The sequence below is a fragment of the Kitasatospora sp. SolWspMP-SS2h genome (assembly GCF_003259315.1).
Lineage (GTDB): Bacteria > Actinomycetota > Actinomycetes > Streptomycetales > Streptomycetaceae > Kitasatospora > Kitasatospora fiedleri.
The window spans coordinates 1-57379 of record NZ_QLLT01000038.1 but is presented as its reverse complement, the minus strand read 5'-3'; the positions used below and the strand labels follow the sequence as shown (position 1 = coordinate 57379).

Genomic DNA, 57379 nt, shown 5'->3' with positions numbered 1-57379 from the left:
CAGGCGCGGGGTGCCGTCGGAGGCGGTGAAGACCGCCAACGCCCTCACCAGCCCGGTATGGCCGATGAGAGGCTCACCGACTTGGGTGCGGGCGGCAGGGTCCCAGATCCGCACGGTCTTGTCGTAGCTGGCCGAAGCAAGGCGGGTGGTGCCATCGGAGGCGGTGAAGGCTATCAGCGCCGTCACGGCGCTGGTGTGGCCGGTGAGGGGCTTACCGACTTGGGCGCGGGTGGCGGGGTCCCAGATCCGCACCGTCCGGTCGCCGCCGGTGGTGGCGAGGCGAGGGGTACCGTCGGAGGCGGTGAAGGCCGCCACCGCCGTCACCCCGCCGCTGTGGCCGGTAGAGAACCCACCGATCTGGGTGGCGGTGGCGGGATCCCAGATCAGTACCCCCGCGTTACCGTCGGTGGTGGCGAGGCGGGGGGTACCGTCGGGGACGGTGAAGACCGCCAACGCCCATACCCCGCCGTTGTGGCCGGTGAGTTGGAGGTGCAGCTGGCGGCGCTGGACGGAGCCGGCGATGAGGGTGGGGGGCCAGGATTGGGGGGTGGGGATTTCGGGCGAGGGCGGAGTGCCTTGGATGTAGGTGGTGCCGAGTCGGCGCCACCATCGTCGCCAGGCGAGTGTGTCGTGGTCCGGTTGGGCGGTATTGATCTGCTGGGCGTGGTGCTGGAGCAGGACGGCTCCGGCAATAGGGGGTGGTAGGTCGTTCGGGTCGAGGCCACCGTGGAAGGCGTTGGTGGTGATGCTGGTGAGGTCGAGGGCGTCGAGGACGTCGACGTGCTCAGCGAGGGTGTGGCGGGCTCCGGCGCTCTGACCGAGGCGTGCGTGGGTGGCGAGGTGGTGGCGGGTATAGGGACTGATGCTCTGGGGCTGCAGGGTGATGCCGTGCGCGGCGAGGGCGCGAAGCGTGCGGCGGGCGTGCTCGGTGAGGGCCTGGGTGATGGCGGTGTGGGCGGTGGAAGTGTAGGAAGCGGTGGTGAAGTGCTCAGTGAAGGTGCGGTGGGCTAGCCGATACACGCTCTGGCCGCTTTCGTGGTCGAGGGCGAGGTAAGGGGCGGCGTCGCGGACCAGAGCGGCGATAGCGGCGTGGGTGTCGTTTGTTCTGTAGGGGGCGAGGGCCTTGGCGGTGGTGGCCCAGATACCGTCCTGGTCGGGTAGGCCGCGGCCTTGGGCGAGGCCGAGGGCGCGCAGGAGGGGGGTGTAGCGGGCATCGGTGCGATCAAGGCGCTGGAGGGCGTGGGTGAAGAGCTGGCGGTGGGTGCGGCCGATAAGCGGGGTGGGGTCGGTGAGGAGGTCGGGGTCGGCGAGGATTTCGTGGGCGGCGAGGCGGGCGTAGAGGAAGTGCTGGGGTTCGGCACTGCCGTGCTGGTGGTCGGTGACCAGGCGGTGTACGGCGTCGGCGATGTCCGCCTCGTCGGCGTGGAGGGTGCCGCGGAGTTTGGCGGCGTGGAGTTTGGCGTGCAGGTATCCGGCCAGGGCCTCCGGGTCCTGGGCGACCTCGACACATTGCAGGGCGGCCGCTTGTGGGGTGCCGGTCGCGGCCGAGTTGGGGTGGAGGGCGTCAAGGAGGTCGGTGTCGGTCGGGGTGGGCTGGTCGGGTCCTTCGCGGGTGGAGCGCCGGGTGCCGACCATGATGCGGACCTGGGGGAGGGCTGCGAGGGGGCGCAGGATCTGGTCGGCGATGACAAGGGGTTGGTCTGCTTCGTCGAGGGCGTCGAGCAGCAGGGTCAGCGGCTTGTCGCGGGCGCTCAGTGCGTCCAGGAGTTGGGCGGTGAGGTCGGCGGGGGGCCGGGCTTCGGCGGCCTGCAGGGCGAGTTCGGGCAGGCCGGCTGCCGCTGCGATGAGGTGGAGGGTGCGGGCGGGGGTAAGGCCGGCGAGGTGGGCGGTGAGGTCGAAGGGGTCGTCGGGGCGGGGGGTGCCGGGCGGCAGGGGGGTGAGGTGGCCGTGGCGGGTGAGGATGTCGCGTAGGCGGGTGTTGGTGTGGAGCAGGACGTGGCCCAGGAGAGCAGATTTGCCGGCGCCGGCGGGGCCGGTGACGATGAGGGTGCCGTGGGTGGCGGTGGACAGCCAGCGCAGGATCTGGTCGCGTTGCAGGGTGCGGCCGTGGAAGTACCAGGCGAGTTCGCCGAGTTCGGCGCCGGAAGCTTTGGGCAGGAAGTGGCGCTGCTCGTCGGCGGGGAGCTGGTCGATGACGGCTTGGAGTTCGGCGATCTGGTCCAAGGGCGCGGAGATCGCGGCCGCGGCGTTCGCGCTCTGGTTGACGAGTTGGTCGCGGTGATCGTCGAGGGTGAGGTCGTCGACGAAGCCGCCCAGTTCGGCGGCCAGGTGGCGTCCGAGGGTGAGCAGGCCGATAGCGGGCTGGGTGGGGAAGGTGATGTGCAGGGCCCTGCGAAGGGCGCGGGTGAGGGCGCCGAGTTCGGTGAGGCCTTGGGCGGCGGTGGACAGCAGCAGGTAGCGGTCGGCGCCGCGGTGGTGGGTAAAGAGTTCGAGGTGGACTGCTCTGGCGAAGTCCTGGGAGAAGCAGGCGTCCAGGACGATGATCGCCCAGGTGTCGGCGTTGTCGGGGTGGAGCTGGCGGCTGCCGATGGCCTGCGCGATGTCGGCGGGTGTGACGCCGTTGGTGATCGGCGCGGGTGTGCGGTGGTGGGCGAGGTGGCCGGCGCTGCCATGGCCGACCCAGTACAGCACTGTGTTCTGGCCAGGCAGGTGCGTCGGGTTGGTCCACAGGGCCAAGCGATCTTCGACGGCCTGCCGGTCGCGCTTGTCGGCCGGCGTCGCCCACGCGGTGGTGCGCGCGCGATAGGGGGCAAGGAGGTCGGCGATCTCCTGTACATGCCGCTCAGTGTCCAGGTCGGGCAGGTAGGGGTGCTGGTAGGCGGTGAAGTTGACCGGGAACAGCTCGATGCCACCCTCGGGAAGCGGTTCGAGCTCTTGGGGGCTGGTGGTGCCGAGGGCCGGGTGCGGCGATGGGGCGGAGGTGTGGGGATCGGTCATGGCAGGTCGGTGGGTCTCAGGCGTCGGGTTCGTTGACGAGGACGAGCTGGGTGAGGGGCGTGTGGCGGCCGGTGTCCAGGACCACCCGGTACAGGTCCGGGACTTCTGCGATGAAGTGGGCCGACAGGGCGCCGTCGGTCCACTCTGGATCCCGGCGCAGCGTCAGGGGGTGGCCGGGGCGGCCGGTGGTGGTGGAGTGCACGCTCAACGTGACACCGGCCGGGGAGTCCAGGCCGGTGACGGTGAGCGTGAGCGGAGCCCCGAGGACTCCGCCGAGCTCGGGGGTCTGCAGGCCCGGGCCGGTGCCGTCGCCGCCGAGGTGCACGCCTTGGGGGCGTTCTAGGGCGATGCGGCGGATCTGCCGCAGGACCTCGTCATGGCGCATCAAAGTGCCGTGCTGACCGTAGACGTAATGGACGGACTCGGTACCGGCACGGGCGGAGGGCAGATGAACGGTTCCGTCACCGGAGACGTCACGGCGGGCCGGGATACCGGTGGCCGGATCCCGAACCAATTCGCCGTCCTCCTCAACGTCGAAGGCGTGCTGGCGACCCGCGACGGCCCAAGGGGCGGCACGCTGTTCCTCCAGGGTCTGTATGGTCGGCTGGGCCTCACCGACGACCGCCCGGTGCCCCGGCAGTACGAAGCCGCTCGCGCGATGATGTGCGTGCCCGTCCAGGGACCGGGCGGCCAGATCCGTATCGCCGCCGAACCGGGCTACGTCCGCCGGGGTCAGGCGCTCCACGTCAAGGCCCAGGTCCAGGCAGCGGTAGCCGGGCAGCAGGTCGTGAACGCCGGGCAGGGTCGCCGCCATCTCCTGCACCCGCCGCACCAACCGGTTCGGCTTCGCCTGGGCATGCAGAAGGTTCAGAGCCAAGACGGACTTGGCAGAACCGAGGAACGGCGTACCGATGGTGACCACGGCCCGAGTGTCGGCCGCGAGTTCCGGGTCTTGTTCCAGTGCGGCCCGTACTAACAGCCCGCCCATCGAGTGCGCTACGAACAGCAGCCGCGGCTGCCGCGCCCCCGCCGCCGCCCACTCGGGTGTAGCCGCGACATGCTGCCGCCAACACTCCAGATGCGCGCGGGCCGCGCGAGCCAGTAGCGCTCCGTTGTAGGACACCGCCAGACGCCAGTCGTAGGGAAACGGCACCACTGCCTCCGGCGCCATCGTGATCTGCCGCAGAGTCGTAACCGCGTCGGTGTAGGGATCGAGACCCCCGAAAATGGGCAACCACCACGGCCTGGCCAGCAGACGGGTTGCCCGGACGCGGGTCGGCGGCGTCCGCCGGGCCGTATCGGCATCAGCTTCCTGCTCCTGGGGCGCCGCGCGCAGGGCGGTGAACAGGGCATCATCGCTCAGCGCACCGGTTAGCGTGGCGAGGTCGACGCCCCATAGAGGGCGCCCCGTCGCCGCGTCCTCCAGGACACTGCCCATGATCCCCGGGACCACCACGCATGCATCCCGGGTCCGGTCGCCGAACACCGGTACCGCCCCCGTGAATGCCGCCCCATGCCCCCGCCCGTCAGCCCCCACCATCCCCATGCCGTCCGACGATAGAGCAGCACACCCGTCCGGATCCGGGCATCCACAAAGAATCGCGCCATCCGGCAGGTCAGCGGTGGCCCGGCCGTCGCTGCCGGAAGGGGACAAGGCGGTATGGGAGAAGGTCGTGGGCACGACGCCACCTTCCGGTGAGGAGCGCGGCCGGGGCGGGCGCGGTGGCCGACCCCGGGCCCGGGCGGGTGCCCGGACGCGGCCGACCCTGCACCCCGACCCCTTGTCCTGCATCTGGCCCGACCCCTTGACCAGCATGTTGTCCTGCGGGTTGTCCCGCCCGAATTGCCCTGGTCAGGGGCCTTGTCCTCCCGGTTTGTCCGTGACCGGGATCATGGCCCCGGCGGCCGGTCAGAGGTCGTGGACGTGGGCCTGGAGGATGCTTCGGGCGGCGAGCTCCGGGGTGTCGTGCAGGGCGGCCTGCTCGGTGGCGGGGTCGCCGAGGAAGTAGCCCTCGTAGACCGCGACCCAGCCGTCGCCGCCGTCCAGGCCCCGCTCGACCCAGCCGACCGGGTAGCCCTCACCGAGGACCAGCAGCACGTCGGGCTGCACCGTCCATCCGGCCAGCTCCCAGGCGTAGCCGAAGGTGTTCGGGTCGAGGGGGGTGTGGACGTCCATGCTGCGGGGCAGGCCGCGCCGCAGCGGATCGCGCGGCACCCGCACCGTCCCGGGCTCGGGTACGCGCGGGCCGATCCACCCGCCGGTACTCGGCCGCAGCCGGTCCGGGTCCGGGGTGCGGGCGGCGGTGGCAGGCGATGCGAGCCGCCCGGCGCGCACCGCGGCGAGCGCCTGGTCCTGGCCGTGGAAGGTGTGGGGGCGGCCGTCGGCATCGAGGAGCGGTTCGGCGCGGCCGCCGGGCAGCAGCAGCACCGCGATCCATCCGCCACCGCCCCACGGGCCCTGGCGCAGCGGGGCGGCCCAGCCCGCCCGTACGCCGTGCTGGTGGAGCTGGCGGATCCGGGCGGTCTGCGGCGCCGACCAGGAGGACGCCGACCAGCCCGGGCCGAAGGCCGCGGTGAGGTCGGTGGTGCGGTCGGGTGGGCCGAAGGTGAGGACCGGGTCGGCGGTGGCGCGCAGCACCGCGTCGGGCTGCAGGCGGGTGTCGTCGGGGTGCGCCACCGTGAACACCGGGACGGCCGGGACCGGCCGGACCGGGGAGGATGAGGCGGGCACGGCCACGGTCGCGGTCGCGGTCGCGGTCGCGGTCGCGGTCGCGGTCGCGGTCGCGGGAGTTTCTCCCCGGGGAGCTGCGGCGGCATGCCGGACCGGTTCCGGGAACGACGCCGTTTCTCCCCGGGGAACAACGAGCTCCGGCACGGGCTCGGCGACACCCGCGGGAGCGCCTTGGCCGGTCGTCGTTTCTCCCCGGGGAGATTCGCCGGACCCGGCGGCGGCCGATTCCGCCTCGGCGGGCAGCGCCGGGTGCTGGGTGCGCAGTTGGTCGACCAGCTCGAGGTGGCGCTGCATCACCGCGTGGGCGTAGTGCTGGACGTCGGCGAGGGCTTGGCGGGCCAGGGCCGGGGTGTCGTCGCGGGCGGCGCGCTCCAGCTGGAGCAGCAGCAGCCGATCCGCCCGGGCCAGCTTCTCGCCCAGGGCGAGGAGCTCGGCCGCCACCGGACCCTCGGTGAGGTCGCCGGGCAGCTTCGTTTCTCCTCGGGGGGATTCGGTGGCGGCGGTGAGGGCCCGGGCCTGCTTCTCCTTCTCCCGGGTGCGCTCCGCCTTCGACGAGCACGCCTTCGAGCAGTACTTCGGCCGGCGGCCCTTCCCGCCCCACACCAGCTCCGCCGCGCACACCGCGCAAAGTGGCGCGCCGAACAGCATCGGCGAGGTCGCCGCATTAACCCCCGAGGAGAAACCCATGCCCGGATGCTAGCTCCCACCACCAGCACTGTTTCCCCTCGGGGTGAATCGGCTGCGCGGCGGGCGCACCACCGAGCGGAGAGCGCTCATGAGCGGCGCGCTGCACTCCGCGCACGCAGGCCGTGCAGCAAGGGCGCCCTTGCTGCACCGCCGGGCACGGGTGCCGCGGGAAAGTGCAGCAACGACCCTCCGGTCGGATGCCGCCGCAACGGCTGGTGCAGCCTGTCCCGCCCGGATCCCGCGGCGCTTTCGCACCTGCTGCGGCCCCGGGCCGCAGCAGCGCTGCACCGCCGGATGCAGCACGCCGGGTGCGACTGCGACAGCCAGTGCAGCGCCCTATGGGTCCCGCACCGGGCCGTGCGGCACAGAGATATGCGCCGCACCCGTGACCGGCCGCGGGGCGCGGCGGTTGCACCGGTGTGACAACCACTGCGACCGGACGAGCACCGCGGCGGGCACTGGGGCCGGGGCGGCCCGGCTGCCGGCCGACACCGTGAGCGCTCCCCGCCGCCCGCTGCCCTGGTCGCCGGCCGCCGTCGAGAACGCGCTGCACGAGGTGCTGCACGCCTACCAGGAGCGGGCGCGGCAGTGGCGAGAGGACTTCGAGGACCTGGACGAGGACCTGCTCGCGGAGGCCGCGGGCGAGGCCCGGATCTTCGGCGCCGACCCGGTGGCCGCCGTCGACAAGCTGGTGCGCGCCCTGCTGTCCGGGCTCGGCCTCTGGCAGGAGGCGATTGGCACCCTGAGATGGGACCTGGCGGCGGCCGCCCAGGAGCGGCCGCTCCCGAGTGGGCGGCCGACGCCGGCCGTACCGAGGACGTCCACTGGCGCCAGGCCCGCACCGCACTCCTCGACGCGATCGCCCGCCACCATCACGGCCTGCTGCCCGACGCCGACCGGGAAGACCGACCGTGGCGACCGGCCGGTGACCCGTCTCAAGTTAGTTTGACGCGTCTCAGCGAAGTTTGACCGCTGGTCGGAGCCTGGTCAGCGCACCGGCCAGCGCAGGCCCTGCACCGTGTAGAAGGCCCCCACGGCGGCGGCCAGGCCGCCGAGCAACAGCCGCAGCGCGGTGTCGGGCAGGTGGGGCTGGAGGCGGGCGCCGAGGTAGCCGCCGAGCAGGCCCCCGAGGCCGCAGGCCAGGCCGAGGGGCCAGTCGGGGGCGATGGAGCCGGTGGTGGTCAGGGACAGCACGGCGTAGGTGGCGGCTCCCGCCAACGAAGTGGCGAAGGTGGAGGCGAGGGCCGCCGGCGCCACCGTCGCCACCGGCATCCCCCTGGCCACCAGCACCGGACCCAGCAGCGAGCCGCCCCCGATCCCGTAGATCCCGCCGGTGACCCCCACCGCCAACGCCAGCAGCCGAGTGGCCCCGGCCTTCAGCCCGGCCCCGGCCGGACGCGGCGGGGCCGGATACAGGGTGCGCAGCAGGAGCCAGGTGCCGAGCGGCAGGAGCAGGGCGGCGACCAGGAGCTTGAAGGCGTGCGGGCCGGGGACGGCGAAGACCCGCACCAGGGCGCCGACGACGACGCCCGGGACCGCGCCGGTGACGAGCAGCCGGGTCAGCGGGCCGCCCAGCGCGCCGGTGCGGCGGTGGCGCAGCAGCGCGCCGGGGCCGGCCACCACGTTGAACAGCAGGTTCGTCGGAGTCACCGCCGGGCTGGGCACGGCCAGGACGCTGACCTGCACCGGCAGCAGGAACACCGCACCCGAGACACCCACCGGCGCGGTCACCACCGAGATCCCCAGCCCGGCCGCGAAGCCGCCCAGCGCCGTCGACCACTCCACACCAAGCCCTCCCCCGTGACGTCGGGCCAGGATCCGGCCCGCACAGCACACCGCCCGCACCGCGGCCACCAGCCGGACGGCCAAACTCCGATGAGACAACCAGGCCGCCGTCAAACTCCGATGAGACCGATGAGACAGATCAAACTTCGATGAGACGGGTCACCGGCGGCCGGGCGGGGCCGCGTCCCAGCCCCGCCCCAGCCCCGCACGCGAAACACTCCCACTTGGGGATACAGCCTGAGACCGTCCCAGCAAAACGGACACAACCGGCGCGCTGAGACACCGGCAGGACACGGCTGGGACAACCCCCGGGGCGACGGTGGGACAACCCGCGCCGGCCGGACGGAGCGGGGCGCAGCCGGGCAGGACGAGCGGCACCGGACGACGGCCGAGCAAGACGGGCGGCGGCGGGACGGGCGGGCCGGGGCGGCGGCGGGCACCGGGGCGGGTGGCGGTCGACGGCGACGTCCTGGCGGCAGGCGGGCGGTGGCGGGACGGACGGGACGGTCGACGGGCACGAGCCGGCCCGGGGCACCGGGGCACCGGGGCGGGTGGCGGCGCACCGGGACCGGGGGCGCGTGCGGACGCCGCCCCTGAGGGATTCGTCCCGGCCGCGTGCTCGAAGCGCGGCCGGTCACCGCAGGGACGGCGTCGACGCGGAACCCGGACCTGGAGGATCGCGTGCGCCCACAGGACTGGACGCGGGGTTCCGCACCGCCCGTATGACCCGTACGGGACGCCCGCATGCACCCCGGCCGGGGCCGGGCGGCGGCCGGACGACGGCGACGCCCTGGCGGCGGGCCGGGAGGCGGGCGGGGCGGCAGGGAGCAGCCCGGCCACCACCGCAATCACCCCGGCGAACCCGACCCGCGAATCCACGACCCCACCGAAACAGCCCCCGACCGGCGGTAATCCCGACCGAAACGGCAAGGAAAAGCCCGGCGGAAACCAGCGGAATTCCCGACGCGTCGTCGATTCACCGCAACACCCCGAAACAGCCCCCGACCCCCGCAGCCCCCGCCCCGCCCCGCCCGGCGGCCACACCCCGTCACCGAAACCCGCCCGCACCGGGACCACCGCCAGGCCACCGAACAACGCCCGGCCACCCACCCGAAATGGTCCACCGAACACCGCTACCAGCCCCCGAAACCCCACCAGGTCACACACACGCCCCGGGCCAGGCCGGCCCGGACGCGGAACCGGCCGGCCCGCACCGGGACGCACCGGAACGGGCAGGACCGGGGCCGGGACCGGCAGGACGGCCGGACCCAACGGGGCCGGCGGGCGGACCGACCGGACCGGGCAGCGGACCGGCCGGGGCGGACAGCACCCGACGACGGGCCGGACGGACCGGACCGGGCAGCCGTGACTCGGGCGGCCGGGAGGCGGTTGGAGGGGCATGGACCCTCTGTACGACTCCCCGCGCTTCCCGCCGCCCCGCTTCGGCCCCTACCCGGACGAGGAGGAGCAGCGGGCCCTCCCGGGCGGCCACCAGGCCGTGCCGTACGAGGTGGACGAGCGGGAGGAGCGGGCGCTGGCGCGGGCCCGGCGGGCGGGCCGGGAGGCGGCCTCCTGGGTGCGGGAGCTGGCCGGGCGCCAAGGCGGGCACGCCCACGTCCAGGCGCTCCTGAACGCCGCCGAGGCGGTGGAGGTCGCCAGCGGGGCGGCGGTGGTCCCGGGCGGGGACGGCCAGGCCCTGGACGAGCTGCACCGCACCTGGCTGCTGCCCTCATCGGTGATCGGCCCCGCCTACACCTACGCCCACGACCAGGAGCAGAACCAGGGGCAGGACCGGCAGACCCTGCCGGAGCTGACCGGCACCGAGCAGGTCACGGTAGTCGCGGCGTGCGCGACCGCCGCCGCCATGCCCGCCACCGTCCTCGGCTACTGCCCACCCGAACTCGACGGCCCTCACCAACACCCTCGAAACCGCCGTCCACACCGCACAACACACCTGACCAACCGCCCACCGGACCGGACCGGCACGGCCAAGGGCACGGCCGAGAACGCGGCAAGCCGGGCCGGACAACAACCGGACCGACAGACGGCGGACGGGCCGGAGAGCTGTCGCGATGGGCCGCAGGCGGGGGCCGAGGGATATTGGCCCAGGTCACAGGCCGCGACAGGTGCCCCTGTCGCGCCCTCTCCAGCGAGGGCGCGGCAGGGGTTGGTGACAGCCTCCGGCAGGCAGTGGGGGCCGGGCCCGTCGACTTCCCCAACGACCCGGGCCCCGCCCGGTCACCGGCCCCGGCCCGGCCGCCCGGTCGAGGAGAAGAACAGCACAGCGCAGCGCCACCGAAACCCACGGCGCCGCAGAACAACCCCACCACCGACCGGCCCTTCCCAACCAACCCACCAACCCCCAGCCCAGGAACAACAACCACCCAGCCAACCACCCACCCCCCACACCGGCCAGGACGGCGCGGCGGACGCCCTCGTCGCCGTAGCAGTGCGGGGTGGCCGGGCGGCCCAGGCCGCGGGCGGTGGCAACCAGGGTGTCCATCTCCTCCTGGCTGTAGGTGACCTGGGACGGGTCGTCGGACGGGCTGGAGAAGCCGCCCGTCGCCGCGAACTTGATCCAGTCCGCGCCCGCCCTGATCTCGGTCCGGACCCGGGTGCGGATCTCGTCGCAGCCGTCGGCCGCCGCGAGCTCCCGCGCCCGCCCGGGGCCCTGGTACTGGTCGGCGACGGCCGCGCTGAAGTCGCCGTGGCCGCCGCGCGCCGAGATCATGTGCGGCGCCACCAGCATCCGCGGACCCGCTCTCCGCCGATCCGGTACGTGGTCGGATCCGGGCTGCGGTCACCCGCTCAGAGCAACAACCCGGTGTGTTGGATGCGGAGCGCAGTGCGCGTGCGGTTGGCTGCTTCGTGTGCCGGTCGCCGTCCCGCCTTCGTGCCGCACGAGCACCGGTGCCGCCGTCGGCTGTTCCCGCCGACCGTTCCGAATCTTCGACCGGTGATCCCGGTCGTCCCTGAAGCCGAATTCGGAGTCACTCATGCCCTACTGCACGACACGTGACGGTGTGGAGATCTTCTACAAGGACTGGGGCAGCGGCCGCCCCGTCGTCTTCATCCACGGCTGGCCGCTGAACGGCGACGCCTGGCAGGACCAGCTCAAGGCCGTCGCCGACGCCGGCTTCCGCGGCATCGCCCACGACCGCCGCGGCCACGGCCGCTCCACCCCCGTGTACGACGGCTACGACTTCGACACCTTCGCCGACGACCTCAACGACCTGCTCACCAGCCTCGACCTGACCGACGTCACCCTGGTCGCGCACTCGATGGGCGGCGGCGAGCTGGCCCGCTACATCGGCCGGCACGGCACCGACCGGGTCCGCTCCGCGGTGCTGCTCTCCGCGATCCCGCCGCTGATGCTCCAGGGACCGGACAACCCCGAGGGCGTGCCGCAGTCCGTCTTCGACGGCATCAAGGCCGGCATCCTCAAGGAGCGCTCGCAGTTCTGGAAGGACACCGCGGTCGGGTTCCTCTCCGCCAACCGGCCCGGCACGAAGGCCACCGAGGGCAACAAGGACGCCTTCTGGTACATGGCCATGGCCGAGACCATCGAGGGCGGCGTCGCCTGCGTCGACGCCTTCGCGCACACCGACTTCCACGAGGACCTGAAGAAGTTCGACATCCCGCTGCTGGTCGTCCACGGCGACGACGACCAGGTCGTCCCGATCGACGCCACCGGCCGCAAGACCGCCAAGCTCGTCCCCGGCGCCGTCCTCAAGGTCTACGAGGGCGGCTCGCACGGCATCGCCGTCGTCCCCGGCGACAAGGAACGCTTCAACGCCGACCTGCTCGAGTTTCTCAATTCCTGACGGACCGTCAACGGGTGGGCCGGGTACCGGCCCGCCGTCGAGGGCCTGTGGTGTGCGGGGCGGGGGCCGTCCCCGCCCCGCACACCGCAGGCGCGTAGGCCCCCTTGCCTGTACTGCCGTCCGTTCCGATGCCACTTCGGAGCCTTGATGCAACCGGTCACGACGACCGCCGCCCGGCCGGAGCACCACGGACGGCTGTTCCACGTACTGTTCCCGCACCCCGCGCCGGACCCGGCGCGCCGGTGGCGGCTGACGGCGCAGGTCGCGCTCGGCGGGGCGGCGGGCGCGGCGGCCCGGGCCGGGGTGGACCTCGCTTGGCACGCGGGCGCGGGGTTCCCGTGGCCGACGTTCGCGATCAACGCGGTCGGGTGCGCAGCGATGGGCGTGCTGATGGCCGTCCTGCACGCCCGGCCGGGTGCGCCGGCATGGGCTGGGCCGGTGCTCGGCAGCGGCGTGCTCGGCGGGTTCACCACCTTCTCGGCCTTCGCGAACGACATCCGGCGCCTGCTCGCCGACGGGCAGCAGGCCGTCGGTCTCGGATACGCGGCGGCGAGCCTGGCGGTGTGCGTGGGGGCCGCGGCGGGGGCCGGCGTGCTGACCACCCGGATGGTCACGGCCCCGAAGGTGGTACGGGCGTGAGCGGCCCGGGGTGGGTGTGGCTGGCGCTCGGAGCGGCCGTCGCCTCGCCGCTGCGGTTCTGGGCCGGGGTGTGGGGCAAGTCCACCAGCCGGCGGCCGTTCCCCGTGGGCACGTTCACTGTCAACGCCGCCGCCTGCCTGCTGCTGGGCGTCGCGCTGGAGATGCGGCACGTGCAGGCGTGGGTGCAGGCCCTGGTCGCGGTCGGCGTGTGCGGTGCGCTGTCGACCTGGTCGACGCTCGCGTGGGAGACCACCGGTTTCCTGCGCATGCGGCGCTACCGCCTAGCTGCCGGCTACCTCGGCTCCAGCGCGGTCGTCGGCGTCCTGCTCGCCTGGGCGGGCAGCGCGGTCGGCGGCCTCCTCTGGTGATCACCGCGGCCCGCCGCCCCGCCCTCCTGCCCGGGCCGCCGCCACGCCCGCACCCACCTTGATCCGAGCAGTCCGTCCCACCCCTCCGTTCCCGTACCAGGAAGGCTCCTCCCGTGCCCGACGACGACGTGCAGCAGGTCACCAACGCGTTCCCCGAGAACACCAACCCGGCGGCCGAGGGCTGCCCGGTGCAGGACATGGCCGCGGACCCGATGAAGGGTGACGGCATCCACCAGTGGTGGCCCGAGCGGCTGAATCTCGGTGTGCTGCGCCGCCACGCCGCGGCCCGCCGCCCCGAAGGGGAGGGCTTCGACTACGCGGCGGCGTTCGGCGCGCTCGACCTGGTGGCCGTCAAGCGCGACATCGAGCAGGTCCTGACGACCTCGCAGGACTGGTGGCCCGCCGACTTCGGCCACTACGGCCCGTTCGTGATCCGGATGGCCTGGCACCTGTCCGGCACCTACCGCGTCACCGATGGCCGCGGCGGCAACGGCGCCGGGCTGCAGCGCTTCGCACCGGTGAACTCCTGGCCGGACAACGTCAACCTGGACAAAGCGCGGCGCCTGCTGTGGCCGGTGAAGCAGAAGTACGGCAAGGCGCTGTCCTGGGCCGATTTGATGGTGCTCTCGGGCAACGTGGCCCTGGAGTCGATGGGTTTTGCCACCTTCGGGTTCGGTGGCGGCCGCGAGGAGGTATGGGGCCCGGACGAGGCGGTGTACTGGGGCCCGGAGACGGTGTGGCTGACCGACGAGCGGCACAAGGACGACGGCGAGCTGCTGGCGCCGCTGGCGGCCGACACCATGGGCCTGATCTACGTCAACCCCGAGGGCCCGCGCGGCAATCCGGACCCGATGGCGTCGGCCACCGACATCCGTGAGACCTTCGCCCGGATGGCGATGAACGACGAGGAGACCGTCGCGCTGTGCGCGGGCGGCCACACCTTCGGCAAGACGCACGGCGCGGCTGGCTCGGAGCACCTGGGCCCCGAGCCGGAGGCCGCGCCGATCGAGCAGCAGGGCCTGGGCTGGAAGAGCGACTTCGGCACCGGCCACGGCAACGACACCGTCACCTCCGGCCTGGAGGTGATCTGGACCGACACCCCCACCCGCTGGGACAACCGCTACTTCGAGATCCTGCTGGGCTACGAGTGGGAGCTGACCCGCAGCCCCGGCGGCGCGCACCAGTGGCGGCCCAAGGACGGCGCGGGCGAGGGCACCGTCCCGGACCCGCACGACCCTGCTGCGCGGCGGACCCCGGCGATGCTGACCACGGACGTCGCGATGCGGGTCGACCCGGACTACGCGCGGATCTGCCGGCGCTTCCTGGAGCACCCCGAGGAGTTCGCGGACGCCTTCGCCCGCGCCTGGTACAAGCTCACCCACCGCGACATGGGACCGATCACCCGGTACCTGGGCCCGGAGGTCGCCGCCGAGCAGCTCCTGTGGCAGGACCCGCTGCCCGAACCGACCGAGGCGCCGCTCGACGCAGGCGCCGTCGAGCAGCTCAAGTCCCGTGTGCTGGCCGCCGGGATCCCGTCGGCGGACCTGGTGTGGCTCGCCTGGTCCTCCGCGTCCACCTTCCGGCGCAGCGACAAGCGCGGCGGCGCCAACGGCGCCCGGATCCGCTTGGAGCCGCAGAACGGCTGGGCGGTGAACGAGCCCTACCGGCTGACCACGCTGCTGGGCCAACTGGAGGACATCCGCGAGGCGTTCGGCACCTCCCGCCCTGACGGGCACGGCGTCTCGCTCGCCGACCTGATCGTGCTGGCCGGCACCGCAGCGGTGGAGAAGGCCGCCGCCGACGCCGGGCACGACGTCAGGGTGCCGTTCACCCCGGGCCGGGTCGACGCGACGCAGGAACACACCGACGTCGAAGGATTCTCTTACCTGGAGCCGTCCGCCGACGGCTTCCGCAACCACCCCGGCAAGGACGACACCCTGCCCGCCGAGTACCGCCTCGTCGACCGGGCCGACCTGCTCGGGCTGAGCCCCCAGGAACTGACCGTCCTGGTCGGCGGCCTGCGCACGCTCGGCGCCACCCACCAGGGCAGCGACCTGGGCGTTCTCACCACCCGTCCGGGGGTGCTGAGCAACGACTGGTTCGTCAACCTCCTCGACCAGGGCACCACCTGGACCCCCACCGCCCACGACTCCGCCGTCTTCGAGGGCCGCGACGCACGGGGCTCCGTCCACTGGACGGCGAGCCGCACCGACCTGGTCTTCGGCTCGAACGCCGAACTGCGCGCCCTCGCCGAGGTCTACGCCTCCGCCGGCGGCGACGAGCAGTTCGCCACAGACTTCGCTGCCGCCTGGGCCAAGGTCATGGACCTCGACCGCTTCGACCTCCCCCGGCACCAGGGCGCCTGACCGACAACACCCCCGGTGTGCGTGTCCCGGCCCCGCGAGGTCCGGGACACGCACACCGGGCGCCGCACGCGCAGGACCCGGCCCCGCACGGGGGCGCAGTGCGAAGGGCTCTCCCCGCGTCCCCGCCAGCTCCGGCGGGGCTTATCCGGCAGCACTGCTGCCGCCGTTCTGGCGGGCCATCGGCCAGGCCCTCCCGCCCGGCGCGGGAACGACTGTCGTGCGCAACACTGTCCACTGTGACGGCGCCGCGACCGCCGGAGCCGTCTGAGTCCTGGTCGCCTGGGCCGCCGGCGGCGTCCTGGTCGCCCTCGTGGCCTCCTTCCTGCTTCCCTCCCGCCCCGCTCGCACCACCGCCCCCGTCCCGGACGCCCTGTAGTGCGCACGCCCCGCCGGGCGGGGCGGCGGGGCGTGCCCGGTTGCGGCGGCAGTGCCCGCACCGTTCGGCCCCGAGGTGCACGAAAACGCGGTCTCCCCTTTCATGGGAAAAGGACCAGTCGGCCGCAGGAGGACCGCATGAGCCTGTCACCCGGTTTCTCCGGCCGTCGCGGCTTCGACACCTCCCGCCTGCCGCCCGGCCAGTACCCGACGTACGACTTCCCCGTCCTGTCGGCCGGCCCCACGCCCGAGGTCGACACGGCGGAGTGGGAGTTCACCGTCTCCAGCGAGACCGGGTGGCGCACCGCGTGGACGTGGGAGCAGTTCATGGCCCTGCCGCAGCAGGAGGTGACCACCGACCTGCACTGCGTGACCCGCTGGTCGAAGTTCGACACCCGCTGGCGCGGCGTCAGCCTCGACACCTTGCTGGCGGACGCCGAGACGGCGGCGGACTTCGTGATCGCCCACTGCCACGGCGGCTACACCACCAACCTGCCGCTGGAGGACGTCCTCGACGGCCAGGCGTGGATCGTCCACGCGTACGACGGGTTCCCGCTCTCGCCCGAGCACGGCGGCCCGGCCCGGCTGCTGGTGCCGCACCTGTACCTGTGGAAGTCCGCGAAGTGGGTGCGCGGACTGACCCTCAGCCCGGTCGACGAACCGGGCTTCTGGGAGGCCGCCGGCTACCACAACCACGGCGACCCCTGGCGCGAGCAGCGCACCTGGCAGGACTGACCGAACCCAGGACCACCGAGGAGTTCGCCCGATGGCGACGTTCACCCCAGGATTCCACGGCCACCGCCGTACTCGCGGCGGCCGTCTGCCGCCCGGCCAGTTCCTCACCGAGGACTTCCCCGTGCTCTCCGCCGGCCCGACTCCCGACATCCCCCTCGACCGGTGGGAGTTCACCTTGACGGCGGAGAGCGGCGAACGGCGCCGCTGGAACTGGCAGGAGTTCTCGGCCCTGCCGCAGCAGGAGGTGACCACCGACCTGCACTGCGTGACCCGCTGGTCGAAGTTCGACACCCGCTGGCGCGGCGTCAGCCTCGACACCCTGCTCAACGGCGTCACCACCGACGCCCGCCACGCCCTCGCCGAGTGCCACGGCGGCTATACCACCAACCTGCCGCTCACCGACCTGCGCGGCGGGAAGGCGTGGATCGCCCACACCTACGACGGGGAGCCCCTGACCGCCGAACACGGCGGCCCCGCCCGGCTGTTGGTGCCACACCTGTACTTCTGGAAGTCCGCGAAGTGGATCAGCGGCATCACCCTCCGCGCCGAGGACCACCGCGGTTTCTGGGAGCAGCTCGGCTACCACGACCACGGCGATCCGTGGCGCGAGCAGCGCACCTGGAACGACTGAGGCGGAGGGCGACACGATGACCCACTGGCGCCGGGCCGAGCTGCGGGCCAGGACCTCCGAGAGCACGACCGCGCGCACCCTGCACCTGACCGTGGACGGCTGGCCCGGCCACTTGCCCGGCCAGCACGTCGACGTGCGGCTCACCGCGGACGACGGCTACCGGGCCGTGCGCAGCTACTCGCTGTCTGCGCCGGCCGACGGCGACCGGATCGAGATGTCCATCCAGCCCGCACCGTTCGGCGAGGTCTCCCCGTACCTCGCCGAGGACTTCCCCGTCGGCGCCGGGATCGAGGTCGCGGGTCCACTGGGCGGCTGGTTCGTCTGGAAGCCCGGGCGCACCGGGCCCGTCTTACTGGTGGCCGGCGGCTCCGGCATCGCACCGCTCGCGGCCATGCTGCGCGCCAGGCTCGACCTCGGCGAGGCCGGGCCCCGGTTCCACCTCGCCTACTCGCTGCGCGACCCGGACCAGCGCTGGTTCGGCACGCTGCTGGACGGCATCGCCGAGGCCCGGGACCCCGGCGTCACCGCCGCCTGCCTGTACACCCGCACCGCACCACCCGGCCACACCCGGCCCGTCGGCCGGATCACCGCCACCGACCTCGACCTGCCGGGGTTCCGGCCCGCTGACGAGGCCCTCGCCTTCGTCTGCGGCCCCACCGCCTTCGTCGAGAAGGCCGCCGGCCTGCTCGTCCACCTCGGCCACCGACCCGACCGTGTCCGCACCGAACGGTTCGGCTGACACCCCTGGAGACTCCGTGCGCGACGGAAACGCCCTCGCCGGCCCACTGTCCGAACTCTTCCTCCCCGACCCCACCACCGCCTGGCGCCTGTGCCCCGGCTGCGGGACCGACGACGCCCTGGCCGCCCTGCACGTCTACGACCAAGGACCCGCCGCCGTCGCCCGCTGCCCCCGCTGCTCCGAGATCGCCTTCCGGATCGCCCGCCACCCCGGCCGGCTCTGGTTCGACTTCGGCACGGGCGGCGCCCTGCGCTTCACGACCAGCTGAGACCGACCCGTACCCACGGACCGGAACGGGACGGGAAGCGAAGTGGACACCATGGACGAACCAGCCGACGACTGGGCAGGCCGGCCGCGCGCAGGTACGGCCGCGCGGAACGCGGCCGTACCTGTCGGGGTCCTCAGGTCAGGGCGTGCGGGACGTACGGCGCCGGGAGAGCGCCAGGCAGAAGGCCCCGGCGCCGAGGAGCCCGAGCACGGCCACTGCCCGGAGCGCGGACGCACCACCTGTCTCAGCGAGCCGCACCGCGGACCCCTGGCGCCGAAGGACCGCAGGGGACAGGCGGCGACGAAGGCGACGGGGACGGAGCGGGTGACTGCGGCACCCCCGCCGACGGGGAGCGGGAGGACGGCGGTGACGGAAGGGTGTCGCGGCAGTCGGCCTGTGCCTCGCCTACGCGCAGGTTCATGACGGGGACCCGGTGGAGCGGCTGCCTCCGGAGGTCGTTGAGGGCGCCGGTCACGGCGATGTCGATCCACGCCTCGGCGGCTGGCTGACGTGCCTGGGCCGGGGGGGGTCCCGATGGGCGGTGACCTTGACGGTGAGGGTGCCGGGGCCGATCTGCGGGGATCCCAAGTCGTCACCGCTGATGGACAGTTCGGTGGTCCCGACGGGGACGCGGTGCCCGAGGACGGTGTCTGTGCCGAGTCGGTGCGCGTGGGGGCGAGCGCTTAGGACCCCACCGGAGCAGGGATGCGCTGCGGGTAGGAGTCCAGCGAACCGATCGCCCCGGCCTTGATGCTCACCAGTGATGTGGAGCGGAAGTGGACTTCCGGCCCGGCGAGTTGCGCCTGCGCGTGGATGCGGTCCGCGCCGGTGGCTGCGTGGGTGGTCGTCGAGCCGACCGTGACCCGGCCGAGGACGCCGTCGGGATCGGAGAAGTCGCCGCTGCCGTCGTCGGCGCGGGTGGGACTCGCCACGCAGCCGTGCGTGCCGGTGAAGACCGTCAGCCCGATGGCGGGAACCTCCGCATCGGTGAGCGCGGCGGCACGCAGGATCGCGGACCGGAAGTCGGGAGAGGGACCGGAAGGCACCTCTCACGGTTACCAGGGACGACGGCCACTGTCCGGCGCGCTGACCGGGAAGCCGGACACCGCCCATCCAACCGCCGGGGACCGCCCTGCTCCACCCCGCCCGCAGAACGCCTTCGCGGCCGAGGGCCGATCGTCGCCAGAGGGGCGGTGGTTCCGCACCGCCGGGCCCGGGTATCCGGACCTCAACTGCCGCGCGGCAGCCGGCCCGGCCCGCAGGGGCACGTGGAACTCGCTGTCGGTGCACCGGCCCGGCGTCACTTCACCTCCTCACCCGATCGGAGTTCCCGTGGATCTGTCGCTGCGTCAGCCCGTCCAGCGGATCAGTGCAGAGGACGGCGATCTGCACCGTCAGGCGGAGCGCCTGCGGGCGGTGGGACCGTTGGTACCGGTCGAGCTGCCCGGTGGCCTTCCGGCGTGGGTGGTGACGTCCGACCGGTTAGGGCGGGCGATCTTGGTGGACCGGCGTTTCGTGAAGGACGTGAACACCTGGCACGCCTGGCGCCGGGGCGAGGTCCCGGCAGACTGGCCGCTGCGGCCCGTGGTGGACACGCCCCGCAGCCTGATCACCGTCGACGGCGCGGAGCACCGGCGGCTGCGGGCGCCCCTGGCTCGTGCCCTGACGCCCGCCCGGGTGGCGGCTCTGCGCGAGCCGGTCGAGGCGATCGTCGCGGGCTGCCTCGACGCGCTCGCCACCGCGGCCCGGGAAGCCCCGGACGCAACGGTCGACTACCGCACGCTGTTCGCCTTCCCGGTGCCGATGCAGGTGCTCGGCCTGCTGCTGGGCATCCCCGCGCAGTGGTACGGAAGGCTGCGCGTACTGTTCGACGACTTCTTCAGCGAGGCCGTCGACGCCGAGCGCAAGCTCGCGGCGGTCCTCGGCACCCGCGAGCTGATCGCCGACCTGGTCGCCCGGCGGCGCAGTCAACCCGGCGACGACCTTGTCAGCGCACTGCTCGTTGCCGCCGCGGACGACCCGTACACCGACGAGGAGCTGATCGGCACCCTGCTCGTCCTGATCGCCGCCGGGCACGAGACCACCGTGCACCTCCTGGTCCACGGTCTGCGCGCCCTGCTGCACCACCCCGAACAGCGCGCGCTGCTCACCGCCCGGCCCGGGCTCTGGCCGCAGGCGGTCGAGGAACTGCTGCGCTACGACGCGCCCGTGGCCACGTTCTTCGCCCGCTACGCCGCCGAGGACGCCCGCATCGGCGAGGCGGACGTGCGGCGCGGAGACCCACTCCTGCTCAACTACCTCGCCATGGGCCGCGACCCCGACCGGTACGGGGACGACGCCGCCTCCTTCGACGCCACCCGCTGCCCCGTCGGGGGCCACACCAGCTTCGGGTACGGGCCCCACGCCTGCCCCGGCGCACAACTCGCCCGCCTGGAGGCCGTCACCGCCCTGCCCGCCCTCCTCGCGCGCTTCCCCGGCATCCGCCTCGCCGTCCCCGACGACGCCCTGGAACGCTTCCCGTCCCTGATGCTCAACGGACACGTCGACGTCCCCGTCCGGCTCGACGGCCACCACTGAACGAATCCCGTTGCGCACGCGGTATCCCTCATCTGAGTCGTCGGTAACCCGCCTGCCTCCACCAGCAGGGACCGGAGGGACTGAGTCTCCGGAAGCGGGAGACCGGCGCCTGGCGCGTGAAGCGGCGGTGCACCGTCGACTTCGACAGCCCGAAGCACGGCGGCGGATGACGCCACGCGCGCCCGGTCGTCAGCACGTGGACGGACCGCGGCGAACGCCGCCCCGTCGTCCGGGTTCGCCGTCCCACCGCCCCGCGGCCGCACCCGAGCCACCGGCAGCAACGGCTCCGCCGGATTCCACGGACCGTCAGGAACGATCCGACCCCGCCCACCAACTCCCCATGAGCGATCCAACGGTCCGAGACCCACGTGCGACACGCTGTAGGGGGTCGAGGAGGAGGGGAGTGCCGCCTCTACGCCTCCAGGTGTGTGTAGTCCGGGAGCTGGACGCCGTCGGCGGGCGGTGCGGTGAGCGCGGTGGCCAGGCGGCGGGCGGGGGCCGTGGCAGCCAGTCTCAGGACGCTGTGGAAAGCGGTGATGCCGCAACGGGTGCGCGGGTGTGCCAGGCGGGGGGCTCCCGGCGGGAGGGACTGTGCCTTGGTGACGTAGGGCCGCATGATGCGCTCGTATGCGGCGAAGGCGTCCCGGTGGTGGCGGTGGGAGGCGATCTCTCCGGCGAGGACGTAGGCGCCGACGAGGGCGAGGCTGGTGCCCATGCCGCTGATGGGCGAGGCGCAGTACGCCGCGTCGCCCAGCAGTGCGGCGCGGCCGCGCGACCACGTGGCGGAGTGGACCTGTCCCACGTCTTCGAGGTGGAAGTCCGGGGCGCGGCGCATCCCGTCGAGCACGCGTGGAGTGGCCCAGCCGGCTCCTGCGAAGACCTCGGCGAGCAGTTCGCGCTGGGCGTCGGCAGGGAGGTCGGCGTATTTCCCGTCCGGACCGAGGAAGGAGAGTCCGGCGCGGATGGTTCCGGTGTTGTCGGGGCGCAGGGTCACCGTGCGGCCGCCGGGCGCGGAGTACCAGCGCCACCAGTCGGTGTCCTCGGGGCGGCGCGGGATGGTGAAGTACGCGGTGCACAGGCCCTTGGGGACGATCCGCGCGGCGTCGCCGACGATCAGCGGCCGGGTCGTCGAGCGCATTCCGTCCGCCGCGATGACGAGGTCGAAGTCCTCGGTGGAGCCTCCCGCGAAGGAGGCCCGGACGTGGTCGGCGTCTTGCCGCAGGGCGGTGACTGAGTCGCCGAAGCGGTATTCGGCGCCGCCGCCCCGCCCGCTTCCGGTGCTGCGTTCCACGAGGAGGCGGGCGAGGTCGCCGCGCAGGATCTCCATGCCTGCGGTCAGGCCGTCGCTGTCGGAGCCGCCGACCGGGAACTCCGCCACGGTGCCGCCGTCGCGGCCGACGAACCTCGTGCCTTTCTCGCCGGTTCCGGCGGCGCCGACGCTCTCCTCCAGTTCCATCCGCCGGATGACTTCGCGTCCGGCTCCCCGGATGTCGATGTTCTGTCCGGCCGTGCGCAGGGTCGGTGCGCGTTCCACGACGACGCAGCGGTGGCCGTAGCGGGTGAGCCAGTGGGCGACGGCGGGTCCGGCGATGCTGGCTCCGCTGATCAGGACGCGGCGTGCGGTGTTCACGGGGACGTTTCTCCTTCGGGTTTTCTTCGTGCCAGGAGTGCGGGGAAGGGCGGCGGACGAGCGGCCACCGCGGTGTGGAGCAAGACTTCCCGGTGTGCTGCGGGAGACGCGTCACGCGCTGTCACACGTGGGCTCCCTGGCTCCCCCGGATCTCGGGTCCTGGCGGCGGACCGGCGAAGTGGCAGGTCGAGCACGGTCGTGGGCACGAGCAGTTCCGCGCCCGCGTCGGGCGTGTTCTCGCCAGGATGGAGACCCGAGGGGGGTCCGTGCGGTCGCCGGCTCCAAGGAGTCGGCGCCGGCCGTGCCGTGATCGACGTCGCCCGCCTGCGCAATCCCCTTCGGACGATACGGAGCCGGTGGCCGTCAGTACCGATCCGCGCCCGAGGCACCGGAGGATCGATCACGGGGGCAACCTTCGGCCTGCGCCCGCGCGACCCCTCCTCGGCCGCCCCGTCGAGCCCTGAAACGAGCCGGGGCCCGTTTCGGGGATCCGTGAGCGTCACCTGTCGGCTCGCTCATCGCTGTCGCACGGCCCTGGCCGCGCGTTGGGGCAGGATGCGGCTGGTGGCCTGGAACTCGACCGCGCTCACGGGTCCCAGGCCGTTGATCACCTGGACGGCCATCTCCCGTGTCAGGCCGTCGTGGCCGCTTTCGTCGCCGCCGATGACCGCCACGGTGGCCACGTCGCGCAGGTGCCCCGGATACAGGTCGGCCAGCGAGGCGAGCCGGACCGTGCGGCGCGCGGCCGCCGGTGGCTCGCCGCCTCCCGGCAGGAGCAGCGTCACGTCGCTGCGACCCGCCACGCTGCGTGCCGCCGCGCGGTCGTCCTCGGCGCTGTAGCACCACTCGTCGGGATGCTGGCCGCGAAGCATCGGGAAGCGCGAGCGCAGGACGGCGAGGATCTCCACCGCCTCCTCGATCAGGGTGCACGGCCGCAGCACGAAGGAGATCCCGGCCGGATCAGCGATGCGCACCGACCGCGCCGTGTCGAGGGAGTTCACGGCCACCACACGGGCCCGGTGGGCACTGGCGGGCAGGGACAGTAGCGGCCCCGCTCCGATGAGCAGAACCGTATCTCCGCGCTCGGCGAAGCGCCGTAGCGACTGGAACGCCTGGCCGACCCGGAGGCAGTCGTGGCTGTGCGGGGTTGCCGAGCGCGGCCGCGGCATTGGCGAGGCGTACCGGTCGGCGACGGTGCAGGACGCGACGGGCGCAGGCAGAAGGATGCGTCGGGTGCGCAGCACCGACGACCACGCCGCGACGGCCGCCCGAGCGTGCGGTAACTGCTCGCCGTCCGCAGCCGCGGCCAGCCCCATGCCGACGCTTCCGTCGAAGAACGTCGCGGCGACCACGCCCGAGGCGGCCGCGGGTGCCTCCAGGGCTCCACCCACGATGCCGACGGTGCCCACGACCGCATCCACCCCACGCCTTCGCAGCCACGCCGCCAGCAGCGGCGCGGCCGGACACCGCACCGCACCGCGCTCCGGATGGCGAAAGCCCGGAAGCACCGTCACCCGACCGCCCGTAGCGCCCTCCACCGCGAACTCCTCATCGATCACGGACCGTCCGACCACGTTCCACCCCTCTCGGCCGCGCACCCCTGCGGGTGCCCTGATGCCATCGGTTCGACACCGCACCGGAATCGGATCTGAAAAATCAGTAAATAAACGACAAAGCGACTCGTCGCCGTTGCGATTACCTCACGAGCTGCACAGCGCTTTCGTGCGCTGGGGGTGCGCTCTCGGTGCTCTCGCGCGCCGGAGCCGCGCCCGGTCGAGCGGCGCACACTGGTAGCAGTCACATCTGCAGCGGCGTTACCCAGCACGGCGGCCGTGTCCGCCAGGAGGTCGGTCCCCGTGGCGCGCAAGCACAACCTGATGCTGAGGCAGCTGGTGGCCGAGGCGGACTGGAGCGGCGCAGACCTCGCCCGTCACGTCAACCGCCTGGGCCGTGAGAACGGGATGAATCTGCACTACCAGAGGGCCTCGTCGCACCAGTGGATGGACGGCACCCTGCCCCGGGGGCCGGTGGGGGAGCTCGTCGCCGAGGCGCTCTCACGGCGCCTAGGGCGCCGCATCACTCTGCAGGAGGCCGGCCTTGCGCCGGCGGACGGTGTCCCGGCGGGCGCGGAACCGCACTGCGGAATCAGCCCTCGCAGCCGAGTCGCACCGTCCACGCCCTATGTTCTCGAAGCGCCGGAAGTCTCCCTGCTCACTGCACCGGGCGGCCAGGGTTCCAAGCTGCTGAAGATCTCCCGGTCGCACGTGGCGTGCGTCGCGAGGATGGCCGACCACCTCTCGCGCAGCGACCATCTGGTCGGCTCCGGAAGCTCTTTGAGCGTATTCGACGCCTTCTACCGTGTCTGTGTCCATCCGTGGCTGGATGCGCACGCATCACCCGGGGTGCGCCGTGATCTTCTCGGGGCCTGCGCGCGCTTCGCGTACATCGGCGGCTACTTGTACGTGGACGCCGGCCGCAACGGCACGGCCCAGCAGTGGTACCACCTGGCGGCCGCCCTGGCGCAGGAGGGCGGGCAGCCGCCCGTGGCCGCGGCCGCATGGAGGGCGATGTCCGTTCAGGCCGGAGTCCTCGGACACCACGACCACGCCCTGGCCCTCGCGGAGCGCTCCCTCACGGCCCTGGGCGCCCGTACGGCGCCGCCGCCCTTCCTGCGGGGCCAGTTGGCCGCGGCTCTGGCGTCCTGCCGCCTCCCCGGCCCGGCGTATGCGGCCCTCGCCGAGACCGAGCGGGCGATGGAGCGCGAAAGCGCCTTCCCCACCGGCTCGATGGGCGTCTACCACGTGGCCGCTTTCACCCACCAGCGCGCCGAGATCCGGCTCTCGCTGGGTGATCCCTCCGGTGCGGTCGACGATCTGTCGCTGTCCGCCCGCCTGCGTCCCCCCGCGGAGAACCGCACGCGCGCACTCGTGCTCGCCCGGCTCGGCGAGGTGCACTTCGCGCGAGGAGAGGTCGAGCAGGCGTGCGCCGCCTGGAGGACCTTCCTGGACAACCGCCGCGGTGTCACCTCCGAGCGGGTCTCCGACGCGCAGCGGGCGATGCGCTTCCTCCTCCATCCCCACCGCAGCAGGCCCCTGGTCGCGGACCTACTGGCGTCGACCGGCACCCGATAGCGCCCGATGCCCCCGCACCCGCACCCGCACCCGCAGGACGGCCGAATGCCCCGAAGCGCAGGCCGGGTGCCGTGGCCCGCCGCAGCACCACGGTTGCCGCCTCGTGCGCCGGCGCCGGGCCGGTCAATTCTCCCGGCCCGTCAAATTCGCTCCTGCGACGGCGCCGAGCAGAGCGCACCGCTCTGACCTCGCGATGCGGGCCCGACCCCGCTGCGGCAGAGGAGCCGTACAGGGGCGGCAGCGGATGAGCCCCCCCTTCCGCGGGCCCCGGGTGACGGGGATGCTGGGAGGCGCGTCGGGCACGAGCAGACATACCGAACAGTAGCCCTCCATGGACCGTGAACGGTTGCGAGGAGCCGGTCAGTCCCATCTGTCACCTCGTGCGCCGCCGGGCCGAGGCACGTGGTCGCGCTGCTGACCGGGATGTCGGTGGCCTCCTCGCACACCTGCGACCACCATTCACCCGCAGGCCTCGACCCAGGGAGATCGCCATGCCGATGACAGGACTCCGTTCCTACGCCGCGGCCGCCGTCGGCGCCGCCGCGATGCTGGGCGCGCTGACGGCAGCACCCGCCCATGCCGCGCCCTTGGACGCGACCTGCACCGGCACCGACACGACCACCTACACGCCCGGGCTGACCAACACCCCCCGGACCGTGACCATCAGCGGCAGGATCAGCCTGTCCTGCCTGTCCCCGTCCCGTCCCGCCATCACCGGCGCCACCATCACCGGCGGAGGCACCGCCCCCGACCTGACCTGCGCCGTCCTGGAACAGCCCTCCTCCGGCACCTCGACCATCGCCTGGAGCGACGGCTCCCGCAGCACCTACACCTACACCACGGCGCTGGGCCCCGGAGCAGCCGGCACGCAGGTCCTCACCCTCACCGGCACCATCACCTCCGGCACCTTCGCGCCCGACTCGCTCCTGATCGCGGTCGTCTTCGCCAACACCGACCTCAACGCCTGCAACAGCACCAGTGGACTGACCGGCCGCAGCGGACCCGCCACGCTCACGGTCTCCTGAGGAGGGCAGACGACGCGGCCGTGCCCCGCACTGTGCGCGTGTTTTGCAGCGGTCCTGCGAGCGCGGAGCGCGCCTTGACGGCGGCAATGACCTGCCGGCCCGATTCCTCAAGGCACCGCAGCGCCTCGCTGACCGCGTCGGTGCCGGCTGTGCCGTCCGGCGCTCCCCGGCTTCTCTGCCCCGGCGCCGCCCGACGTGCGTGGCGGGGGCTTCTCATCCGCAGTTGTGCCTGGTGGGTCACGTCCCGCCGGCAGTTCCTTCTGGCCTGCGGCTCGGTCGCACCGTGCGCGCGAGGAATTCAGAGGGCCAGCAGGTCCTTCAGGTGCGCCGCATCCAGGCGGGGGCCGAAGTCGCGGGGGCGGGGGATGGCGGCCTCGGTGCGCCGGCGGTCGAAGTCCTGGCGGTGCGTCAGGTAAGGCGTGTAGACGGCGAGCATCGTGTTCAGGATCCGGTCGCGGGCGTCGAGCCGTACGGGGTCCTGGACGAATTCCGGGTCCGGGGCACCGGCGTTGGCGAAGCAGGCCCGCAGGAAGTCGCCGGCGCTCGGAGGCCGGGGGTCGGTGAGGTGGAAGATGCCGCGGGTGTGCTCGCGCAGGGCGATGTCGACCGCCTCGCACGCGACTCGGTCGATCGGGACGAGGTTCAGCGCCACGTCCGGATCGGCCAGGACGCGGCGGCGCTCGGTGCGCGCCGCGGCCGGCATGGCGCGGTGGAAGGAGCGGACGATGCGTTGCGCGGTGTAGGCGCCGGTGGGCCGGCCCGGGTAGCGGTGGGTGAGGCTGTGCCCGGTGATGATGGAGGGCCGCATGACCCGTACCGCCAGGCGGTCGGCGGCGGCGAGCACGGCCCGCTCCGCGGCGAGCTTGCTGCGCTCGTAGGGGTTGCGGCACAGCGTCCCGTCGGCAGGACGCTCCAGGACATGCCCGCAGGCGGTACCGGCGACGTAGGCGGTGCTGATCATGGTGAAGGCGTCGGCTCCGAGACGCCCGGCTACGGCCAGGGCGCGGCGCGTGCCGGCGGTGTTGGACGCGAACTGGGCGCGGCGTTCGCTCTCGCGGAAGTACATCCGCGCCGCGCTGTGCCAGAAGTGGACCCGGCCCCCGCTCGCGCGGACCACGGACGGTCCGGCCGCTGCCGCGATCGCCTCGCTGCGGGCCCGCATGCAGGCCTCGGAGCTGAGGTCGACGCCGGGTACCACAGCGGTGCGGGCGATGGCCGCGTCGGCTTCGGTCGCGCTCAGGCCGTAGGCGTCGGCGGAGGCCCGGATCATGGCGTGGAGCTGTCCGGCACTGCCGGGGCCGGGAGCGCGCACCAGGCACAGCAGATGCGATTCCGGTTCGCGCTGGGCGAGTTCGAGGACGAGGGCGGAGCCGACGAGCCCGGTGGCTCCGGTGAGGACGTGCAGGGTTGTCATCGTGCTCCCGGTGGTGCGGGGTGAGGGTCGGTCAGGGTGCGGCGAGGACGAGGGCGCTGTTGTGGCCGCCGAAGCCGAAGGACTCGGTCACGGCGACGGGCACGGGACCCTTGACCGTTCGGGCGGCCACGTTCACCTCGCAGCCGGGCTCGGACTCCTCCCAGTTGGCGGTGGGCGGGATGAGGCCGTGGTGGATGGTGAGGGCGGTGATCGCGGCCTCCAGAGCGCCGGCCGCGGCCAGCAGGTGGCCGGTGGCGCCCTTCACGGAGGTCACGGGCGGGTGGTGCGGAAAGAGCCGGGCCAGGGTGCGGGCCTCGGTGGCGTCGCCGTGCGGGGTGCTGGTGGCGTGGGCGTTGACGTGCGCGACGTGTTGGGGGAGCCGGCCGGCGTCGTCCAGGGCCAGGCGCACGGCCCGTTCGGCGGCCCGCCCGTCGGGGTCGGGACTGGTGAGGTGGTGGGCGTCGGTCGTGGAGCCGTGGCCCAGCAGCAGGGCGTAGGGAATCCGGCCCCTGGCCGCGGCGTCCTCCACGCGCTCCAGGACCAGGACGGCGGCGCCTTCACCGATCACGAAACCGTCGCGGCCGCGGTCGAAGGGACGGGAGGCACGTGCGGGCCGATCATTTCGGGTGGACAGGGCACCCAGGCGGTGGAAGGCCGCCATGGTCAGGTCGGTGACAGCGGCCTCCGTGCCACCGGCCAGAGCGACGTCGCAGCGGCCCGAGCGCAGCAGGTCCATGGCGGTGGCGACGGCGTTCGTGCCCGAGGCGCACGCGGTGGACACGCTCTGCGAGGGGCCGTGGACCTCCTGGTCGAGGCAGACCTGGGCGGCGGCCATGTTCGCGATGGCGCGGGGCACCGCCAGCGGACTGACGAACCGCGCCCCTTCCTCGCGCAGCCGCCGTCCCTGGTGCTCCCACGTGGTGGTGCCCGCGAAGCCGGTGCCCAGTACGACGGCCACCCGCTGCGGATCCCAGTGGGCGCCCGCGCCGGCATCGGCCACCGCCTCCCTGGCAGTGACCACGGCGAACTGGGTGAAGCGGTCCATGCGCCGGGCGGCGGGCCCGAGCAGGCCGACCGGATCGAACCCGTCCGCCACCGTGCACGCGAAATCGACGGGTCCGCCGGCCAGCGAGGCCACGGTGCGCGCACACGAGGCTCCGCCCAGCAGCGCCTCCCAGCTCGCACCGGTGTCCAGGCCGGCGGGGGTGACCATTCCCACCCCGGTGACCGCCACGCCCATCCCGGCGCGGGAGCCGCTCATCGGGGCACCGCCGCGCCCTTCGCCTCCAGCGTCGCGGCCAGCTGCGCCACCGTGGTGGTGGAGGCCAACTCGTCCTCCCCCACCTCGATGCGCAGGCTGTCCTGGAGCTCGGCACCGAACTCGGCCCGGGCCAAAGAGTCCAGGCCCAGCTCCTCCAAAGTGGCGTCGGGCTCCACGGGCGGCTGGACCTGGAAGTTGCGGGCGAGGACGTCGGAGAGGAAAGCGTGCACGGGTTCTGCCTTTCTCGAAACGGGGGAGAGAGCGGGGAGGTATCTGGTCGAGATCGCAGGCCGGGCCCGGCCCCAAGCTCTTTACAGAGCGCGGGCGGTTGCCGCGACCGGGCCGCATCGCCGGGAGATTGTCACGGCCGGGGACGCTGCTGGGGCAGCGGCAGCAGGTGTTCGAACGCGGCCACGGCGATGGTCCGGCCGGTGGCCTGATCGCGCACCGACACATCGCAGCGCTCGTGGCGAGCGCGCGCCGCGCTGCGCCGGACGGTCGCCGACACGGCCAGCGTCGTGTCCACGTCGGCATTGCCGAGGTAGCAGATCCGTGCGTCCAGCAGGCATAGGTCCAGGTAGGAACGGGCATCGAGGCCCCGCTCGCGCCATTGGCGCAGCACGGCGCTCTCGGCCAGGGAGAAGAACGAGGCGAAGTACAGCAGCCCGACGCCGTTGACATCGTGCACCGCGTCCACCTCCTGCTCCCGGGTGTGCCCGGCGGACACCGGCAGCCAGGGCCCGGGAGCCGGGTCGGGGAAGGCACCGCCGTCCCGGGCCCTGGCACACAGCGCCCTGGGCGAGTACGCCTCGGTCAGCGGCGCCAGCGCCCGCTGGTCGAAGCCGACCGGCGCCGCACGGATCAGCCCGACATTGCTCGACTCCTCGCTCCTGGTCAGCCACACGTTGAGGTTCTCCACGTACAGGCACCCCGGCCTGGGCGAGCCGTGCAGTTCCACCGGGTCGAACGGCGTGTCAGGACTGCCGTCGTCGCGGCGGATGCGGTGCGCGGTGAACACCGAAAGCCGACCGCTGTCACACACCAGGGTGTCCACGACGATCCGGTCACCGAAGGTCAGATCACCCGGGTACAGACCGTTGCCGCAGATCCGGTAGTAGTAGAACGCCAGGTAGCAGGGCCGGCCGTCCTCATTGCGGGCGTTGAAGACATCGACGCCGCACACGGGCTGACCGCCTCCCACGTCCGGTCGCCCACACATGCCGCGAAGGACTGCAACGGCCCGCACATACCGGGTCGCACCGTCTCCTCACGCCGCACGGCCGCCGCCCCGCTGCGCCGCACCGCGGTGAAGACGGGCACGGCTGCCGGAAGATCGAGCAGTCCGGTCGGTTCGGTCATGGTGCCGTCCTTGTCTCCGCGGGTCTGAGGGCAGTCTTCTCCCTCCGCCCACCCGGTGATCGAAGATCCCGGCGCTCCCCGCGCACCGTCCGGTACAGGGGGTGTCACCGATTTCCGCAGGTGAAAAGCAGGATGCCATGACTGCGGCAAAATTGCCGGTCAATTGACGGGCCGGGAAAATTGACGCATCGTTCGCTCTTGCGGGTTGAAAAACGAAAAATTCTCACTCCCCTTCCGGTTGGAGCCGCCAGTCGTAGTAGCTTCCCGCCCCGGGCGGAGCGGGGCCCTGCTGCCCCATCTCTGTACAAATTTGACCGAGAAGGGAATCCTGAGAGTGTGAGTTGCTTCAACATGATTGAAATCGCATTCATTTGCAGCGATCTGAAGGTGGCTCGCCGAGCGGAAAGAGTGCGCGGAGAAATATTCGAAGAATCTTGGTGATTCGCTGGACTACATGCCCGATCGGGTGGATGCTCTTTCCACGCGACAGGATTCCAGCGAGCCGGCGCCTCGTACATCAGCTTCACACCGGGTGCCGGCCGAGAGGATGCGGGCGGAACCGGTCGGCAGCAGAGTCTCCGGAAAGCGGGAACCTGTCCTGCGCAGGAGACGCGCGTACGTGCGCGTCCCACCGCCTCGCCCGGCACGTCCCACCTGGACGAGCGGGTGAACACCGAACACCGATGCCCTCCGGCAGCCGTGGCACCACCGCCGATCCCCACCTTCACCGCCGATCCCCACGGCACCTCCGTGCTCAGCCCGTGCCACTGCCCGGCGGCCCGTCCGAAGTCCCCCACATCAGGAGAGTCCCCGTGTCCGTTCACCGCGCCCTGCGCTTGCGCGCGGCCCTCGCCGGCACCGCACTGGCCGCCACCCTCGGCGTCTGCGTGCTGCACGGCCCGAGCGCCCTGGCCCAGACGGCTCCTGCGTCCGCCGTTGCCGCCCGGGTCGTTCCCGCGGCAGCCATCACGGTGACGGTGAAGTTCCTCACCGGCGCGACCGAGCGCGTCACCACCACCACCTCCACCACCGTCCTGGGCCTCAAGGAGCAGGTCTTCGACCTCGGCGGTGTCGGCCCTCAGCTCCAGCGCCTGATCTTCGCCGGCAAGGAGATGCAGGACGCCAGGACGCTGGGCTCCTACAACGTCACCGACGGATCCGTCATCAACGACGTCGTGCGCCTGTAGTCCCGCACAGCACACCCACGAACAGCTGAGGCCCGCCACCCCTGGCGGGCCGCAGCACCCCCTCCACCCGGCCAGTCAGGTCGGTTGTCCGCCCGGACCCCGGCCGCCGCGACGGCATCACTCTGCCACCCGCCTCCGGCAGCGGTCCCGGTCGGCCGGAGTCCGTCCAGCACCCCGAAGAGGAGTACGCCGCCGAGAGGCGACTTTCCGCCCCGGTCGTCGCCCGGAAGCCTGGCGCGAAGCTCCGCCCTGCTGAACCGGCCCCGATCGGGCGGACGCGGCGGACCGCCCCGTCCCGCAGACCGGTGCCGAGGCTGCCCCCACCGCTGCAACCACCCCCTGGGCGCCACGATCCGGACAACCGCGGCTCCCCGGGGAAAGATCACCCGCACCCCCGCCGGATCCGGCCCCCCTCGACCACGAGGGACCCGGCCGTCCTACGCGCCGCTCCCGCTCCTGCTCCCGCCGAACCCTTTCCCGCCGCCCCGCAGCCGGTCACGGCTGGACCGCGGCCGACCGGCCCGGTTCTCGCTCCCGGGTGGTCGTGCGGCCCCCGTCTCCCCACTGTGCTGCCGGTGCCTGACGCAGGCCGGCAAAAGAGCCGCTCCCCTCCAAACCGACGCAGTCATGCAAGGAGACCCTCATCATTCACCTCGAACCCTCCCCGACCTGCGGATCCGCCTGGCACCGCTGCCTCCTGGCCGTGCTCGTGGCCACGGCCACCGCCTTCCTGTTCCTCGTGCTGCCGACCGGCAACGCGAGCGCCACGCCCGTCCAGGTGTCCTGTCTGGTCGGCACGGCGAACCAGGCGTTCAGCCCGCCGCTGACCAACACGGCGAAGCCGACCACCACCACGATCACCAGCCACTACGGCTCCTGCACCTCCGTCACCAACCCCGAGCTCACCTACGGCGACGCGTTCAGCCGCTTCTTCTCCCCGGCCGCGTCCTGCTCGTCCCTGCTCAGACCCTCCACCTCCACCACCAAAATCACCTGGAACACGGGTGAGACCAGCACGGTCCAGATCAGCAGCAACGTGACCGACGCCAACGGCGAGGTCGTCGTCAACTCGACCGGCACCGTCACCTCCGGCAAGCTCACCGGCAGCTCCGTGGTCCGGGTCGCCACCTACCTCTCGACCACCCTCACTGCCTGTGCCACCACCGGGCTGCCCTCCAACTCCGGCGCCGTCACCCTCACCGTCCTCGGCCGGTGAACCCCCTCTGCCGCAAGCCGTGCTGAACATCCTCCGCCCGCTCCGCCGCGACAACCGGCGGGGCAGGGCAGCGGAACCTGCCGGTGCGCCCTACGGCCGGCGGGGCGCAGACCACTTCGCAGGCTCCGACTCGCTCAGGCCGCGCGGTCGTCAGCCCCTCCCTTGAAGACAGCCCACACCCACCTCGATCGGTACCGGACGGGCTCCTTGCGTTGCGGTTCGGCGGTGCCGCGCGACCGCACCGGGCAGCCTGATGCCCGCGCGGTCCGGGTGGGTCTGTACGGTGACCGGTGTATCTCCCGATCAAGGAAGAGCACCTGATGAGCGACGTGATCGCCTCGGCTGAGGCGTGCGACGGCGAGCCCATCAGGACCGCGTCGTCCCAGTGCCGGCGCAGCGCCTGCCACAGCAGCGTGAACGCCTGACGGCACGTCGCCACGTCCGCGCCGTCCGGGTCGAACCACTCCCCCATCGACCGGACCTCCGTCACCAGCCCCTCCAGGGCGGCGGCGGGGGCGTAGCGGCCGACCGGCTGGCGCTGGTGGACGAAGATGCCACGCCAGCTTGTCCCGCCCCGAGTCAGCCGCCATTGTCCACCGCTCGGACGGGGTGTTCAGCCACGCCGCGACGGCGTCCTTGAGCGTGGAGTACCGCTCGGAGCCGTCGTGCCACGGCGCCCCGGCGGTGATGTAGATCCGCTCCGTGCCCGGCGCGATAGACAGCACCGTGTCCAGGATCTCTCCCGGCGTCCGAGCGCCGAGGTCGAGGCGCACCACGCGGTCGCGCACCGCCAGGTCACCGGCCGCCGCGTCCAGGAACACCGTGCTGCGCGCCTGCTGGACGAAGTTCGGACGCTTGGACACCAGGCCGGTCGTCACCGCCTCGAACCGCGCACCCGCCGGGCCCTCCGGGAGGACCGGCAGCTCACGCGGATCGGCCTCGACCACCGGACGCGGCGCGACAGCGACCAAAGCGACCGAGGCAGCCGAGACGGCCGGCACAGCGCCGGGGGCGGCCGGGATCGGCTGCTCGACGATGACGGCCTGGTCCTCGACCTCAGCCGGCGCCTCGGTTACCGGGATGACCGGGGTCAGCTGCCCGACGACAGGGGCCGGGCGGGTCAGCGCCGGGACGAGCACGGCGACCGGCTGCGACGCGGGCCCGGCCACCGGGGCCGGGACCCGCAAGGGCTCGACGGGCGGGATAACGGCGGCCTGGTCGTCGGTCTTGGCGGCGCGGACGGCGGCGGGGGTCGGGTCCAGGAGCGGCGCGATTCGCACCACGTCGGCCAGCGCCAGCCCTGAGGCCTTCGCGATGGCGTCGGCCTTGGCGGCCTCGTACCCCGCCAGCCCGGCCACCCGGCGCGCGCTGCTGGGTGAGCTTGTCCAGCTCCTTCTGCGCGGCGGCGACGGCCTTCTCGGCGGCCGTGATCTCGCCTCGCAGCTCGCGCAGGTCGGTGAGAGCGGCGGTGTACGTCTGGCGGTCCATCAGGATCTCACTCCCTTTTCGTGGTCTCGGACTTGCTGCCGGTGGTGGCGCTGGCGCTGGTGTCGGTGTCGAGGGGGCGGGCCTGACGGGCCAAGGTGAGCCAGCCGTCGGGGCCCCGGGTGCCGTGGATGTCGGCCAGCCCGGCGAGCAGATGCGCGTACGCGCCGCGCTTGGGGGCCCGGGGCTGTGCGGTCCCGGCCTCCCAGCGGGCGAAGGTCTCCCGCCGGGTGTCCAGCGCTTCCGCCACCTCGACCTGGGTCAGGGCGGCGGCCTTGCGCAGCCGCTCCCGCTCGGCCGGCTCCGGCAGGTCCCCGCCGTCCCGGGCCTTGGCCAGCAGCACGTCCACCGCCGCGAAAATCTCAGGCATCACATACCTCCATACGAGAAAGGTAGCAAATATAACCACACTCGATATGCATTATTGATCGCACATGCACCGCACTATGACCTCACTCAGGGTGGGCGCTTCCTGAGCGCGTCCGCTGCCGACGTCGGTCCGGCCGCCTACACGGACGTCACGGCGCCCTCCTTCGCGAGAGGTGGGCACTCACACCCCTTGGAGCACGAAGAGTTCACGGACCGCAGGACCGAGCGCGCGAAACGACTTCGGCCCGGCGCTGTTGACGCACGCGGACATGACTCGGCCCCGGTACCGGGGCAGCGGTACCGGGGCCGACTGAGAAGAGCCGCGCGCTGCGCGGCGGGCGGCACGCAGGGTCTGCGCGGGCGGATCAGCCTCCCGCAGCCGAGGGGGCGGCCAGGGCGGTGTCAGGCTCCAGGAACGGCGAGTTCTGCTCGGGCGGCAGGAGCGGGCGCGCGTCGGCCGGCAGCACCTGGTCGACGGCGGGCTCGGAGAAGGTCAGCCCCAGCGGGCGACGATCGGGGTTCATGCGCACAGTCTGACCTGCCGTCACCAATTCAAGCACCGCCATTTCGCGTCAGTCGCGCCCCAGACCGAACCCGCGCCCTACACCGCCTCGTCGGGCTTGTAGTGCCGGTGCTCGGCGAGGCGTTCGCCCTTGCGGGCGGTGCCTACGCACGTGGCGAAAAGCCTCCATCCGTCCGCGCAGTCGACCGTCAGGCCGTACCGGAAGCCGGGCAGGGCCAGCCTGGTGCTGTACCGCTCGGCACGGACGACGGTGTCCCTGGCGGAGCTGGCGGCGAGCGCGCTCAGCAGGGCCTGCTCGATCTCCCCGGTCGCGACCTTCCCCCAGCCGGGCAGATCGGGTGCCGGCTGCTCGGCCAGGTGCTCGCCCCCGGCGGCCGGGGCGGTGTTGGACGCGCCCGTGATGGTCCAGTAGACGGTACCGGCGTCCTTCGCGGTGACCGCCAGGCCGTACGGTCCCCGCCGGTGCGCACCGTCACCACGGAAGTCGTCGCCCCCGCCGGCGGCACGGCGCGATCGGCGCACGGGGCCGCCGCGATCAGCAGGACGCTCGCGAGCGCTAAGGCCGCTGAGGCGGCGGATAGACGGCGACTAGGGGCTCGAATCTCGGACATGTCGCTATATTGGCGTCGAAAATCTTCGAAAGGTGTGATTTCGGTCGGCGGATACGTCGGTCGGCCCTGTCTGTCGTCACGGCGAGGTCGGTCCTTCCCTTCCGATGGGGCTGCCGTCCTCGCAGGGACCTTCAGCGGTGACGATGTCCCGGTCGCAGCGCCGGGCGTCCACCTGATCCCGGGTGACCACATCACCTGCGAGGTTCGAGCCGTCAGAACCCGGCTGAGCACTTACCTGCGTTTCCGCCCCTACTCCACCCGGGCTGGCGCCATCCGACCTTCGAGCCCGGATCGAGCGCGCCGTCCCCCCAGAGGGCACCAACCGGCGAAGCCTTCCGGTTTCGAATGCCGGTACGGGCAGGTCGGGTGCCGAGCAGGGCCACGGCGGTGGCGATCACCGAGAGGCGGCCCGCGACGAAGATGTCGACGTAGTTGAAGTCGGTGATGTCGATGACCACCCTGCGAGCCCCGCTGTCCACGATCCGGCGGGAAGGCTCCTTGTGGATAGGCCCGTTCACCGGGTTGGACCCGCGTGACTTCCACAAGCGGGTCACGACACTCCGTCGGGCGGGCCGTGACGCGGGCCCCGGCGCGGGGGTTGGAGGGGCATGGACCCCCTCTACGACTCCCTGCGCTTCCCGCCGCCCCGCTTCGACCCCTACCCGGACGACGCCTACCCGGACGAGGAAGAGCAGCAGACCCCCCGGATCGGCCACCAGGCCGCGCCGTACGAGATGGACGAACGCGAGCAGCGCGCGTTGACACTGGCCCGGGAGGCCGGGCAGGAGGCGGCCGCCTGGGTGCGGGAGCTGGCCGCGCACCAGATCAGGCCCGCACACAGCCGAGCGCTGCTGAACGCCGCCGAGGCAATCGGGGTCGCCACGTCCGCGGCGATCGTCCCGGGCGGCGACGGCCAAGCCCTGGACGACCTGCACCGCTCCTGGCTACTGGCCTCCTCGGTCATCGGCACCGCCTACGACCCCGCCGCCCACCCGGACCAGGCCAGCCAGAGCCTGCCGGAACTCACCTGGCCCGAATGGGTCGCACTGCTCGCGGTGTGCGCGGCCGCCACCGCCATGCCCGCCAGCGTCCTGGGCTACTGCCCGCCCGAACTGGAGGCCCTGGCGGGCGCCCTGGAGGCCGCCGTGCGCTCCGGGCAAGGGACCTGACCGCATGTCAGCCCAAGGACGCGAAGGGCCCGCCGCAGACTCCGGCGGGCCCTTCGGGGGTGCGGGGTCGCCGTGCCCCTCTACCCTCCGGCCGCGTTCCGCAGGCGGGTAGGGGCGCATTGGGACGGATGCAACCCTGTAAACGGGGATCGAAAGGATCTATCGGGTGCAGAAGGGGGCGGTGGTGGTGTTGCCGCCGTCCTGGGGGGTGTAGCGGATGGCGCAGGGGTCGATGCCTGCGCGGGTGAGGGCGCTCTGCGCCGCGGTGGTGTCGGCGGGCGCCAGGGCGGGAGTGCGGGAGAGCACGAAGCCGCTGGCGCGGTCGGAGTCGGTCACCACGGCCCAGCGGTAGTCGTCGGCCAGGCCGATGACGATGTAGTTGGCCTGGGCGGTGTGCAGCCAGGAGGTTCCGGTTCCGAGGAAGGAGACGTTGAGGCGGGCGTTGGTGGCGTCGAGGGCCTTCGCGTCGCCCTTGACGGTGCTGGAGCTGCCCAGCCAGGTCGAGCAGCTGTTGGTGACCGAGACGCTCCCGGTGGCGGTGAGGGCGTAGCGGGCGGTGGAGTTCTTCTTGCACTGGATCTCGTACAGGGCGGGCTTGGCCGCCACCTGGTACCAGGACCCCAGGTAGCGGGAGAGGTCCACCGAGGCGACCGGAGCGGGCGCGGCGCTCTTGGCGGCGGGCGCCGCGGGCTTCGCCGAGGCGGGTGCCGCCGTCGTGGCGGCGAGGCCGAGCGAGAGGGCGGTGACGGTGGCGAAGACGGTCAGGCGCGAGCGCGAGTTGTGCGGCACTGAGTACCTCCGAAGACGTCCAGCGCGACCCGTACGCGCCAGTCACCCACGGCTACCCCCCGCCACGCAAAGCAAGGGCCCTACCGGCAACGCAAAATGACACCCCCTCACCACACACCCTCCGACAACACCCCCATTCCCACCACCACCAAGCCACCCGCCGCCGAATGGTGTCAGGTGGTCGTGCCGGGGACGGTGTCGTGGAAGGTGAACAGCCGGTCCAGGCCGCTGAGATGGATGAGATGGCGCAGGTGGGCGGGGGTGCGGCCAGTTCCGCGGGGGTGGTGCTGGTGCCGGCGGCCAGGCAGGCGGTGATCAGAAGCTGCAGGCCCACCGAGTCGCACAACGTCAGCCCCGACAGCTCCAGCACGAGCGTGCCCACGCCCGGGTCGGCGGGCGCAGCCAGCGCCTGTTGTAGCCGGGGGGCGCTGTCGAAGTCGAGGTCGCCCGCCACGCGCACCATCCGCACGCAAGCGGCCGGATCCAAGACCGTGACACGCAGAGTGCAGCCGCAGTCCGGCCGGTGAGGGATGTCAGGACGCACGCCCGCCTGCCTTCCCCCGATCCAGACAAGCACACCCGGACAGGCACACACACCCCGCCCCAAGGAACAGGCCCAGCCGCCCCCTGCCACCCCCGGGGGGGAAAAACGAGCGGCGACATCGGGACCTGCATACCGCCAGCCGGCGATCCGCGCACCCGCCGGCCTACGGCCCGCGTCTTCGGCTCACCCGGTGCCTTCGGTACTGCGGGTGCGCGCGCAGACGCCGCCCCTGGGGATCTGCCCCGGCCGCGTGCTCGAAGCGCGGCCGTTCACCGCAGGGGCGGCGTCTGCGCGGAACCCGCACCTGGAGGATCTCGCACACCGACTCGGTTGGGGCGCGGCGCGGGGTTCCGCACCGCCCGTATGACCGGTACACGGTGGTGCATGCGCTCCGGTCCGGCGCTCCCCCGGTGGGCGCCAGACCGGAGCGCCAAACCGGAGTACGTTGACGCACTTCGCGGCACCCCGGTGGATGGACCCTAGCCGGTGGGGGCCCCGATCTTGCGGGCAGGTGCGAGCGGGTGTGGGCGAAGGCTGCGCCGGGGTGGTTGTCGCGATGGGCAGCGAGCAGGAGGCCGAGGGGGTTGGTGCAGCTCAAAGGGCGCGACAGGGGTTGGTGACAGCCTCCGGCAGGCAGTGGGGGCCGGGCCCGTCGACCTGCCAGGTGACCCGGGCCCCGCCCGGTCACCGGCCCCGGCCGCCCGGTCGAGGAGGAAGAAGAACAGCACAGCGCAGCGCCGCCGAAGCCCGGGCGCCGCCGCCCATCACCCTCCCCCTCTTCCCTCGTCGGCCGGGTCGGGGGGCTCCCAGGGGTAAGAGGCCGGCACGGTCGACGATCTGGTGTGCCGCGAGGGCCGTGACCCGCGCTGGGCGCCGTGAGTGGGTCGTTCGTGCCGGGGGCGTGAAGCGGCAGCCTGCGCGCTCGCCCGGAAGGGTGGCGGGGCAACCCGTTCGCGGCGGCGGCGACGAAACAACCGCGCGCGTCCGGCCCACGCGGTACCCCGCCACCTGGCCCATGGAAGGAAGCGTGATCCGCTCCGATGAACAGGACCCGACTGACCGAGGCGTTCGACGTGGCCGGGCTGCCCGCCCCCGAGGTGACGGTGCCGACCGGGTTCACCCACCCGGTGCGGGGCGCCGTGCGTTGCCCGGCCGCACCGCTGTTGGCCGCCGGGCTCGCCCGGCGCGGCGTGCCGGTACGGCTGGCCCCCTGGCCCGGCCCGCTGACCCCGGCCGCCCCCACCCCCGCCCCGGCCGCCGCTGCCCGGCCCGCAGCGCTCCGGGCATTCACCACCACCTACCTGGACGTGGATGGGCAGGTCATCGGCCTGGCCGTGGTCGCGGACCCGGCGCTGCCAGCCCTCGTCGAGGCGGCTGCCGCCGAACTGCGCTGCTGGAGCGATGCGTTGCGCACCAGACGGCTGCTGCTGCCGGTGCCCGCCCCCGCCTGCTCGCCGCCGCGGCACGCCCCCGGGACTCTCGTCCCCGCCCGGGAGCAGGACCATGACCCGACCGCCTCCGCGTGCCGGGCCGACCGCACCGGCGCCACCGTGACCTCATACCTGGAACGCGGCGACACCGTGCTCGTCCTGGGGAGCGGACGGGGCGCCTGGGCCGAGCGTCCGCCCCGTCCGCTGCCCCGGCGGCCCGGAGTGGTGCCGGTGCTCTCGGCGGACCACGCGACGACCGTCGAGGTACCCGACCCGGCGAAGCTGTCCTTCGTCCAGCGCCCGTGCACCCCGGTCGAGGAGTTCACCACGATCCTGGACATCCTGCGGTTCCGCTTCCCGCTGCTGCGCGGGCAGCACCCGGACCAGTGGTGCCACCGCCCCACCGACACCCGGGACGCGGTGCGGTCCGCCGTCGCGGAGAGCGACCTCGTGCTACTCGTCGACGGCCGGCACCCCCACCCCTGGCTGGCCCACCCCGGGCTCATACCCGTCGGATCGATCACTGACCTCTACCCGGCCGTGCTGGCCCGGGCGGCGACGATCACCCTGACCGGACCGCTCAACCGCCCCGCAGCGGCCACCCTGTCCGACACCCTCGCCCGCTGCCTGTCGGGACTCGGCCCGCTGAGCGTCATCCGGCGCCGGAGCACGAGCGAACCCGCCACGGACACGCACCTCCCGCCGGAGCGCCACGCCGCCGGCGCCCTCGGCAAGCCGTGACCACCGGACGCCCACTCCTCGCCCCCGTCGCCGCCCCCGTACGGAAAGCCTCCACCATGGCCCACCAGTCAACGCCCGGCGCCCCTGCACCCGCCACCGCAGACATACCCCCCCGTCGTCGTCCCAACGTCCGACTGCGGGCATTGCTGCAGGAGGCCCGGTGGAGCGGCGACGCGCTCGCGGCCGCAGTCAACGCGGTCGGCCGGGAGAACGGCCTGGACCTGTGCTACCGCCGCCCGTCGGTGGCGCAGTGGCTTGCGGGTTCGATCCCGCGCGATCCCGTCCCCCCGATCGTCGCCGAAGCCTTCACCCGGCGACTGCGCCGCGGCGTCACCATCGAGGAACTGGGGCTCATGCCGCGCTCCGGCCTCCCCGGACCCAGGAGCGGCGGCACCTCTGACGACGCCGCCGCTTCCCACCCGGGCGCCCCCTACCGGCTGTCGGCACTGGCCGAGATACCCGACCGCGTCACCGGCACCGAGTACCTCCAAATCCGTTCCCCCGCCCCCAGCCGGCTGCTGGCACCGCACGTCCAGGCGGCCGGGAACACGCTCGCCCTGTTCTCCCGCGTCGACCACCACCTGGGGGCGGGCGCAGTGCGCGAACAGGCCACCGCCTACTTCGAACTGACCATCCGGCCCTGGCTCGCCCTACCCGGCACCGACGCCCACCGCCACGCCCTGCTCCAGCGCGCCGCCGGCCTCGCCTACCTCTGCGGGTTCGCGAACTTCGACGAGTGGCGGCACGGCGAGGCCCAGCGCTGGTACCGGCTGAGCGCGGCACTGGCCGACGAGGCCGCCGACGCCCGCGCCCTGGCCCTGGCCCTGCGCGCGCTGAGCGTGCAGGCCCTTGAACTCGGCCACCCCGGCCCCGCCCTCGACCGGGCGGGGGCCGCACTGCGCGCGGGGCAGCACCTTCCCGACAGCCGTGCTTTCCTGCTGGGGCAGTACGCCGTCGCACTCGCCGCCCGCGGTCGGCCCGACGACGCGCTGCGGGCCGTCGAAGGAGCAGAGGATGCTCTGCCCGGCGCCACCGCGTCCGCCCCCACCGGTTGCTACCACGCCGCGACGCTGGCGTACCAGCGCGGAGAGGTCCACCGGCGACTCGGCAACCTCCCGGCCGCTGTCACCTCACTGCGCACCTCGCTCCGACTCCGCCCCGGCGCCGAGCGCCGGTCGCAGGCCCTGGTGCACGCCCGGCTCGCCGAGACACTTGCGGCCCGGGGTCAGCTGGAGGAAGCCTGTGCGAGCTGGCAGGAGTTCGTCAGCCTGCGGTACCAGGTCGACTCCGCTCGGGTCGAGCGGGCGGCCGGCAGGATGCGCTCCGTACTGCTCGCCCAACGCCACCGCGGCGAGGCCGAACGGCTCTTGGCCGCCCTGCGCGTCGGACGGCGGTGAACGTGCGCTTCGGCGCGCGTATCGCGAACGCCGAGCCGGGCCCGGCCGAAGCGCGCGACCGATGGCTCTGGGCGACGTCCGAGGTGCGATGCAGCCAGCCCGATAGGAGCCAGCCGCACCACCTCGGAGTCGTCTTCGGCATTCAGCTCGACCGGGGCGGCGCCTGTCCGGAAGGGCTCAGGCGTTGAAGTCCCCCACGTAGGAGCTGCCTTGGCGGGAGCGATCAACACGTTCGACGGGGGTAGGAGACGGTGGGCCCGGGGGGCCTGGCGGCGGATACGGTGTTCGGTGAGCGCGCAGCTGTGGCCGCCCCGCCTCTCAGCTCCCGGTCGGCACGCGCAGGAGAGCGGCCAGGTGGCGGCCGCAGCCCGGCCGATCCCGCCAGAGGTGCCCGCAGACCCCGCCGGGCACGCCCATAGGGCTCAGGAACCGGTATCGGACCGGCGTCCGGTTCTGGCCGCGAGTTCGCGGATCGTTCCGGCGTCGATCGCGGGATAGGGCAGCGGGGTGGCGAAATGGCCGGTCGACGCAATGTCCCGGTACTCGCGGAACTGTTCGAGCGCCGAACTGACGACCCGTTCGGGGAGGCCGGTGCGCGGAGGGTGGACTTGGGCCAGATCCCACCAGTGGACGGTGAGGTCGGCGGCGAGTTCCCGCGCGTAGCCGAGGCCGTCGCGCAGGCCGTAGGGAAGGCGCAGTTGCCGGTCGAGGGCGCCGGGGCGGCCCAGTGACTTGACGGCCGCTGACGCCGCGTGCGCAACGACCCCCCGGGGATTGGCGCCCAGGACGTCCCCGGAGAACCTCCGGCTCGATCGGGCCACCTCCTCGCCGGTCACCGCTGCGGGCACCCAGAGCAGTTCGCAGGCGATGTGCCCCACGAGGTCACGGACGGACCACTGGGCGCAAGGGGTCGGATCGTCCCAGGAGGCGGCGGGGACATGCTCGACGAGCTCGGTGAGGGCCGGGAGCAGGTCGCGGAGCACCACCAGGATGGCGAGGTGTTCTCCCGATTTGTGGAAACAGCGGTGCAAGGCGTGCTCCTCCCCGCAGCAGGACGCGCCCGGTGGTGACCGGACAGGGACGCAGGACTCGATCGAGTGGTCGTACACCCGGAGGCGATCACCGTCTCGGCCGACACCGATGGTCGGCAGACCAGGTGCGGGTGTCCAAGCCGTGGCGCGGCGGGGACTGGAGGGAGAGACGCCGCAGTATCAGCTCATGCAAGTACAACTCCCTTCTACAAAAGGGCTTTTCATCGGTCGAAATGGTTTCGCGGCGCCGGTCGGCGTTGATTGACGGCCCGGACATTCTTACCGGTGCGGACGTCGTTGACGGCCTGCCGCCGGTACGGCGGGCCTCTGTCGCGGTAGGGCCGGGATGGCCGGGCTCGGCGACCAGCCACCTCACCCCGTACAGGACGTGGTCGGCGAGCTCCTCGCCCCAGGCGCGCTCGTCGGCCAGGCCGTGGAACAGCTCCTCCGTCACGCCGTGCGTGTCACGCAGTTCGAGGCTGGGCGGTGGCAAAGAGAGGGGGATCGGCGGGTTCGGTGCGGACGGGACGGCGATGCCGCCGCGCTCGGCCTCGAAACGGGAGCGCTCGGCGAGCTGGGCCAGGCAAGGCGTTGACCGCGATGCTGCTGTTCGTGCCAGCCGTCGACGTAGCCGTCCTCGTCGCGATCGTCGGGGAAGCGGACACCGATGCTGGAGACGGTGCACCGCACGGCGTCGAGGACATCCCACTCGATCCGGGCGATGGCGGCCGAGGCCTGCTCGCGGGTGTGGCCCGCGGCCACCAGGAGGTCGGCCACCAGGGTGTACCCGAGGCCGCGCATCGGCCTCTCCTTCGTAGGCGGGACGGCCCGGCGCGGGCCGCCCCGGTGAGCGGTGCGTGCGGCTACTGGTCGCAGTCGTGGTCGGCCTCGACGTAGTCGCCGTCGGCGAACTGGCTCTCCAGCACCCAGCCGCAGGTGCATTCGGCCCGGCCTTCACGGCCGATCTCGGGCCCGTCGCCGCACGCGCGGCACGTCTACTCGGCGCTCCAGGTGACCGTGCCCTGGGCCGGGCCGCCGTGTCCTGCTGCTCGGCCCGGACCGTCGCCAGGGCGTCCAGCAGGCTGGTCTGCTGGGCCGTCAGCTTCCCGCCGGTGCGGGAGGCCGCCTGCTTGCGCAGCCAGACTCCGGGCCGGAAGGTCGGGTCGGCTTCGCCGCCGGTGCGATTCGCCGGGCCGTCGAGGGTTCCGCCGGTGGCGAGGTAGGCGAGCAGGCGGCGATACGAGCGGTTCCAGTCCGGGTCGAGGCGCCACAGCGCATCCAGCGCGGTCAGTTTCGTGTCCTGCTCGACCGTCAGCTTCGCGTTCTTGCGTTGGCGTCCGACCCGCGCGCCGACGGCGTGGCCGTCCATCTTCTCGGCGGCCGGGACCGCGAGGTGCCCGTGGACGGCGGCCCAGGCGTGGGCGTGAGCGTAGCCGGGCTCCCAGGAGCGGGCATGCTTGTCCCAGACCATGCCAAGCTGGTCGAGCTCGTGGACGCACACCGGGGCGGGCATACGGTGGGAGCGGTCAGGCCTGGTGGGATAGACACGGCGCGCCCGGGCCGTGAGTCAACGTCCCGGACTCCACGCCGGGGCATAGGGCGGCCGGGCAAAGGCCGGGGCGGCGGCAATCCGGTGCGCACCGGAGGCGCGCGATAACCGGGGCGTGGCGCGGGGCGGGATACGCGGCGGCAGGGCAGGGCCGGGTAGGCTGCGGGGGCACTGAGAAAGCACGTCAGGGGCCGCCCACCGCTCGGTGGGCGGCCCCTGACGTTATTTCGTGCCGCAGGCGGGCCGAGGGACGGTGCGGTGCCCGCATCCGCAGGCCTGCTTGTCACGGGGCCGGTTCCCTCTCGTGCTCGCCGCCAGACTGGGCCAGGCCTATGGGGCTGGTGCCCGCAGCGTCTGTGGCTGTGGGTCAGCCGGCTGCGGGGATGCGGGTGCCGGGGCTGTGGAGCAGGGCCAGGCCTGTTTCGAGGTCGCGGGCCCCGGCGATGCCGTGGAGTTCGACGCCGAGGTGGACGAGGGTCTGGGCGACCGCGGGGCGCATGCCGGTCAGGACGGGGCGGGCGCCGAGCAGGGCCGCGGCGGTGGCGAGCGCCGAGAGGCGGCCCGCGATGAAGGTGTCGACGAAGTCCAGGCCGCTGATGTCGATGACCACCCCGCGCGCGACGGTGTCCACGATGCGGTGGGCGAGCTCTTTTTGGAGCACCATTACCGCCTTATCGTCCAAGGCGGCCGGCACGACGGCCAGCAGTACCTCACCCACCGCAAGGATCTCGACGCTCCCGCTCACCGCTGCCCACACACGCTTTCCGCCGCGCACCCGCGCGGCCCCCAACCCGGCCTACCGACCGGGACGACGCCACGCCGATGATCAGGCGCTCATTGCCCCGGCGCTCTCCCGCCCGGGCCCGCACCGATCATCCCACCCGGCGCCGGTGACACCGGCCACACCGTCCAGTTCGGCGCCCGTGCCGGGCAAAGGACCCCGCGGGCTCCGGAAGCGAACGCCGGCGCCGGGCCTACTCCATCAGGAGCCCGCCGGCAGTGCCCCGGTTCACCGCCGGAGCAGCCGGGCGGGCGGCGGGGGCTGCCGTATGCCTTGATGGGGCAGTGGCCCGGTGCTGTCCGCCCGGGCGGAGCGTTTCGTGAGAGAGGCATCCCCATGCGCAAGACCACCCGTGTCGTGGCCGTCGCCACCATGGCCCTTCCGTTCCTGGCCGGCCTCAGCGGCGCGGCGTTCGCCGACAGCACCGGCTACCACCAGAGCCAGCAGGCGGCCGGCCCCACCGGCGCGGCCGCCGCCTCCATCCTCAGCGGGACCGGCAACGGCCCCAAGGGTGACAGCGCCTTCTTCCACACCGTCACCCTGGCCGTCGGCCCCAACGGCGCCGCCCTGTCCAAGGTCACCTCCCATGTCTTCAACGGCCCCGACGGCACCGCGGGCGCCGGCTACGAACAGACCACCATCGCCGCCGGCCCCAACGGCGCCGGCTCCCAGAACGTGAGCAGCCACGTCACCACCGGCTGACACCCACGCACCACAACACCAGCGCGGAGACAGGCGCGGTACAGGCGGGCGCCGCCCGGGACCCTTGAGGGGGGCCGGGGCGGCGCCGTTCGGGTTACAGGACGGGAAAGCGGAAGAGGGTGTCGGTGCCCCGGGGGCTGTAGACGAGCTCCAAGATGGTGGAGGAGCCTTCGACGATAGACGTCCTCGGACGTGGTCAGGGTGGAGCGGCCGAGGCCGTCAGGGGCACCGGGCTCGGGTCCGTCCGGGCGCGGGCACCGCGCCGATCCGAGGCCTGGCCTCCGGCACGAAAACGTCAGGGGCCGCCCACCGGTCGGTGGGCGGCCCCTGACGTGCTTTCTCAGTGCCGCCGCGGCCTACCCGGCCCGCACCCGGCGCCCCTATCCCGCCCCGCGCCCCGGCGCGCACCCGGCCGCCGCGCGCCCCCGACCCCCGCCCGAGTGCCCTACGCCCCGGCGTGGAGCCGGAGGCCTCGACTCACGAGCCGGAGGCGCCGTGCCCCTCTGACCAGGTCCGACCGGCCCCGCCGCGTGCCCGCCCCGGCCCTCCGGCCGCCAGGGCAGGAAAGGATCACAAATCGGGACAGTTGCCCCACTTCCGGCGAGGATGGTTCCGTGCCACTCTGCGGTAACTCGTCCTGCACGGCACCGAATTGCAGCGGTCCTCGATGCGACCCGGCGCCGACCCTCTGGAGGAACCATGAGCCACCACCGCACCATCCTGGCCACCCTCACCGCCGCCGCCCTGACGACCGCGGGCATGATCATCACCGCCGCCCCCGCCTCGGCGACCCCCACCGACCTGGAGTGCACCGTGGGCTCCCAGGTCAACAGCTACTCGCCACCGCTGACCAACACCACCCGCTCCACCACGGTCAGCACCGACGAGTCCTTCACCTGCGCGTCACTCACCAACACCATCACCAGCGGCACCAGCCACCGCAGCGGCACCTTCAACGCCAGCTGCCTGCTGAGCCTGCAGCCCCCGACGGCCTCGCAGACCGCTGTGTACCGGTGGAACAACGGCACTTCCAGCACGATCACCTACGTGAGCGACGCGGTGGTCACCGCGGCCAACGGATCACTGCTCATCACCAAGGTGGGCGCCGCGACCGCCGGCGTGGGGATCGGCCAGAACGCGACCGAAGTCGTGGCCATCCCCCAGCTCAGCGTGAGCGCCTGCGCGGGAACCGGGATCACCGCCCAGACCGGGCTGGCCACCCTGGAGATCGCCCCCGCATGACCGGACGACCGTGCAGACCACGACCCGCGCCCGGTCCCCACATCCTGATTCGAGGACGTCCGCGTCGACGGCTCCTCCAGCATCCTGGAGCCCGTCCACAGCCCCCCCCCGGGCACCGACACCCTCTTCCGCCAGGCTGCCAGCCAACACCATGAGCCCCCCGCTGCCCTGGTCGCCGGCCGCCGTCGAGAGCGCGCTGCACGAGGTACTGCACGCCTACCAGGAGCAGGCGCAGCGATGCCGAGAAGACTTCGAGGACATGGACAAAGACCTTCTGGCGCAGGCCGCGGGCGAGGCCCGGATGTTCGGCGCCGACCCGGTGGCCGCCGTGATGACCCCACGGCGCCCCGGTCCGTGAGCCCTAACCGCCGGCTGAACCGGGCCTACCAGCGGAGTGGCCACTCAACCCGATCCACGCGCGCCTACGGCTACCCACCCACCGCCAACAACTCCCGCCGCTGCCCGATCACCAACCCTGGCCGTGCCCGGCGCGAGCGCGCTGGGTGCCCGTCAACGCCCCGCACAGGGCACACCCGCCGAACGGGCCGCTGCCCAGGACGCCCGCGCCCGCCTGCAGGCCGCGATCGAGACCGCCACCCCGCAGCGTTAACGCGTGGCGACGTCTGCGGGGGCCGACGGTCCAACGGGGCTGGGCGCGTGCGGCAACCGGGTGCCGGCGGGGTAGGCTGCGCGAGCACTGAGGAAAGCACGTCAGGGGCCGCCCACCGGTCGGTGGGCGGCCCCTGACGTGTTTCCGTGCCGCAGGCAGGCCGGGGATCAACGCCGCGCCCGCAGCGCCCGCCCGCGGGCCGAGCCCCGCGGGCGGGACCGGGCTTGCGGGCGGTGCTGCCGCCTGTGGGGCGATAGGTGTGGGGTGTGGGCTGTGGGGTGGGGTCAGGTGAGGAGCTGGGCTACAGCGGTGGCGACGGTGGTGGCCAGGGTGGTGGTGAAGGCGGTGGCGGCGCGGGTCAGGGCGGTGCGGCGGGTGGCGCCCGCGGCGTGGGCCGAGAGGCCGGCGGAGACGGCGGCCAGGGCGGCGGTGAGCGGGACGAGGACGCTGTGCTCCATGGCGATCTCCCAGGGGGTGGAGGGGTGCTGACACCACGAAGGTCACGAAAACGGTGTCCGCCATGGCCCGGCCGGACAAAGATGAACACCAGCACCGACCGGCCACCCAGCCCACCAGCAGCGCCCGGTGCGCAGGCCGGTGCCGCTGCAGGCGCCACCGGACCGGGCCCGGGTGAAGGTAGTTGTGCCGGGCGCCGCGGAGCGGCGCATGCGGGCGCTGGCGCCGAAGCGGGGGTGGGGGCACGGAGCGGGTGCCACGGTGCTGGCCGAGCATGCCCACTTCGACGCCGACGGCCTGGTCCACGTTCCCGCGGTCGCGGTCACGGCGGCTCCGCCCGGTCCGCAGGCGCACCGCGAGCGGCCGTCCGCGGTCTCCTACCGGGAGCGGCCGCGGTATGGGCGCGAGGAGGATGGCGGTCCGGCGCTGGACTGGTGGCACGGGACGGGAGGACGGTAGGGGCATGGGAGCTGACGTGGTGACGGGGCAGCAGCAGCGGGAGCTGCGGTGGGAGATCCACCGGTGGGGCGCGCACCGGGAGGGGGCTTGACCCCGGATGTTGGACACCAGAGACACTCTGGCCCTGATGGGTCTGGGTGGACAGGAGTCCTGCACCGATGGTGATAAAGCACTACCCGCCGGAGTTCAAGGCGGACGCGGTCGCGCTGTACGAGTCGCGTCCTGGAGCGACGATCAAGTCAGTCGCCGTCGACCTCGGAATCAACCCGGAGACCTTGCGGAACTGGATCCGGGCCGCCGGCAGGCCCACGCCCCGGGCCGCGGCGCCGGCCGCCACCGCATCGGCAGCGACCGCGTCGTCGCTGGAGGCCGAGAACGAGGCCTTGCGCCGCAAGGTCCGCGAGCTGGAAGAGGAACGGGAGATCCTTCGCAAGGCGGCGAAGTATTTCGCCGGGGAGACGCGCTGGTGACCCGATTCCAGTTCGTCGCCGACCAACAGCGCCGCTACGGCGTGAAGCGGTTGTGCCAGGTCCTCGGGATCGCCCGCTCGAGTTACTACCACTGGCGCCGCACAGCCCCTGAGCGGGCCGCCCGCCAGACCGCGGACGCGAAGCTCACGGCCCGCATACGGGCTGTCCACGCGGCCTCCGACGGCACTTACGGCGTCCCGAGGATCACCGCGGAGCTCCGTGACGGCGGGCACCGGGTCAACCACAAGAGGATCGCACGGCTGATGAAGGCCGCCCACATCACTGGCCTGCGGCTGCGTCGCCGGCACCGCACCACCGTCGCCGACCCGGCAGCCCTCAAGGCCCCGGACCTGATCGGCCGCGACTTCACCGCCGAGGAGGTGAACACCAAATACGTCGGCGACATCACCTACCTGTCCGTCGGCTCCGGAAGATTCCTCTACCTGGCGACCGTCATCGACCTCGCCTCCCGGCGCCTGGCCGGCTGGGCCCTGGCCGATCACATGCGCGCCGACCTGGTCATCGACGCGTTGCACACGGCCGAACGGACCCGCGGCAGCCTGGCCGGGGCCGTCCTGCACACCGACCACGGCAGTCAATACACCAGCCACGCGTTCACCAACGCCTGCCGGCGCGCCGGTGTCCGCCAGTCGATGAGCGCGGTCGGCAGTAGCGCGGACAACGCCACGGCCGAGAGCTTCAACGCCACCCTCAAACGGGAGTTGCTGCAAGGCCGCAGGGGATGGACCACCGAGCGCGAGGCTCGTTTGGCGGTCTTCCGCTGGGCCCACCGCTACAACACCGTCCGACGCCACTCCCGCCTCGGACACCGCAGCCCGATCACCTACGAGACCGCACTCAACACAACATCAACTACCCTGACCGAAGCCGCATAACCCGTGTCCAACATCCGGGGTCAAGGCCCGACGAGACAACACCCCGCCGGTCAAACTCCGACGAGGCGCGTCAAGCTTCGATGAGACGGGTCAGTAGCCGTCGGGTCGTCCCAGCTGCGCCTCAGGTGGAGCGCGAAACGCCGCTACCTGAGAAAATAACCTGGGACTGCCCCCGGAAAAACGGACATAACCGGCATGCTGGGACGCTCCTGGGAGACGGTTGTCCCAGGGTTGTCCCAGCCCGGATCAGAGGCGGTGCCCTGCGGGAACGGCGACGGCGTCTTCGGCCAGCGGGCCGGGTCGCTGCTGTCGCTCATCACGGTGGCCACCGGCGCGGCAGCGGCGGCGTCGGGGTCCGTGTCGGCGGGTAGGTCGAGGCAGGCCAGGACGAACGGCAGGTCCGACTGGGCCTCGTGGTCCCAGATGTACAACCAGCCGTTCCGCTGGTGCCAGCGCACGGTGAGCAGCAGGTCCGCGTCGTAGGCGTCCGGTCACCGGCCGGATCATCGTCACCGGCGCCGCGGACGGCGGCGCCGACCACCTGGAGGAGGGACTGGCCGACCAGGCCCGGGAGGGGAACCGAATGGTCGCCGACCTGGCGCCGGCCTGGACGGCTGCGCCCCCGGCGTCCAACGCGGAGGCCTGGGCGGAGATCATCCGAACCGCCCTGGCGCCCCAGCCGTTCTGACGGCGGGTCAGGCCGGATCCGGCGTCCTGCAGAGACGGACAGCGGCAGGTGCCCGGGCGGATCCCCGACAGGGGAGCTGCCCGGGCATCCGTGCGTGACGGGCCGAACCACGCCGTGGACGTCGCGCCGACCGGGCAACGGTGTCTACCCGGCCTACGCGTTGGCCCTGTGGTGGGCCCCGGCCCGGTCGAGCCGGTAGAAGAGCGCATACTCCTCGGGACCGACCCACGCGAACTCGCCGACCTTGCGTGCCATGGCCGCGGCTGCCCGCGCGGCGACCACCATGGCAACGGGGACGCCGAAGACCACCAGGGCGAAGAACGCAGGACCGCCGGTGAGACCCATCACGACCATGCTCTCCAGGAGAAACACGGCCCCCGTCACCAGGGACGCTCGCACGGACCACCGCCTGGTGGGTGTGCCCTTTCGGCTCGCTGCCAGCGAGGCCCCGGCCACCAGCCCCGGCAAAGCCCCCGTGACCAGCCCGAACGCAACGGCTGCGAGCCCGAGCCCGAACCCGAAGGACTCCGCGATGGCCGTACCGATGCACAGATAGGGCGCGGCCCCCACCACTGCGCCCAGCCAAGTGGCATGCCAGACGACCGTCGACTTGCGAAGCACAACGACCACCCCTCCAACGGCGTACTGCATGCGAAACATTGGGCGGGCCGCGAGGGGGCACCAGACAGCGCCGCAGGGCCCCACTCAGTCGGCAGGGTTGGTTGGCTCCGGCTGCCGGACGAACGGCACGGCTATCGCTGCCGTTGTCGCGCGCCCTACTTGGCGCGGGCGGGACCGCGGCGCTCGACGACACCCCCGCCACGAGCCCGGGGAAGGTGATGGATCATCACCGCCCCGCGGCGGGGCATTCCCGTGCCCGGCCCCAAGACGTCCTCACCGAGCAGGTACCGGTGGAGCCACTCGCTGAATCCCATCCCGAATTCGGTGAACCCACCGTCGAATGCGAACCCGACCACATTCCACCCTCCCCCGGCCTCTGCCCTGACCAAGAAGACGGACTCGCGGCGGTCCGTACCGATCACAGGGATCAGGCCGTCCGGCCCACCGCCAGCCGGGACGGCTCCCCGGAAGGTGATATCGCCCCAGTCCGTCGCCTTCAGGGCCCCGATCCGCGAGGAGACGTGGTCCTTCAGGTTGAACAGCTCGGTCCCCGGGTGGAAGAGCATGAGGTGTTCATTGATCATCGCCGGCCCGTAGGTCTCGACGATCCTCTTGAAGTCCTCCGGGAGACCAGCCCCCAGGAGGTCTTCCACCGGCCCCCAGTCGGCTACTGCGGGCCCGTCCGGGCGCCCCGGCCCGATCGCCTCGAACACTCGGTCGAGGTACTCACTCATGATCCCACCACCCAATCGTTCGCCCTAGCCCGCCCGATCCCCGACCTCGGCAGGAGCCGGGACAGCACCTCACACTCCACATCCGAGAGCTCATGACGACGTATCACGTGTGCCATGATCCCCATTACGTGATCCACTTTGAAGCCCCCTGGCCCCTCCAGGGTGCTGCACCGTGCCCGGCGCCCTACTACGGGAGCGCCTGCCCGCCGCCCGCGTGCTCGCCGCCGCCCACCTCTCCGGCAGCCCCCACACCCGCGTCTCCCGCACCGCCCTCACCCAAGTCACCGCCGCCTGGCGCAGCATCGGCATCACCACCTGACCGCCCCGGGCCCGGGACTGTCTGGTGCCCGCCCGGTGGAACAGCCCGCAGTTGGGCTCCGGCAAGGTGTGACAGCCCCGGCCCCGCCTTGCCCGTTCGATCGATTCTCCGCGCCCGCCGGGCAGCACAGCAGCCGGGCCGCAGAGCGAGGGGGCGTTGCGCGGCCCGGCTGTGGGAGGCCAGCAGCGCCTGGGGCAGACGGCGCGGCTGCACTGCTCGGCCGCCCGGTGGTGCTGTAGCGGGGCTGCCGTAGCGGGAGTGCGAGACCTGCCGGTTCGCGGCGGCCAGGGGTATGACCTGGGATTTTTCGGCCGCGAACATGCCAGTCCGCCGGTCGTCGACAGGTCGGGACGGGCTGTCAGGGGCTGGATGTCTCGGGCGGGTTGATGCTGCCCGTCTCCTCGGCGATTCGGATCTCGCACTGGTCGAGGAGTCGGGCGAGGTAGCTGGAGGCCGCCCGAGGGCGACCAGGAGCCGCTGCTGCTGGGCCTGGGCGTGTGGCTGTCAAACCAGCGCTCCCGCTGGGCGAGGCTCACCGTGGAGCAACTGCGGCTGCTGGGCCGGGCCGGGGTCGAGTGGGCCGCCGAGCTGGCCCCGGTGCGGCGCGAGATGGAGGAGGCGATGCAGGCGTGAGCGGGCGGGGCTGCCACCCGCAGCCCCGCTGCTTCGCTGCGCGGCTCGGGATGTGTTTCGCCCCGACGGCTGCGACGGCCGTCGGGGCGAGGAGGGGGTTGGTGCGGTACCGGTCAGTCGCGGGCGGCCGCGGTGCGGCGGCGGGCGAAGACCACGGCGCCGACGCCGAGCAGGACCAGTGCGGTGCCGCCGATGAGCATCGGGGTGGAGGAGGAGCCGCCGCCGGTGGACGCCAGGTTCGCCGCGACGGGGTCCGCCGACGGGCTCGCGGGGGCGGAGCTCACCACCGCGACCGGGATGGCGGTCGGGGATGCCGAGGCCGCCGGGGCGGTCGGGGCCTTGGTGCTGGGCGAGGGGGCGGGGCTGGTCGGGGCCTCGGTCGCGGACGCAGACGCCGAGGGGGCTGGGCTGGTCGGGGCGGTCGGGTGCACGATCGACAGGACGAAGCTCTTGTTGCCAGTGAACTCGTAGCCCGCGTGGAAGAACACGTTGCCGAGACCTGTGCTGACGTCGACCTGGGTCTGGGCGGGGTTGGCGTGCGCGGTGACGAACAGACGGAACGTGTAGCCGTGCGAGTCACCCGATGCGTAGTCGGCCTTCAGGAACAAGTAGTCGGCATGCAGCACCGGGTCGCAGCCGGTGAACAGGGCCAGGTCCTTCCAGTCCTCCGCGGTCTTCACCTGGAGTGCCAGGTTCTGCTTCAGCAGGGTGCCGGCGGCCGAGTCACCGGCCTTGTTGAAGAAGCTCGGAAACGGCATCACGTCCTTGATCGACCCGGGGCCGCTGATGCTGGCCTTCACCGTGAACTCGACCGGGGCCCCGCCCGCCGTGATGCTCTTCTCCCCTGTGATCGCATCGACCCGTAACTGCGGCTCGGCGACGGGCTGTGCGGCCGGGGTGTTCGCAGCCGCCGCGCCGGCGGCCGGTGCGTCGCCGCACGCCCAGGCACTGGAGGTAGCGGTCAGGACAGGGACGGTGGCGCCGAGGACGACGACGGCGAAGGTAGCGAGACGGGCGCGGCGGTACGGACGGACATCGGAGGTTCCCCCCCCGGAACGGACGGCGGTGAGCGGCGGGTGCGCGTCCTTGCGGTTCGGGCCGGCAGGCCCCGTCGGACGCGGTACGAGAATCATGTCAAGCCGATACTCCGTGCTCGTGCTCGATCCGCCACCGCCGCGTAACAGCCGACCGCACACCGACCAGCCCGCACTGCCATGGCATTTGACGTACCGTTCGAGCACATCCAAAATATCCGAGATCCACCGGAACCGGATATCGCGGTGCGCTGGACATGCGGAGGCCGGACGCGGCCACGACCTGCCGGTCGACACCAGCTTCGAGGGCGGGGCGATCGGGCGGTGGGTGCGGGCGCAGCGCGGCGCCTGGGCGCAGCTCGCCGAGGAGCAGCGGGAGCTGCTGCTGGCGTTGGGCATCGAGGAGGACCAGGAGCTGGCCGCCGAGGCCGCCGCGAAGAAGGAACAGTTGGAGCGGGTCGTGGTCGGTGCCGGCGGCGAGGAGATCGTCGAGCAGGTCGAGGTCGGACTCGGCGCCTGGTTGAACAACGCCAAGTCCCGCCGGACCGGGTTGAGTGCGGATCAGCTCGCGCAGTTGGCCGAGCACGGCGTGGAGTGGGTGTAGAACCTGCGGATGAGCCGAGTGGGGCGGCCACCCCAGGGGTGGCTGCCCCAGCGTTCGCGGTGCTGTAACGGCGTCTGCGGGTTCGGCCCGCTCAGGCCCGCATGAGCCAGTTGCGGACGCCGTCCTCGGTGCCGGCGGGAAGTTCTCCTTCGTCGAGCATTCCCTGGACGTAGCGGCGGATCGGCTCCGCGCGGTAGGGGTGCGGCACACCGAGCGCCGAAGCCGTCCCGTCCTGCCAGGTCGTCCCGGAGATGATCACCTCGCCATCCATGGAGGCCGCCAGCAGGCCGCCGCTGCCGATCGGTCCGGAGATGGTGCCCGGGTTGCGGCCCGAGACGTTCCAGCGCTCCGTGAGCCGCACCGGCGTCCAGAGCGGGTACTCGTTGTCCGGGTCCAGGGTGACGGCGAGCAGGAAGGCGCCGTCCCCGGCGAACAGGCTCATCCGGGTCGCCAGGCGCAGCCACGCCTCGTCGAACCTCTCCAGGCCGTCGGGCTGCGCGAGGTCGACGACCTCGTCGATCCGGCCGTCCGCGGGCGAGCAGGACGACACCCAGGCGCCCTGGGGCGGACACACCTCCGCCGGAACAGGGACCGACAGCAGGAGCAGCCCAGCCCGGGCCAGTGCATCGGAAACCACGGTGTCTCTCACGAACTACTCCTGGGACAGGCATGAGGGATAGAACTCGAACAGTCTCCCGTAGTGGTGACCGGTGAAGTGCCGGTAGACCGTCCGCCAGCAGGCCCCGAAAATCGGGGCGGGGCTGTCCAGGTGCAGCCCGATGTCGCTACGAACACGACCGTAGCGACCACTTCCCCGCTCCCGGCTCGCCCTCGGCCCCGCCCTACGCGGATGCTGGTGATCAGCACGGCTGCTTCACGGAATCACGGCCAGAGCCCCGAAAACGGCCACCCGTGCTACAGGGTTGGCCAGACCTGCTCGCCTTGATTCCCCACGGGGGTTGCCCGGGCCGGACGAACGCCACAACCCTCGTGGAACGCGCCGGCTGTCTACTGCATGACCTCCAGGTGCGGGTGATCGAAGGAGGCGGGGCAGTAGTAGAGCTGCATGTCGTAGCTCCGTCCGATCATGATGCCGATGTCCTCGCCGGAGTCCCGGTCCTCGATCGGATCCCAGCCGCTGCCGTCCAGGGCACCTGAACTGATCGTCAGCAGCGGCCTCATGACGCACTCGCAAGTCGTGCACCGCATGACCGACGGATCGCTGAAACTCCACGGACCCCAGCCGCCCACCTTCCACCCCGGGGCGACGGACAGCTCGTACTGGTAGTAGGCCCGGGCCTCCTGTTCGTGCAGGTACCTCGGGTCGGTGCCGGTGGACTGCTCTTCGCACCAATCCCCGACACGCTGCGCGAGGTCCGGTTCCAGCTCCAGCAGAGCCGGGTACTCGGTCACCACCTCGGGGTGCAGTACGCACGGCTCGGGCAGGTAGTCGCCGTGCGCCGACACGTCCGCGGGCTGCGGCGGCTCCACCAGCAGCGCGCCCGCCGCGGCAGAGTCGCGCCACACCACCCGGGCAGCCGGCATCCAGTTCGGGTCGTGCTCCAGCGGACACCACAACACCTGCAGCAGGTCCGAATCCGCAGGGCACGGCAGCCCGGGGATGTCTCCTGCGTAGAGCTGGGCCACCGGCAGCAGGGCGTTCGGCTCCTGGCTCCACGGATGACCCACGTACGTCGCATCGAGCGCCGCCTGCTCCTGCGCGGCGGGACCCCCGCCCGCCCAGCCCGCCCTGTGGAGCTCGCGACGACGCCGGACGTCCGCCAGTGACACCGGCAGGTCGTCCTCCGGGTGCGGGCCCCCACAGACCGGCCACGGCTCGTCGGCCGGCCACAGGAGCGGGCCCCCGACCGAACTGTCACGAACGGCCGGCACGCCCAGCCGAGGGTGCAGGCGGACTGCCTGCCGCGCCAGCAGCGCCAGTTCCGGGAAGACCGCAGCGATGTCCACGCGGCGCGGCGGGGTGGTACGGGCCATTGAGACCGTCCTTCAACGGAGCAGGAGGCAGACGAGCGGACCATAACCGCTGCCACCGTCAACCACGGCTACCGGATCCGCGCCACAGCAGCAGAGCGCGGACGCGGCCAGGGGCTGGGCCCTGCATGCCCGACGCCCGTCGCTCCTCAGCCTCCTCGGATGCTTGGACGACCAACGATCTGAGAGGGCGTTTCGTCCCGTTGTTTGGTCCCGGATTGTCGGGCTGGTGGTGGTGCATGTGCCACGCCATGTCGGGGTGCTCTCGCCGGTGAGTCTGCGGGTCATGAGGTTGATCATCGCGACGTGGATCATGGCTTCGGAGCGGTGCGCGTGTGCTTCGTAGTCGCGGGCCAGGCGGCGGTGGTTCATGAGCCAGCCGAGCGTTCTCTCGACGGTCCACCGCTGCGGCAGGACAGCGAAGCCCCTGGTGGCGGGGTCGCGGCGGACGATGTGCATGTCGATCCCCAGGGTGGCGGCGTGTTCGACGAGGTGCTGGCGGTAGCCGCCGTCGACCCAGGTCTTTCGGGCCGCGGGATGCTCTGAGGCGATTCG

Annotated in this window: 52 protein-coding genes and 5 pseudogenes; 25 read left to right on the top strand and 32 right to left on the bottom strand. The window is 72.7% G+C overall.

Annotated features, from left to right (window positions below; genetic code table 11):
• From K353_RS36675 to K353_RS34660, 3 genes are all read right to left on the bottom strand, one after another.
• Positions 1-2997 (bottom strand): AAA family ATPase (locus K353_RS36675; protein WP_146616626.1); only part of this gene is annotated, 2997 nt, incomplete at its 3' end.
• A gap of 16 nt (positions 2998-3013) precedes the next feature.
• A complete protein-coding gene (locus K353_RS31075) occupies positions 3014-4678 on the bottom strand; it encodes a hypothetical protein (RefSeq protein ID WP_158585546.1) in 1665 nt (554 codons plus the stop codon).
• 228 nt (positions 4679-4906) lie between these two features.
• Positions 4907-6415, bottom strand: a complete 1509-nt coding sequence (locus tag K353_RS34660; protein ID WP_158585545.1) for a hypothetical protein — start codon at positions 6413-6415, stop codon at positions 4907-4909.
• A gap of 493 nt (positions 6416-6908) precedes the next feature.
• Here K353_RS34660 and K353_RS31060 point away from each other — a divergent pair, with 493 nt between their 5' ends.
• Positions 6909-7364 (top strand): hypothetical protein, encoded by a 456-nt coding sequence (locus K353_RS31060; RefSeq protein ID WP_146616625.1) that lies wholly within the window; start codon positions 6909-6911, stop codon positions 7362-7364.
• Between the two features lie 38 nt (positions 7365-7402).
• On the opposite strand, the gene K353_RS31055 is transcribed toward K353_RS31060, so the two are convergent.
• Both K353_RS31055 and K353_RS36260 read right to left on the bottom strand, forming a co-directional pair.
• Positions 7403-8200, bottom strand: coding sequence for a sulfite exporter TauE/SafE family protein (locus K353_RS31055; RefSeq protein WP_111556837.1), 798 nt, complete (start codon positions 8198-8200; stop codon positions 7403-7405).
• 2110 nt (positions 8201-10310) lie between these two features.
• Positions 10311-10949, bottom strand: coding sequence for an amidohydrolase family protein (locus K353_RS36260; protein ID WP_255410783.1), 639 nt, complete (start codon positions 10947-10949; stop codon positions 10311-10313).
• A gap of 247 nt (positions 10950-11196) precedes the next feature.
• Here K353_RS36260 and K353_RS31040 point away from each other — a divergent pair, with 247 nt between their 5' ends.
• The 9 genes and pseudogenes from K353_RS31040 (at position 11197) to K353_RS31000 (ending at position 18145) form a co-directional block, all read left to right on the top strand.
• Positions 11197-12024, top strand: coding sequence for an alpha/beta fold hydrolase (locus K353_RS31040; RefSeq protein WP_111556835.1), 828 nt, complete (start codon positions 11197-11199; stop codon positions 12022-12024).
• Positions 12025-12171: 147 nt separating this feature from the next.
• Positions 12172-12663 (top strand): CrcB family protein, encoded by a 492-nt coding sequence (locus tag K353_RS31035; RefSeq protein WP_111556834.1) that lies wholly within the window; start codon positions 12172-12174, stop codon positions 12661-12663.
• The gene (locus K353_RS34655; protein WP_158585544.1) at positions 12660-13031 is read left to right on the top strand and encodes a CrcB family protein; all 372 of its coding nucleotides are present in this window, start codon (positions 12660-12662) and stop codon (positions 13029-13031) included. Before K353_RS31035 ends, K353_RS34655 begins: the two co-directional genes overlap by 4 nt.
• A 128-nt stretch (positions 13032-13159) precedes the next feature.
• On the top strand, positions 13160-15397 hold the full coding sequence (gene katG, locus K353_RS31025) for a catalase/peroxidase HPI (RefSeq protein WP_199528301.1): 2238 nt from the start codon (positions 13160-13162) through the stop codon (positions 15395-15397).
• Between the two features lie 127 nt (positions 15398-15524).
• Positions 15525-15773, top strand: a pseudogene (locus K353_RS37355) (DUF3533 domain-containing protein); the annotation flags it as partial.
• Between the two features lie 137 nt (positions 15774-15910).
• Positions 15911-16507, top strand: coding sequence for a sulfite oxidase-like oxidoreductase (locus K353_RS31015; protein WP_111556831.1), 597 nt, complete (start codon positions 15911-15913; stop codon positions 16505-16507).
• 31 nt (positions 16508-16538) lie between these two features.
• Positions 16539-17138, top strand: coding sequence for a sulfite oxidase-like oxidoreductase (locus K353_RS31010; protein WP_111556830.1), 600 nt, complete (start codon positions 16539-16541; stop codon positions 17136-17138).
• A 16-nt stretch (positions 17139-17154) separates the two neighbouring features.
• On the top strand, positions 17155-17877 hold the full coding sequence (locus K353_RS31005; protein ID WP_111556829.1) for an FAD-binding oxidoreductase: 723 nt from the start codon (positions 17155-17157) through the stop codon (positions 17875-17877).
• Between the two features lie 16 nt (positions 17878-17893).
• Positions 17894-18145 (top strand): DUF6510 family protein, encoded by a 252-nt coding sequence (locus K353_RS31000; RefSeq protein ID WP_111556828.1) that lies wholly within the window; start codon positions 17894-17896, stop codon positions 18143-18145.
• Between the two features lie 683 nt (positions 18146-18828).
• Here the strand turns inward: K353_RS31000 and K353_RS34650 are convergent.
• Positions 18829-19077: a hypothetical protein gene (locus tag K353_RS34650; protein ID WP_158585543.1), complete on the bottom strand. Its 249-nt coding sequence runs from the start codon at positions 19075-19077 to the stop codon at positions 18829-18831.
• Positions 19078-19660: 583 nt separating this feature from the next.
• Between K353_RS34650 and K353_RS34645 the strand changes: the two genes are divergently transcribed.
• Positions 19661-20722, top strand: a complete 1062-nt coding sequence (locus K353_RS34645) for a cytochrome P450 (protein WP_158585542.1) — start codon at positions 19661-19663, stop codon at positions 20720-20722.
• A gap of 118 nt (positions 20723-20840) precedes the next feature.
• Here the strand turns inward: K353_RS34645 and K353_RS36250 are convergent.
• From K353_RS36250 to K353_RS30985, 3 genes and pseudogenes are all read right to left on the bottom strand, one after another.
• Positions 20841-21039, bottom strand: a pseudogene (locus K353_RS36250) (transposase); the annotation flags it as partial.
• 95 nt (positions 21040-21134) lie between these two features.
• Positions 21135-22352 carry an FAD-dependent monooxygenase gene (locus K353_RS30990; protein WP_111556826.1) on the bottom strand — a complete coding sequence of 406 codons (1218 nt, stop codon included), beginning with the start codon at positions 22350-22352 and terminating at the stop codon, positions 21135-21137.
• 515 nt (positions 22353-22867) lie between these two features.
• Positions 22868-23911 (bottom strand): hypothetical protein, encoded by a 1044-nt coding sequence (locus tag K353_RS30985; protein ID WP_111556825.1) that lies wholly within the window; start codon positions 23909-23911, stop codon positions 22868-22870.
• A 297-nt stretch (positions 23912-24208) separates the two neighbouring features.
• Here K353_RS30985 and K353_RS30980 point away from each other — a divergent pair, with 297 nt between their 5' ends.
• Positions 24209-25483 carry a hypothetical protein gene (locus K353_RS30980; RefSeq protein WP_111556824.1) on the top strand — a complete coding sequence of 425 codons (1275 nt, stop codon included), beginning with the start codon at positions 24209-24211 and terminating at the stop codon, positions 25481-25483.
• A 497-nt stretch (positions 25484-25980) separates the two neighbouring features.
• The gene (locus K353_RS30975) at positions 25981-26508 is read left to right on the top strand and encodes a hypothetical protein (RefSeq protein WP_146616624.1); all 528 of its coding nucleotides are present in this window, start codon (positions 25981-25983) and stop codon (positions 26506-26508) included.
• A 298-nt stretch (positions 26509-26806) separates the two neighbouring features.
• Here K353_RS30975 and K353_RS30970 read toward each other — a convergent pair whose 3' ends face one another.
• The 4 genes and pseudogenes from K353_RS30970 to K353_RS30955 form a co-directional block, all read right to left on the bottom strand.
• Entirely contained in the window at positions 26807-27922 is a 1116-nt protein-coding gene (locus tag K353_RS30970; RefSeq protein ID WP_111556822.1) for an SDR family oxidoreductase, read from the bottom strand.
• Positions 27923-27953: 31 nt separating this feature from the next.
• Positions 27954-29183, bottom strand: a complete 1230-nt coding sequence (locus K353_RS30965; protein WP_111556821.1) for a beta-ketoacyl synthase — start codon at positions 29181-29183, stop codon at positions 27954-27956.
• The gene (locus K353_RS30960; protein ID WP_111556820.1) at positions 29180-29413 is read right to left on the bottom strand and encodes an acyl carrier protein; all 234 of its coding nucleotides are present in this window, start codon (positions 29411-29413) and stop codon (positions 29180-29182) included. The genes K353_RS30965 and K353_RS30960 overlap by 4 nt, the downstream gene beginning before the upstream one ends.
• A 131-nt stretch (positions 29414-29544) precedes the next feature.
• Positions 29545-30431: pseudogene (locus K353_RS30955) on the bottom strand (LnmK family bifunctional acyltransferase/decarboxylase).
• 923 nt (positions 30432-31354) lie between these two features.
• On the opposite strand from K353_RS30955, the gene K353_RS34640 reads away from it, so the two are divergent.
• Positions 31355-31729, top strand: a complete 375-nt coding sequence (locus tag K353_RS34640; RefSeq protein WP_158585540.1) for a ubiquitin family protein — start codon at positions 31355-31357, stop codon at positions 31727-31729.
• A gap of 703 nt (positions 31730-32432) precedes the next feature.
• Positions 32433-32945: a hypothetical protein gene (locus tag K353_RS30945; RefSeq protein ID WP_111556817.1), complete on the top strand. Its 513-nt coding sequence runs from the start codon at positions 32433-32435 to the stop codon at positions 32943-32945.
• Between the two features lie 134 nt (positions 32946-33079).
• Here the strand turns inward: K353_RS30945 and K353_RS34635 are convergent, their stop codons facing one another.
• The 5 genes from K353_RS34635 to K353_RS30925 all read right to left on the bottom strand — a co-directional run bounded on the left by K353_RS34635 (position 33080) and on the right by K353_RS30925 (position 36391).
• Positions 33080-34303 (bottom strand): hypothetical protein, encoded by a 1224-nt coding sequence (locus tag K353_RS34635; RefSeq protein WP_158585539.1) that lies wholly within the window; start codon positions 34301-34303, stop codon positions 33080-33082.
• A gap of 137 nt (positions 34304-34440) precedes the next feature.
• Positions 34441-34800: a helix-turn-helix transcriptional regulator gene (locus tag K353_RS30935; RefSeq protein ID WP_146616622.1), complete on the bottom strand. Its 360-nt coding sequence runs from the start codon at positions 34798-34800 to the stop codon at positions 34441-34443.
• A 364-nt stretch (positions 34801-35164) separates the two neighbouring features.
• Positions 35165-35323 carry a hypothetical protein gene (locus K353_RS34630; RefSeq protein WP_158585538.1) on the bottom strand — a complete coding sequence of 53 codons (159 nt, stop codon included), beginning with the start codon at positions 35321-35323 and terminating at the stop codon, positions 35165-35167.
• A 77-nt stretch (positions 35324-35400) separates the two neighbouring features.
• Positions 35401-35844 (bottom strand): hypothetical protein, encoded by a 444-nt coding sequence (locus K353_RS30930; RefSeq protein ID WP_111556815.1) that lies wholly within the window; start codon positions 35842-35844, stop codon positions 35401-35403.
• 301 nt (positions 35845-36145) lie between these two features.
• Positions 36146-36391 (bottom strand): hypothetical protein, encoded by a 246-nt coding sequence (locus tag K353_RS30925; protein ID WP_146616621.1) that lies wholly within the window; start codon positions 36389-36391, stop codon positions 36146-36148.
• A gap of 150 nt (positions 36392-36541) precedes the next feature.
• On the opposite strand from K353_RS30925, the gene K353_RS30920 reads away from it, so the two are divergent.
• Positions 36542-37102, top strand: a complete 561-nt coding sequence (locus tag K353_RS30920) for a hypothetical protein (RefSeq protein ID WP_111556813.1) — start codon at positions 36542-36544, stop codon at positions 37100-37102.
• A 159-nt stretch (positions 37103-37261) separates the two neighbouring features.
• Here K353_RS30920 and K353_RS30915 read toward each other — a convergent pair whose 3' ends face one another.
• Positions 37262-37891: a lipocalin family protein gene (locus tag K353_RS30915; RefSeq protein WP_199528300.1), complete on the bottom strand. Its 630-nt coding sequence runs from the start codon at positions 37889-37891 to the stop codon at positions 37262-37264.
• A gap of 52 nt (positions 37892-37943) precedes the next feature.
• Positions 37944-38354, bottom strand: a complete 411-nt coding sequence (locus K353_RS37350; RefSeq protein ID WP_111556812.1) for an STAS domain-containing protein — start codon at positions 38352-38354, stop codon at positions 37944-37946.
• A gap of 1121 nt (positions 38355-39475) precedes the next feature.
• Here K353_RS37350 and K353_RS30905 point away from each other — a divergent pair.
• Positions 39476-40606, top strand: coding sequence for a hypothetical protein (locus K353_RS30905; protein WP_111556811.1), 1131 nt, complete (start codon positions 39476-39478; stop codon positions 40604-40606).
• Between the two features lie 143 nt (positions 40607-40749).
• Positions 40750-42003 carry a hypothetical protein gene (locus tag K353_RS30900; protein WP_111556810.1) on the top strand — a complete coding sequence of 418 codons (1254 nt, stop codon included), beginning with the start codon at positions 40750-40752 and terminating at the stop codon, positions 42001-42003.
• A 422-nt stretch (positions 42004-42425) separates the two neighbouring features.
• On the opposite strand, the gene K353_RS30895 is transcribed toward K353_RS30900, so the two are convergent.
• The 4 genes and pseudogenes from K353_RS30895 to K353_RS30885 all read right to left on the bottom strand — a co-directional run bounded on the left by K353_RS30895 (position 42426) and on the right by K353_RS30885 (position 45301).
• Positions 42426-43034: a TIGR03086 family metal-binding protein gene (locus K353_RS30895; RefSeq protein ID WP_158585536.1), complete on the bottom strand. Its 609-nt coding sequence runs from the start codon at positions 43032-43034 to the stop codon at positions 42426-42428.
• A gap of 450 nt (positions 43035-43484) precedes the next feature.
• Positions 43485-43835, bottom strand: a complete 351-nt coding sequence (locus tag K353_RS36245; RefSeq protein WP_233533941.1) for a hypothetical protein — start codon at positions 43833-43835, stop codon at positions 43485-43487.
• Between the two features lie 487 nt (positions 43836-44322).
• Positions 44323-44505 (bottom strand): annotated as a pseudogene (locus K353_RS37345) (Helicase associated domain protein); the annotation flags it as partial.
• A gap of 445 nt (positions 44506-44950) precedes the next feature.
• The gene (locus tag K353_RS30885) at positions 44951-45301 is read right to left on the bottom strand and encodes an STAS domain-containing protein (protein WP_370447685.1); all 351 of its coding nucleotides are present in this window, start codon (positions 45299-45301) and stop codon (positions 44951-44953) included.
• Positions 45302-45700: 399 nt separating this feature from the next.
• On the opposite strand from K353_RS30885, the gene K353_RS30880 reads away from it, so the two are divergent.
• From K353_RS30880 to K353_RS30870, 3 genes are all read left to right on the top strand, one after another.
• The gene (locus K353_RS30880; RefSeq protein WP_111556807.1) at positions 45701-46066 is read left to right on the top strand and encodes a hypothetical protein; all 366 of its coding nucleotides are present in this window, start codon (positions 45701-45703) and stop codon (positions 46064-46066) included.
• A 699-nt stretch (positions 46067-46765) separates the two neighbouring features.
• Positions 46766-47308: a hypothetical protein gene (locus K353_RS34625; RefSeq protein ID WP_158585534.1), complete on the top strand. Its 543-nt coding sequence runs from the start codon at positions 46766-46768 to the stop codon at positions 47306-47308.
• A 151-nt stretch (positions 47309-47459) separates the two neighbouring features.
• Positions 47460-47666 carry a hypothetical protein gene (locus K353_RS30870; protein ID WP_111556806.1) on the top strand — a complete coding sequence of 69 codons (207 nt, stop codon included), beginning with the start codon at positions 47460-47462 and terminating at the stop codon, positions 47664-47666.
• Positions 47667-48202: 536 nt separating this feature from the next.
• Here the strand turns inward: K353_RS30870 and K353_RS37020 are convergent.
• Positions 48203-48376 (bottom strand): hypothetical protein, encoded by a 174-nt coding sequence (locus tag K353_RS37020; protein ID WP_158585533.1) that lies wholly within the window; start codon positions 48374-48376, stop codon positions 48203-48205.
• Between the two features lie 615 nt (positions 48377-48991).
• On the opposite strand from K353_RS37020, the gene K353_RS30860 reads away from it, so the two are divergent.
• Positions 48992-50199, top strand: a protein-coding gene (locus tag K353_RS30860; RefSeq protein ID WP_111556804.1) for an IS3 family transposase whose coding sequence is annotated in 2 segments (ribosomal slippage) — positions 48992-49289 and positions 49289-50199 — 1209 coding nt in all. Because the reading frame shifts where the segments join, the coding sequence is not laid out codon by codon here.
• A 143-nt stretch (positions 50200-50342) separates the two neighbouring features.
• On the opposite strand, the gene K353_RS34075 is transcribed toward K353_RS30860, so the two are convergent.
• From K353_RS34075 to K353_RS30845, 3 genes are all read right to left on the bottom strand, one after another.
• Positions 50343-50630 (bottom strand): hypothetical protein, encoded by a 288-nt coding sequence (locus K353_RS34075; protein ID WP_146616619.1) that lies wholly within the window; start codon positions 50628-50630, stop codon positions 50343-50345.
• A gap of 410 nt (positions 50631-51040) precedes the next feature.
• Positions 51041-51538 (bottom strand): hypothetical protein, encoded by a 498-nt coding sequence (locus tag K353_RS30850; RefSeq protein ID WP_146616618.1) that lies wholly within the window; start codon positions 51536-51538, stop codon positions 51041-51043.
• A 125-nt stretch (positions 51539-51663) separates the two neighbouring features.
• A complete protein-coding gene (locus K353_RS30845) occupies positions 51664-52242 on the bottom strand; it encodes an SMI1/KNR4 family protein (protein ID WP_111556801.1) in 579 nt (192 codons plus the stop codon).
• A 172-nt stretch (positions 52243-52414) separates the two neighbouring features.
• On the opposite strand from K353_RS30845, the gene K353_RS34615 reads away from it, so the two are divergent.
• On the top strand, positions 52415-52561 hold the full coding sequence (locus K353_RS34615) for a hypothetical protein (protein WP_158585532.1): 147 nt from the start codon (positions 52415-52417) through the stop codon (positions 52559-52561).
• Between the two features lie 495 nt (positions 52562-53056).
• A complete protein-coding gene (locus K353_RS34610; protein ID WP_158585531.1) occupies positions 53057-53194 on the top strand; it encodes a hypothetical protein in 138 nt (45 codons plus the stop codon).
• Positions 53195-53307: 113 nt separating this feature from the next.
• Here K353_RS34610 and K353_RS30840 read toward each other — a convergent pair whose 3' ends face one another.
• Positions 53308-53994, bottom strand: a complete 687-nt coding sequence (locus tag K353_RS30840) for an LAETG motif-containing sortase-dependent surface protein (protein ID WP_111556800.1) — start codon at positions 53992-53994, stop codon at positions 53308-53310.
• Between the two features lie 562 nt (positions 53995-54556).
• Here K353_RS30840 and K353_RS34605 point away from each other — a divergent pair.
• Entirely contained in the window at positions 54557-54832 is a 276-nt protein-coding gene (locus K353_RS34605; RefSeq protein WP_158585530.1) for a hypothetical protein, read from the top strand.
• A 91-nt stretch (positions 54833-54923) separates the two neighbouring features.
• Here K353_RS34605 and K353_RS30830 read toward each other — a convergent pair whose 3' ends face one another.
• From K353_RS30830 to K353_RS37340, 3 genes and pseudogenes are all read right to left on the bottom strand, one after another.
• A complete protein-coding gene (locus K353_RS30830) occupies positions 54924-55481 on the bottom strand; it encodes a hypothetical protein (RefSeq protein WP_146616617.1) in 558 nt (185 codons plus the stop codon).
• Positions 55482-55840: 359 nt separating this feature from the next.
• Positions 55841-56827, bottom strand: a complete 987-nt coding sequence (locus K353_RS30825) for a hypothetical protein (protein WP_199528299.1) — start codon at positions 56825-56827, stop codon at positions 55841-55843.
• Positions 56828-57067: 240 nt separating this feature from the next.
• A pseudogene (locus tag K353_RS37340) lies at positions 57068-57379 on the bottom strand (transposase); the annotation flags it as partial.

What these genes read in the sequence shown, in the direction of transcription:
- K353_RS34660 (WP_158585545.1), bottom strand. Translation starts at nt 6,415, where the DNA reads ATGGGTTTCTCCTCGGGGGTTAATGCGGCGACCTCGCCGATGCTGTTC.
- K353_RS36260 (WP_255410783.1), bottom strand. Translation starts at nt 10,949, where the DNA reads ATGCTGGTGGCGCCGCACATGATCTCGGCGCGCGGCGGCCACGGCGAC.
- K353_RS31040 (WP_111556835.1), top strand. Translation starts at nt 11,197, where the DNA reads ATGCCCTACTGCACGACACGTGACGGTGTGGAGATCTTCTACAAGGAC.
- K353_RS31035 (WP_111556834.1), top strand. Translation starts at nt 12,172, where the DNA reads ATGCAACCGGTCACGACGACCGCCGCCCGGCCGGAGCACCACGGACGG.
- K353_RS31015 (WP_111556831.1), top strand. Translation starts at nt 15,911, where the DNA reads ATGAGCCTGTCACCCGGTTTCTCCGGCCGTCGCGGCTTCGACACCTCC.
- K353_RS31010 (WP_111556830.1), top strand. Translation starts at nt 16,539, where the DNA reads ATGGCGACGTTCACCCCAGGATTCCACGGCCACCGCCGTACTCGCGGC.
- K353_RS31005 (WP_111556829.1), top strand. Translation starts at nt 17,155, where the DNA reads ATGACCCACTGGCGCCGGGCCGAGCTGCGGGCCAGGACCTCCGAGAGC.
- K353_RS30975 (WP_146616624.1), top strand. Translation starts at nt 25,981, where the DNA reads ATGACAGGACTCCGTTCCTACGCCGCGGCCGCCGTCGGCGCCGCCGCG.
- K353_RS30970 (WP_111556822.1), bottom strand. Translation starts at nt 27,922, where the DNA reads ATGACAACCCTGCACGTCCTCACCGGAGCCACCGGGCTCGTCGGCTCC.
- K353_RS30965 (WP_111556821.1), bottom strand. Translation starts at nt 29,183, where the DNA reads ATGAGCGGCTCCCGCGCCGGGATGGGCGTGGCGGTCACCGGGGTGGGA.
- K353_RS30935 (WP_146616622.1), bottom strand. Translation starts at nt 34,800, where the DNA reads ATGCCTGAGATTTTCGCGGCGGTGGACGTGCTGCTGGCCAAGGCCCGG.
- K353_RS34630 (WP_158585538.1), bottom strand. Translation starts at nt 35,323, where the DNA reads ATGAACCCCGATCGTCGCCCGCTGGGGCTGACCTTCTCCGAGCCCGCC.
- K353_RS30920 (WP_111556813.1), top strand. Translation starts at nt 36,542, where the DNA reads ATGGACCCCCTCTACGACTCCCTGCGCTTCCCGCCGCCCCGCTTCGAC.
- K353_RS37350 (WP_111556812.1), bottom strand. Translation starts at nt 38,354, where the DNA reads ATGGTGCGCGTGGCGGGCGACCTCGACTTCGACAGCGCCCCCCGGCTA.
- K353_RS30905 (WP_111556811.1), top strand. Translation starts at nt 39,476, where the DNA reads ATGAACAGGACCCGACTGACCGAGGCGTTCGACGTGGCCGGGCTGCCC.
- K353_RS36245 (WP_233533941.1), bottom strand. Translation starts at nt 43,835, where the DNA reads ATGCGCGGCCTCGGGTACACCCTGGTGGCCGACCTCCTGGTGGCCGCG.
- K353_RS30880 (WP_111556807.1), top strand. Translation starts at nt 45,701, where the DNA reads ATGCGCAAGACCACCCGTGTCGTGGCCGTCGCCACCATGGCCCTTCCG.
- K353_RS34625 (WP_158585534.1), top strand. Translation starts at nt 46,766, where the DNA reads ATGAGCCACCACCGCACCATCCTGGCCACCCTCACCGCCGCCGCCCTG.
- K353_RS30870 (WP_111556806.1), top strand. Translation starts at nt 47,460, where the DNA reads ATGAGCCCCCCGCTGCCCTGGTCGCCGGCCGCCGTCGAGAGCGCGCTG.
- K353_RS37020 (WP_158585533.1), bottom strand. Translation starts at nt 48,376, where the DNA reads ATGGAGCACAGCGTCCTCGTCCCGCTCACCGCCGCCCTGGCCGCCGTC.
- K353_RS30850 (WP_146616618.1), bottom strand. Translation starts at nt 51,538, where the DNA reads ATGCAGTACGCCGTTGGAGGGGTGGTCGTTGTGCTTCGCAAGTCGACG.
- K353_RS30845 (WP_111556801.1), bottom strand. Translation starts at nt 52,242, where the DNA reads ATGAGTGAGTACCTCGACCGAGTGTTCGAGGCGATCGGGCCGGGGCGC.
- K353_RS30825 (WP_199528299.1), bottom strand. Translation starts at nt 56,827, where the DNA reads ATGGCCCGTACCACCCCGCCGCGCCGCGTGGACATCGCTGCGGTCTTC.